The sequence below is a fragment of the Pseudomonas nabeulensis genome (genome assembly GCF_004682045.1).
Lineage (GTDB): Bacteria > Pseudomonadota > Gammaproteobacteria > Pseudomonadales > Pseudomonadaceae > Aquipseudomonas > Aquipseudomonas nabeulensis.
The window spans coordinates 1-57671 of sequence record NZ_QUZT01000019.1 but is presented as its reverse complement, the minus strand read 5'-3'; the positions used below and the strand labels follow the sequence as shown (position 1 = coordinate 57671).

The window sequence follows — 57671 nt, the reverse complement described above, 5'->3', positions numbered from 1 at the left end:
ACGCCTCCTGCACCGTGGCGTCCGCCGCGCTTTCTGCAACCTGGCGATCGTTGGAGTCGACAATGATGGTCTGCTCATCCATCACCACCCGATAGGCTTTTTGCAGGTCGCCGAACAAAAACTCCCGGGCTTTATCCAGTTCACCGGCGTTCAGCAGGGCGATGTACTGCTGCACCATGGTTTGGTAGATCGGCCAGTCGCGTTCCATTTTATCGCCGGCTGCGCGCTCATCGTCGGCCATGGGGCGCTGACGATACAGGGCGAAGGCTTTCTCGCTGGCCTGCCGGTTGGCGTTCATCGAGGCGATGAATTCGTCCTTCACACTCTGGGGAGCACCGCTGGAATAAGCGGCATACAACCGATACAGGTCACGGCTTTGACCCACGGCCTTGACCTTGTTTTGCGCGGTATTGGCAATCGAGACCAGGTTGTTGTTGAACACCGACTTAAGGCTTTCCGACAGCGCAGAGCCCCCCCGGCTTCCCAGCACGCCCACGCCCAGGGTGATCAGGGCGCACAGCGAAAATGATGTGATTAGTTTGGTGGAGAGTTTTGCGTCGTTAAGCCAGCTCATCGGTTCGTCCTGGAAGGATGCTGATTGAGTGCCAGCACCCGTGCAGGTGGAGGCAGTTGTCGTACTACTATCGACAGGCGCGTCTAGGACTTAAGGTTTGCAGGATGTTTCTGAGGTAGAAACCGCTCTAAAACGGCGGTTGTGGAGCGGTTTTGGATGTTTTTCAGGCAGGTGAAGGGATATTCCACGATCTGCGTAAAAGCCGCTCATTAAGATAAAAAAACCTTATTAATCAATAATATAAATTACTTTTTTCGGTTTTGAGTTTGTTGCGCAAATCCGGAGATAACAGCACATACGCTCAAGCATCACGAAAATTTAGAAAATTTCGTCCGTTATTCGCAAAAACCTCATTAACGTGACCTCCTCAGATTCGGATGGTTCGCTGAAACCATCGTCCTAGACACATCCGCTCAAATCATAAGTTGATGGCATTTGGCCTTTTAAGTTGTTGCCAAATATTGCTCAGCGTGAAATATTCGCGCCTCCTTGTCATGTGACAACCGACAACAATATGAATTGTTCGATAGGCCGCAAGAGCTTACGGACCCGTGAAAGTCATGATTGCAGTTACGTAGGGTAAAAAGACATGCCGCGTAGAACGGTTAGGGAAAAAGGCATCAGGTATGCCTTGGCGGGCGTTGTGTCGCTTGTCGTTTTGGGGGCTGGCGGTGCGTATGGTCAGGCATTGGATAGCACGGCATCACCGGGCAAGCGCCTAGCGGTAGCAGCAGATTGCGTGGCGTGCCACACCGCGCCAGGCGGCAAGCCTTTTGCCGGCGGTTACCCGCTCAGTTCGCCGATGGGGGTGATCTATTCGACCAATATCACCCCGTCCACGTCAGCGGGTATCGGCGGCTACACCGCTGAGCAGTTTGCCCGTGCGGTGCGCGATGGCGTGACGCCAAACGGCACACACCTGTATCCGGCCATGCCTTACACCTCCTACGCGAAGATGACCGACAGCGACATCGCGGACCTCTACCAGTACTTCATGCACGAAGTGCAGGCCGTCGACACGACCACCGCGAAGACTGACCTGGACTTCCCGTTCAATATCCGTGCTTCCATGCTCGGCTGGAACGCGCTGTTCCACAGCCAGAAACGCTTCACTCCGGACCCGGGCAAATCCGCCGAAGTGAACCGTGGCGACTATCTGGTCAATGCCCTGGCCCACTGCGACACCTGCCACACCCCGCGCAACGTGTTGATGGCCGCTGACAACAGCAAGCCACTGGCTGGTGGCGCGCTGGGTGCGTGGTATGCGCCGAATATCACCTCCGACAAAACCAGCGGGATTGGCGCCTGGTCCAGCGATGAGTTGGTGGCGTACCTGCGCACCGGTCACGTGGAAGGCAAGGCGCAAGCCGCCGGGCCGATGGCCGAAGCGGTCGAGCACAGCCTGCAACATCTGGACGATGTCGACCTCAAGGCGATTGCGGCTTACTTGCTGCAAACCCAGCCGATCAATACCGGTGAAACCAAGGCACGCCACGAATTCGGCCAGCCTTCCACCGATGAACTGACCCTGCGCGGCGGCAAGCCCGAAGACAATCCGGGCTGGCACATCTTCAGCGGCACCTGTGCCAACTGCCATCAGCCAAATGGCCAGGGCACCCGCGAATACCCATCGCTGTTCCACAACACCGCCACTGCGCGCAGCGACAACTTGATCGCGGCCATCGTCTACGGTGTGCACCGCGAAGTGGATGGTGTGGAAATCGACATGCCGGCGTTTGGTCCGGATGCCCTGTTCACCGATCGCCTTAACGACCAGCAGATTGCCGACGTCAGCAACTACGTACTGTCGCGCTACGGCAATGATGCATTGAAAGTGACGGCCGCCGATGTGGCGCAGGTGCGTGAAGGCGGGCCCAAGGCTCCGTTGGCGGTGATGGCCAGGTTCACCATTCCGGCCATTATCGTTGCCGTCATCCTGATTGCCTTGGCGGTGATCGTTATTGTCCGTCGCCGACGCCGGGAGGTTTGACCCATGGACTCTTCACTCAATGCACTGTCGCGCCGCAGCCTGCTGCGCGGCTCGGTCACCCTGGGGCTGACTGCTTTGGTCAGCGGCGTGATGCCTTGGCAATCGGTCATGGCGGCCGCCCAGTCGGATGCGGACTTTATTGCGCTGTCGCAGTTTCTGGTCAGCCGCACGGTCAATCCGGTCCTGGCGGCGCGCTACTACGCGGCCCTGGACAAGCGCGCACCGAACTTTTCGACCAATGCCATCGCCCTCAAGCAGTTGATTGCCGAACGTGGCCTCAAGCATGTGGATGACTACCTGGCCCTGGCCGATGCAGACCCGTCGCTCAAGGCAACGGCCACCAGCATCATTTCGGCCTGGTACCTGGGCATCGTCGGCGAGCCGGCTGACGCAGAACTGGTCGCCTACAGCGAAGCGCTGATGTACCGGCCCACCCACGGCACCCTCATCATTCCCTCTTACGGTGGCGGCCCGGATTCATGGGGCCCCAAACCTAAAGCGCCACAGGACATCAAACTATGAGCAAGGCTGAATTCGATGCCGATGTCGTCATCATCGGCTCCGGCGTGATGGGCGGCCTGATCGCCACTGGGCTGGCCAAGGCCGGCAAGTCGGTGATCGTTCTGGAGGCGGGCCCACGGGTCAATCGCCGTGATGTGGTGGAAACCTTCCGCAATGCGCCGGTCAAGTTGTCGCTGGCCAATGCCAAGTTGCAGGGTGCCGGCTCGCCGTACCCAAGCCTGCCGCATGCGCCGTCGACCTATGGCGATTACCTGCAGCAAGTCGGCCCGGTCAAATACAACACCTCGTACCTGCGTGTGGTCGGTGGCACCACCTGGCACTTTGGTTCTTCGTTGTGGCGCATGCTGCCCAACGACTTCCGCTTGAAGTCGTTGTATGGCCGTGGCCGCGATTGGCCGATCAGCTACGACGAACTCGAACCGTTCTATGCCCGTGCCGAAACCGAGTTGGGCGTGTCCGGTGTCGACGGTCAGGACGAAAGCGGGCAGGGCGGCGAAGCGTTTCCGCCACGTTCGATCCCGTACCCAATGGAAGGCCTCAAGCCGAGCTACATGTTCACTCGTCTTTCGGAAATGCTCGGCAAAGGCGGCTACAACCCGATCCTGGAACCCAACGGTCGCGCCACCCGCACCTACGGCAAGCGCCCGCCGTGTGCCGGTAACAACAACTGCAACCCGGTATGCCCGATTGCGGCCAAGTACGATGGCTCGATGCACATCGACGAAGCCGAGCGCCACGGCGCCAAGGTGTTGGAAAACTCGGTGGTGTACAAAATCGAGGCGGGGGATGACGGCAAAATCACCGCGATCTGGTACATGCGCCCCGACAAATCGACCCATAAGCTGACTGCGCGTTACTTCGTGCTGGCCGCCTATGGCATCGAATCGCCGAAATTGCTGCTGATGTCGACCTCGGACAAATACCCCAACGGCATTGCCAACTCGTCCGACCAGGTGGGCCGCAACCTGATGGACCACACCGGCATCAGCATGAACGTGATGACCAAGGAAGACATGTGGCCTGGTGAGGGGCCGACGCAATTGCTGGTGTACCTCAACAGCCGCGACGGTGCGTTCCGCAACGACTACCCGAGCTACAAGATCAAGGTGCGCAACACCGTGCCGACGTCGCAGATCACCTCCAACCTGATCGCCAAGGGTGTACTGGGCTCCAAGCTCGATGAGCAGATTCGCCTGCAATCGGCGCGGTCGCTCAACTGGGCGGTGGACTTCGAAACCCTGCCGCTGCCGGAAAACCGCGTGACGCCGAGCAAGACCAAGTTCGACGCCATCGGCCTGCCGGTGCCGGAGATCTACTACAGCGTTCCGGACTACTGGCACGCGGGTAAAGAGAAGGCGCTGGAGGACTTCAAGCAGTTCGCCAAGCTGCTGGATGCGGACATCCTCAGCACCGATGTGGGCTTCCAGAACCGTCAGCACATCATGGGCACTACCATCATGGGCGACGATCCAAAAGACTCCGTCGTGGACCGCGATTGCCGCAGCCATGACCACGCCAACCTGTTTATCGCAGGCACCAGCGTGATGCCGTCATCGTCCTGCGTGAACCCGACGCTGACCGGCGCGGCGTTGAGCATTCGGATTGCGGATGTGTTGGTGGGGGAAGTTTGATTCGCTGATCATCGCCCAATAAAAAGCCCCCTGACGCCCATGGCGCAGGGGGCTTTTGCATGGCTTCTGTAGTGAGCGGGCTTGCCCCGCGCGGGGCAAGCCCGCTCACTACAAAAATGCGGCTGTCATCAATCGATATATTCAAACACCTTGACGATCTTCTGCACGCCGGACACACCTTGCACCAGGTTGGCGGCGCGGGTGGCTTCGGCCTGGGTCAGCAGGCCCATCAGGTAGACGATGCCGTTGTCGGTCACCACCTTGATGCGCGAACCCGGAATCGCATTATCGGTGAGCATCTGCGCCTTGATCTTGGTGGTCAGCAGTGCGTCATTGCTGATCGCCAACAAGGTGATCGGGTCCATCACTTGCAATTCGTTGTGGACCTTCTTCACCCGTTGAACCGCCGCAGCGGCTTGCTCGGCCTGGGCCTTGAGTTCGGCACGCGGCGTCTGGCCAGCGAGCAGGACCACGCCGTTGAAGCTGGTGACAACGATGCGCGAAGCACCGTTGCCCAGGTCAGTCGCGGCCTTGGCGACGTTGACTTCCACCTTGGTTTCAATCAGCGAATCATCGATCTTGCTGCCGAAAGTACGAGTGCCCTTGTCATCCTGAATAGGGGTGTCACGTGTTGCAGTGATGGCCGTGCTGCAGCCGCTGATAGCGAGGCACAGGGTAATGGCCAAAAGGCTGAGGCGGTTAACGGTCATTCTTCACTCCCAAACAGTTGGCTGTCGATCAGATCGCACAGGCAGTGGATCGCCAGCAGGTGGACTTCCTGGATACGTGCGGTGACATTGGCCGGAACGCGGATCTCCACGTCTTCGGGCAACAGCAGCGAAGCCATGCCGCCACCGTCGCGGCCCGTCAATGCTACGACAATCATTTCGCGATCATGTGCGGCCTGGATCGCCTGAATAATATTCGCCGAGTTGCCGCTGGTGGAAATCGCCAGCAACACATCGCCCGGTTGGCCCAGGGCGCGGATCTGCTTGGAGAAGATTTCGTTGTAGCTGTAGTCGTTGGCAATCGAAGTGATCGTCGACGAATCGGTCGTCAGGGCAATGGCCGGTAGGCTCGGGCGCTCACGTTCGAAGCGGTTGAGCAGTTCGGACGAGAAATGCTGGGCATCGCCAGCCGAACCGCCGTTGCCGCACGAAAGCATTTTGCCTTCATTGAGCAGGGCGTTGACCATGACCTGACTGGCTTGCTCGATGTGCGGTGCAAGTACGTCCATCGCCTGTTGCTTGGTGTCGATGCTGGCCTGGAAAAGCTGGCGAATTCGGGATTGCATGTCCATCTGTGTGACCTTAAGTAGCGCGGCTGATTGGCACAGGAATGTGCAGCCCGCAAAGCAAAGAGCAAAAGTGTGTGGTGTAGATGTCCGGCGAATCAGCTGTCGAAGGCATTCTTGAGCCAGTTCAGATCAGCCTGACCAGACGGTGTGCTTTCTATGGCAACCACATCGAAACGGCAGGGGGCGTCGGCCCAGCGATGCTCCTTTTGCAGGAAAAACTGCGCGGCGAGTATCAGCTTCTGACGCTTGCGCCCGTCGATACTGGCGAGCGCGCCACCCCATTGTGCGTGTTTTCTGTAGCGGACTTCGACGAATACTACTGTATCGCCGTCAAGCATGACCAGATCAAGCTCGCCGCGTTTACACAACCAGTTCTGCGCCAGAAGGCGCAGACCCTGTTGTTGCAAGTGCTTCAAAGCTTGAAGTTCGGCGTCCTTGCCGCTTTGTGCGCTGGACCGCTCGGGCATCAGCGTGGGGTATCTGGCAGGCGTTGGATGTCGCCACCGACGAACTTGGCCCATGGCATCTGGCGATCAACGCGCTGGCTGGCGCTGATGCCCAGGCTGCCCGAAAGGCCGTCAACGCGGGTGTCCGGCAATGCCTTGAGTTGGCCCAGGCGCGGTGCCAGGCGGTAGGCGTCGACGCCCATCGCATACAGGCGGCCAAGGCTGCCATTGGCTTGTGGCCATTGCGCGGCAACCTGGTTGCGCAGTGGGTCGGTGGTGTTGAGCAGCCAAGGGGTTTCGCAGAACATCACGTTGGTCATGTCCAGGTACTGGTTCTTGTCACCGCTGGCGCTGAACACGTGGGAGGTCGCGTACACCGGCACGTCACCGGCGTATTGGAAGTTCAGGGTCGGCTTGATCTGCTGGGCCAGTTGCGGGGTCACGGCCAGGAAGATGAACTCGATGTCCTGGCGACGCGACGGCTGCGCGGCGACGTCGGTGCCGACGGTACTTTGCAGGCTCTTGGCGCGGCCTTCGCTTTTACGCAGTTGGAACAGGTCGGCAATTTGCTGGGCCAGGGCAACCGGCTGGTCGACGTATTCAACGCCGACCACGGTACCGCCATTGGCTTCCCAATCCTGGCGGAAGGCTTTATAGACACGCTCACCCCATTCGCCACGCGGCACCATCGCCGCAGCGCGGTGCAGGCCGTTGGCGCGAGCGCGACGGGATACTTCGCGGGCTTCGTCTTCGGCAGCCAGGCCGAACTGGAACAGTTGTGGTGGGTTATGGTCGGTTTCGCTGTAGTTCAGCGCCAAGGTCGTGATGGGCAGTTGTGGGCGCGAGGCCAGCTGTTTGACCAGCGGCTTCTCCAGCGGGCCCACCACCAGTTGCACGCCGGCAGCCTGGGCTTTGCTATAGAACTCGTCGAGAGAGTTGAGGCGCGAGCTGTCATAGAACTCGATGGTCGGAGGCTTTTGGCCGGCTTGCTCCGCCTGGTAGTGGGCGGCCATGAAGCCTTCGCGCAATGCCTTGCCGACAGCGGCCAGTTGGCCGTCCTGTGGCAGCAGCACGGCGATCTTGTTCAACGGCTGGCTGGCCAGTTCTTTGAGCTTGGTCAGCGGGATTGGCAGTTGCACCGAGGCTGGATGGCCTGGGTTTTGCGCACGCCAGGTGTCGATGGCCGCTTGTTGCTGCTCCAGGGTGCCAGCGCCCTTGACCGCCTGGGCCAGGGTGATCCAGCCGTCGAGCGTCGGGTTGCCGCTGGCTTGCAGTTGCTCGGCAGGCAGCGCGGCAATCAAGGCCCAGATGGCTTCATGGTTGCTGCTGGCGGCATCACCGGTGAGCAACGGCGCCATGGCGACACGCTCGCGAGCGGCGGCCAGGGTCTGGCCGTCGGCTTCATAAGCGCGGGCATGCACGGTGTCGGTGCGAATCTGCTGGTCAGTCGGCAGGTCTTTCAGGCTTTGCAGGCTGGGGTGGTTCAAGGCGGTCAACGCAGCCTTGGGCTGGTTGCGCGCCATGGCCAATTCGGCGGCCAGGGTGCTGGCAAACACTTGCGCGGCGGGCTTGAGAACATCCAAAGGCACTTGCGCAAGGATTTGCGAGGAGCGTCCAGGGTTGTTCTGCTTGTAGGCCATGTCTGCCGCACTCAGGCGCAGTAATGCGGCCTTTTCTGGCGTCTTGGCGGTCGAGGCCTGTTCGAGCAGTTGCTCGATACTGGCGTCCGGCGTCCGTGGAAGGTCGCCAAGGCTGGACGAGGGCGAGCTGGCGCAAGCGGCCAACAGGGCAGCGAGGCAGAGGGCGGAGAGCAGCCGCAGGCAAGCGATCATGTAAGTGTTCCTGATACCGATCAAATTAGCGTGGAATTGTACCCAAGCACTGGCCCAGGCGCGATGTTACTGGCGTGAAACCGTCGATTTAGGTCGTGTAAATGTTGCTAATGGCGATCGACGGCTGAAAAGGCATCGCCAGTGATGGCATATTTTCCAGGCATCTACGCGCTACAATGCGGCTTTTGCCAACCATCGAGGTGTGCGTTTTGACTGCTCCAGGTTCTTTGAATTCCACTGCTGGCTCGCTTTTTGTCGTGGCGACGCCCATTGGCAACCTGGACGACATCAGTGCCCGGGCATTGAAAGTGTTGCGCGACGTTAAATTGATCGCGGCGGAAGACACCCGTCACTCCCAGCGTTTGATGCAGCATTTTGGTATCAGCACGCCATTAGCGGCGTGCCACGAGCACAACGAGCGCGAAGAGGGCAGCCGGTTTATCGTCCGCCTGCTGGCCGGGGATGATGTCGCGCTGATCTCCGATGCAGGCACGCCACTGATCTCTGATCCGGGTTATCACTTGGTTCGCCAGGCGCGGGCCGCTGGTATTAATGTAGTCCCCGTTCCAGGTGCTTGCGCGCTGATCGCGGCATTGTCGGCGGCGGGGCTGCCGTCTGACCGGTTTATCTTCGAAGGTTTTTTGCCGGCCAAGGCCGTCGGCCGGCGGGCGCGTCTTCAAGCGGTAAAGGAAGAACCGCGTACCCTGATTTTTTATGAGGCGCCTCATCGCATTCTTGAATGCCTGCAGGATATGGAGTTGGTCTTCGGCGGCGACCGCGTGGCGTTGCTCGCACGCGAACTGACCAAAACCTTCGAAACCCTCAAGGGCCTGCCCCTGGAAGAGTTGCGTGCCTTCGTCGAAGGCGACAGCAACCAGCAGCGCGGCGAGTGCGTGGTGCTGGTGGCGGGCTGGACCGCACCGGAAAGCGAAGATGCCGTGGGTAGCGAAGCCATGCGCATCCTGGATCTGCTGCTTAAGGAAATGCCGCTCAAGCGCGCTGCGGCCCTGGCGGCAGAAATCACTGGGGTACGCAAGAATGTGTTGTATCAAGTCGCGCTGGATAAACAGAAAGACGAATAGTTCCGGGGGCAAACCTGTATTTCGTCTGAACGTGATGGCAATACTGCACTTTTAATACTTGTCCTAAGTGCGCCGTGCCGTTAACCTGCGCGGCGGAGAGTCGATTGGACAGTCGCTGCCCCCTATGAAAATTAGGGGGGGGAGGAAAGTCCGGGCTCCATAGGGCGAAGTGCCAGGTAATGCCTGGGAGGCGTGAGCCTACGGAAAGTGCCACAGAAAATAACCGCCTAAGCACTTCGGTGCCGGTAAGGGTGAAAAGGTGCGGTAAGAGCGCACCGCACGACTGGCAACAGTTCGTGGCTAGGTAAACCCCACTTGGAGCAAGACCAAATAGGGTCCCAAGGCGTGGCCCGCGCTGGGACCGGGTAGGTTGCTAAAGATGTCCAGTGATGGCCATCGTAGACGAATGACTGTTCAAGACAGAACCCGGCTTACAGATCGACTCTCCACCTTTTTCCTTCTGTCCGAATCTCGGGCAGAAACCCGGTAATAACGCAAGAATCCCTCCCTGCCGAATCATTGGCAGATGCATCTTCGTAATACCAAAAAAATCTTACTCTTAATAAATCACTTTAACTTTAAGCCATAGCGCTTTGAGTTATTTGTGCTTGCTGGGTCAAAAACATCGCCGAACTCTGGTTTCTCCTCCTTTTACGATCCTAAATCTCCGTTCTGTAAGGCTTTTCCTTGAATCCGCGCCTTGACGGTGTGGTGGGCGCATTCCTATAGTGTGCGCAAGTGGCGGAAAGTGGCACAAAGTGGGTTTTTTGAACGTAAAACGCTAAAATTTGGAGAAACGCATCTGTGTTTCGCGGAGCTAACGCTATCAGTCTCGATGCAAAAGGCCGTCTCGCCATGCCGAGCCGGTATCGTGACGAGCTCATTTCGCGAAGTTCCGGGCAGTTAATCATCACCATTGATGCCGTTGATCCCTGTTTGTGTGTTTACCCCCTCGATGAGTGGGAGTTGATTGAAACCAAGTTGCGCGCGCTGCCTTCATTGCGCGAAGAAAACCGCCGTCTGCAACGTTTGCTGATTGGTAATGCCGTCGACCTCGAGCTCGATGGCAGTGGTCGTTTCCTGGTGCCGCCGCGTTTGCGCGAGTACGCCAAGCTGGATAAGCGCGCAATGCTGGTGGGCCAACTGAACAAGTTCCAATTGTGGGACGAAGATGCCTGGGATGCTGTTTCTGCAGCTGACCTGGCTGCTATTCAACAACCGGGCGCGATGCCTGATGAACTGCGTGATTTGATCCTGTGACTATTGATAGCGGCTTTAACCACATCACCGTACTGCTTGACGAAGCCGTCGAGGCTCTCGCCGTACGCGCGGATGGCTGCTATTTGGATGGCACCTTCGGCAGGGGCGGGCATAGCCGCTTGATACTCAGCCAGCTCGGGTCCGACGGCAAACTCCTCGGATTCGACAAAGACCCTCAAGCGATTGCCACCGGGCAAGCGCTAGCGGCCGAAGACGGCCGCTTTGTCGTTGTACAGCGCAGCTTTGCCGAGCTGGGCGCCGAAGTCGCCGAGCGTGGCATGGCGGGCAAGGTGGCCGGGGTTTTGCTCGACCTGGGCGTGTCTTCGCCGCAGCTCGACGACCCTGAACGCGGTTTCAGTTTCATGAACGACGGCCCGCTCGACATGCGCATGGACCCGACTCGCGGCATCAGCGCTGCCGAGTTCATTGCCACCGCTCCCCACGAAGAAATCGCCCGCGTATTCAAGGAATACGGTGAGGAGCGCTTCGCCGGCCGCATGGCCCGTGCCGTGGTCGAGCGTCGCGAAATCCAGCCGTTCGAACGTACCGCCGATCTGGCCGAAGTGCTCAAAGTCGCCAACCCGGCCTGGGAGAAGGGCAAGAACCCGGCGACCCGTGCGTTCCAGGGCCTGCGCATTCACGTCAATAACGAACTGGGCGATCTGGAGGCGGGCCTCGAGGCTGCCCTGGATGCACTGGAAGTGGGCGGTCGCCTGGTGGTGATCAGCTTCCATTCCCTGGAAGACCGCATCGTCAAATTGTTCATGCGTCGCCTGGTCAAGGGCGAGTCCGACAACCTGCCGCGCAACCTGCCGGTACGTTTCGAAGCCTTTGTGCCGAAAATCAAAATCCATGGCAAAGCGCAGTTCGCTTCCGAAGCCGAACTCAAGGCCAACCCACGTTCCCGTAGCGCCGTCATGCGTGTCGCGGAGAAGTTGCGGTGAGCAAGCTTTTCGCCAAGCCCCTCCCGGGCGGCAGCTTCTTTATGATGCTGTTGTACGTCGGCGTGCTGGTGTCCGCGATTGCGGTGTCCTACAGCGCGCACTACAACCGTCAATTGCTCAACACCCTGTACGGGGAGTTGAGTGTGCGTGACAAGGCACAAGCCGAGTGGGGCCGGTTGATCCTCGAGCAAAGCACCTGGACGGCCCACAGCCGCATCGAAGTGCTGGCCACCGAACAACTGAAAATGCACATTCCCGGCGCGGCCGAAGTCCGCATGGTGGCGCCATGATGAAACTCGAAGGCGCACTTTACCCATGGCGCTTCCGCCTGATGCTCGGCTTGCTGGCATTGATGGTGGGTGCGATCGCCTGGCGGATCATCGATCTGCAAGTGGTGGACCGTGACTTCCTGATCGGCCAGGGCGATGCCCGCAGTCTGCGTCATATCCCGATTCCTGCACACCGCGGCCTGATCACCGACCGTAACGGCGAGCCTTTGGCCGTCAGTACCCCGGTGACCACCCTGTGGGCCAACGCCAAGGAACTGCAGGTTGCCAAGGATCGCTGGCCGGCACTCGCCGCCGCGCTTGGCCAGGATCCTAAAGCGTTGGCGGAACGACTTGAGGCCCAGGCCAATAAAGAGTTCATCTACCTGGTTCGCGGCCTGACCCCTGAGCAGGGTCAGCAAGTGCTCGACCTTAAAGTCCCCGGTGTCTACGGCATCGAGGAATTCCGGCGTTTCTACCCGGCGGGTGAAACCACCGCCCATATGGTCGGCTTCACCGACATCGATGATCACGGTCGTGAGGGCGTGGAACTCGCCTACGATGAATGGCTCGCCGGGGTGCCCGGCAAACGACAAGTCATCAAGGATCGGCGCGGCAGACTGATCAAGGATGTCCAGGTCACCAAAAACGCCAAGGCCGGTAAGCCCTTGGCGTTGTCGATTGACTTGCGTCTGCAATACCTGGCCAACCGTGAGCTGCGCAACGCGATCATCGAGAACGGCGCCAAGGCCGGTAGCCTGGTGATCATGGACGTCAAGACCGGCGAGATCCTCGCCATGGTCAACCAGCCGACCTACAACCCGAACAACCGTCGCAACCTGCAACCGGCGATGATGCGCAACCGCGCGATGATCGACGTGTTCGAGCCAGGTTCGACCATGAAAGCCATCTCCATGAGTGCCGCCCTCGAAACCGGGCGCTGGAAACCCAGCGACAAGGTCGAGGTGTATCCGGGTACGTTGCAGTTGGGCAAATACACGATTCGTGACGTATCGCGCACCGAAGGCCCAGTGTTGGATCTGACAGGTATCCTGATCAACTCCAGTAACGTGGGCATGAGTAAGGTGGCTTTCGATATCGGTGGCGAAACCATCTATCACCTGGCCCAGAAAATCGGCCTGGGCCAACCTACCGGCCTGGATTTCCCTGGTGAGCGCGTCGGCAACCTGCCGAACTACCGCGACTGGAAAAAAGCCGAGACCGCCACGCTTTCCTATGGCTACGGCATCTCGGTGACGGCGATCCAGTTGGCCCACGCCTTCTCGGTGCTGGCCAACAATGGCCGCATGGTGCCGCTGAGCCTGATCCACGTTGACGAGCCGCCGAAAGCCACCCAGGTGATCCCGGAAAACGTCGCCAAGACCATGCAAGGCATGCTGCAACAAGTGATCGAAGCGCCACGCGGCGTATTCCGTGCCCAGGTGCCGGCGTATCACGTAGCAGGCAAGTCCGGTACCGCGCGTAAAACGTCGGTGGGCACCAAGGGCTATGCAGAAAACTCCTATCGCTCGCTGTTTGCCGGTTTTGGCCCAATGAGCGATCCGCGCTACGCCATCGTCGTAGTGATCGATGAACCGAGTAAAGCGGGCTACTTCGGTGGCCTGGTCTCGGCGCCGGTGTTCAGCAAAGTGATGTCCGGCACCCTGCGCCTGATGAACATCACACCGGACAACCTGCCGCCGACCCAACAAGCGAACGCCGGACCACCGGCCGCAGCTGCCAAAGCCAACGGAGGGCGCGGCTGATGTCTCTTAGCCTGAACAAGATTTTCGCCCATGCCGGCCGCGATCTGCTGATTCGCGAATTGAGCCTGGACAGCCGCAATGTACGCGCCGGTGACTTGTTCCTGGCGGTGCCGGGCGGCAAATACGATGGCCGTGCGCATATCGCCGATGCCTTGCAGCGCGGCGCGGCGGCGGTTGCCTATGAAGTCGAAGGTGCCACCGTGCTGCCGATCACCGATGTGCCGTTGATTCCGGTCAAGGGCCTGGCCAAACAGCTGTCGGATATCGCCGGGCGTTTCTATGGTGAGCCGAGCCGCCACCTCAACCTGGTCGGCGTGACCGGCACCAACGGCAAGACCAGCGTGACCCAATTGGTCGCCCAGGCGCTTGACCTGTTGGGCCAGCACTGCGGCATTGTCGGCACCCTCGGCACCGGTTTTTATGGCGCGCTGCAAAGCGGCCTGCACACCACGCCCAACCCGATCGCCGTGCAAGCGACCCTGGCCGACCTGAAAAAGGCCGGTGCCAAGGCGGTGGCCATGGAAGTGTCGTCCCACGGCTTGCACCAGGGCCGTGTTGCTGCGTTGGCCTTTGATGTGGCGGTGATGACCAACCTGTCCCGTGACCACCTGGATTACCACGGCACCATGGAGGCCTACGCTGCCGAGAAGGCCAAGCTGTTTGCCTGGAATGACCTCAAGTGCCGCGTAGTGAACCTGGACGACGAATTCGGTCGCCAATTGGCTGCCGAAGACCGCGAATCGCGCCTGATCAGCTACAGCCTGAAAGACGCCAGCGCGTACCTGTATTGCCGTGCCGCCCAGTTTGATGATGAAGGCGTGCGCGCCACCTTGGTCACGCCCCAGGGCGAGCACCTCCTGCGCAGCACCTTGCTCGGCCGTTTCAACCTGAGCAATGTCCTCGCCGCCATCGGCGCGTTGCTGGGCCTGGACTACGCCCTCGACGAAATTCTCAACGTGCTGCCCAAGCTCGAAGGCCCGGTTGGCCGTATGCAACGCCTGGGTGGCGGCAAGCAGCCGCTGGTGGTGGTCGATTACGCCCACACCCCGGACGCGCTGGAAAAAGTACTGGAAGCCCTGCGCCCGCATGCCAAGGGCAAATTGCTGTGCCTGTTCGGTTGCGGCGGTGATCGTGATCGCGGCAAGCGCCCACTGATGGCCGAAATTGTCGAGCGTCTGGCCGACGGCGTACTCGTTACCGACGACAACCCGCGCAGCGAAGACCCGAGCCAGATTTTCGACGATATCCGCACAGGCTTCAAAGACGTGTCCAAGGCCACCTTCGTTGCCGGTCGCGGCGTAGCCATCGCCCAATTGATCGCCAGCGCCAATGTTGACGATGTGGTGGTGCTGGCCGGCAAAGGCCACGAGGACTACCAGGAAATCAACGGCGAACGGCATGCCTTCTCCGATCTGGTCGAGGCCGATCATGCCTTGACCGCCTGGGAGGTTGCCCATGCTTAAGGCGATGAAGTTCAGCGAACTGACCCAAGCCCTGTCGGCCCGTGTGCTGTCGAGCGATTGCAGTTTCGACGGTGTGAGTATCGACAGCCGCGCCATCAAGCCGGGGCAGTTGTTTGTTGCGCTGGCGGGCCCGCGTTTCGATGGTCATGACTACCTCAACGATGTCGCCGCCAAAGGTGCCGTGGGTGCCTTGGTGCAACGCGAAGTGGCCGATTCCACCCTGCCGCAGTTGCTGGTTGCCGATACCCGTTTGGCGCTTGGTCAACTGGGTGCCTTGAATCGTGCGGCGTTCGACAAGCCGGTTGCAGCCATCACCGGCTCCAGCGGCAAGACCACGGTCAAGGAACTGCTGGCCGGTATCCTGCGCACGCGCGGCCCGGTGCTCGCCACCCGTGGCAACCTGAACAATGATTTCGGCGCACCGCTGACCCTGCTCGAACTGGCCCCGGAACACACGGCGGCGGTGATCGAGTTGGGGGCTTCGCGCATCGGCGAAATCGCTTACACCGTGGCGCTGACCAAGCCTCACGTGGCCATTATCAACAACGCCGGAAACGCCCACGTCGGTGAGTTCGGCGGCCCGGAAAAGATCGTCGAAGCCAAGGGCGAAATCCTTGAAGGCCTGGATGCCTCGGGCACTGCCGTGCTTAATCTTGACGACAAGGCTTTCGAGACCTGGCGTCTACGCGCTGCCGGTCGCAAGGTGCTGACCTTTGCCGTACTCAATGCCGCGGCTGATTTTTACGCATCCGACATCACCGTCGATGCCCGTGGCTGCCCATCGTTCACCTTGCACACCCCGCAAGGCAGTGAGCAGGTGCAACTGAACCTGCTGGGCAACCATAACGTCGCCAATGCCCTGGCTGCTGCCGCTGCGGCCTACGCCCTGGGCGTGTCGCTGTTCGGCATCGCCACCGGCCTGGGTGCGGTGCAGCCGGTCAAGGGCCGTACCGTGGCGCAGTTGGCAACCAATGGCATGCGCGTCATCGACGACACCTACAACGCCAACCCGTCCTCTATCAATGCTGCCGCTGACCTGCTCAACACCTTCGCCGGGCGCAAGGTGCTGGTATTGGGCGATATCGGCGAGCTGGGTGACTGGGCAGAACAAGGCCACCGCGAAGTCGGTGCCTACGCGGTCGGCAAGGCCGATGCGCTGTATGCCGTGGGTCCAAACATGGCCCACGCCGTCAACGCCTTCGGCCCTGGCGCACGGCATTTCGCGACCCAGGCCGAATTGATCCAGGCACTGACCGCAACTGAACAAGACCAACACACAACCATTTTGATCAAGGGATCGCGCAGCGCGGTGATGGAAAACGTCGTCGTGGCTTTGTGTGGTTCAAGTACGGAGAAACATTAATGCTGCTGCTGCTGGCTGAGTATCTGCAACAGTTCCACAAAGGCTTCGCGGTCTTTCAGTACCTGACCCTGCGCGGGATCCTGGGTGTGCTGACCGCGCTGTCTTTGTCGCTGTTTTTGGGCCCGTGGATGATCCGCACCCTGCAGAACCTGCAAATTGGTCAATCGGTTCGTAATGACGGCCCGCAGTCGCACCTGTCCAAATCCGGTACCCCGACCATGGGCGGCGCGCTGATCCTCTCGTCTATCGGCATCAGCACCTTGCTGTGGGCCGACCTGCACAACCGCTACGTATGGGTGGTGCTGTTGGTGACCCTGCTGTTCGGCGCCATTGGTTGGGTGGATGACTACCGCAAGGTGATCGAAAAGAATTCGAAAGGCCTGCCAAGCCGCTGGAAGTATTTCTGGCAGTCGGTGTTTGGCCTGGGCGCAGCGGTGTTTTTGTTCATGACTGCGCCAAGCGCGGTGGAAACCACCCTGATCATCCCGATGCTCAAGGACGCCAGCATTCCCCTGGGCGTGGGCTTCGTGGTGCTGACCTATTTCGTGATCGTCGGCTCCAGCAACGCGGTGAACCTTACCGACGGCCTCGACGGCCTGGCGATCATGCCGACGGTGATGGTGGGCGGCGCGCTCGGCATCTTCTGCTACCTGTCGGGTAACGTAAAATTCGCTGAATACCTGCTGATCCCGTACGTGCCGGGCGCAGGCGAGCTGATCGTATTCTGTGGCGCGCTGATCGGTGCCGGCCTGGGCTTCCTGTGGTTCAACACCTACCCGGCGCAAGTCTTCATGGGTGACGTCGGCGCACTGGCGCTGGGTGCGGCCCTGGGCACCATCGCGGTGATCGTTCGCCAGGAAATCGTGCTGTTCATCATGGGCGGCGTGTTTGTGATGGAAACCCTGTCGGTGGTCATCCAGGTGGCTTCCTTCAAATTGACCGGGCGCCGCGTGTTCCGCATGGCGCCGATTCACCACCACTTTGAACTCAAGGGCTGGCCCGAGCCGCGCGTGATCGTGCGTTTCTGGATCATCACCGTGATTCTGGTACTGGTTGGCCTTGCCACCCTGAAACTGAGGTAGAAACGAGTGTCCTTGATCGCTTCAGACCACTTCCGCATCGTTGTCGGCCTCGGCAAGAGCGGCATGTCCCTGGTTCGCTTCCTGGCGAACCGGGGCAAGCCGTTTGCCGTGGCCGATACGCGGGAAAATCCACCGGAGCTGGTCACGCTGCGCCGTGACTACCCGCACGTGGAAGTGCGTTGTGGCGAGCTGGATGTCGAGTTTCTGTGCCGTGCCGATGAGCTCTACGTGAGCCCCGGCCTGGCCCTGGCGACACCGGCCCTGCAAGCCGCTGCGGCGCGTGGCGTGAAGCTGTCCGGCGATATCGACCTGTTCGCGCGTAACGCGCAGGCGCCCATCGTGGCCATCAGCGGTTCCAACGCGAAAAGCACCGTGACCACCCTGGTTGGCGAGATGGCGGTTGCGGCCGGCAAACGCGTGGCCGTGGGCGGTAACCTCGGCACGCCGGCGCTGGACCTGCTCAGCGACGACGTCGAGCTGTACGTGATGGAACTTTCGAGCTTCCAGCTCGAAACCACCCATGACCTCGGTGCCGAAGTGGCTACCGTGCTGAACGTGAGTGAAGACCACATGGACCGCTACAGCGGCCTGCCGGCCTACCACCTGGCCAAGCACCGGATCTTCCGTGGCGCCAAGCAAGTGGTGGTCAACCGCCAGGATGCCCTGAGCCGTCCGTTGATGGGCGAGGGCCTGCCATGCTGGACCTTCGGCCTGAGTAAACCCGACTTCAAAGCCTTTGGCATTCGCGAAGAGAACGGCGAGAAATACCTGGCCTTCGAATTCCAGAACCTGATGCCGGTGCGCGAGCTGAAAATCCGTGGCGCCCATAACCAGTCCAATGCCCTGGCGGCCTTGGCACTGGGGCATGCCGTCGGCCTGCCATTCGACGCCATGCTGTCGGCCCTGCGCACCTTCGGCGGCCTTGAGCATCGCTGCCAGTGGGTGCGCGATCTCGATGGCGTGAGCTACTACAACGACTCCAAGGCCACCAATGTGGGCGCCGCCCTGGCGGCCATTGAAGGCCTGGGTGCCGACATCGAAGGCAAGCTGCTGCTGATCGCCGGTGGCGACGGCAAGGGCGCCGACTTCAAGGACCTCAAGGGCCCGGCCGCCGAGCATTGCCGCGCCGTGGTGCTGATGGGCCGTGACTCCGACCTGATTGCCGCCGCCCTCGGTGATGCGGTGCCGCAAGTGCGCGCCAGCTCCCTGGACGACGCCATCGCCCAGTGCAAAGCCTTGGCCCAGCCAGGCGATGCGGTGTTGCTGTCGCCAGCCTGCGCCAGTTTCGACATGTTCAAGAACTACGAAGAGCGCGGCCAGCTGTTCGCACGCGCCGTGGAGGCCTTGGCATGAATTTTCGAAATATCATCAAGCCGTACCCGTCGCCGATCATCACCGGGCGTGGCATCGACCTGGATTTCCCGATGCTCGCCGGTTGCCTGGCGTTGCTGGGCCTGGGCCTGGTGATGATCACCTCAGCGTCGTCCGAAGTGGCTGCCGTGCAGTCGGGCAACACCCTGTACATGATGATCCGTCACTTGGTGTACCTGGTGCTGGGCCTCGGCGCGTGCATCGTCACCATGATGATTCCCATCGCCACCTGGCAGCGTCTGGGCTGGCTGATGCTGATCGGCGCGTTCGGCTTGCTGGTCATGGTGATCGTGCCCGGCATCGGTCGCGAGGTGAACGGTTCGATGCGCTGGATCGGCTTTGGTGCGTTCAACGTACAGCCGTCGGAAATCGCCAAGGTGTTCGTGGTGATCTACCTCGCGGGTTACCTGGTGCGTCGTCAGAAGGAAGTGCGCGAAAGCTGGATGGGCTTCTTCAAGCCGTTCATCGTGCTGCTGCCCATGGCCGGCCTGTTGCTGATGGAGCCCGACTTCGGTGCCACCGTCGTGATGATGGGGGCGGCGGCGGCGATGCTGTTCCTTGGCGGCGTGGGCCTGTTCCGCTTCACCTTGATGGTGGTGCTGGCGGTCGCGGCAGTGACGATTCTGGTACAGGCGCAACCCTACCGGATGGCCCGTCTGATTACGTTTACCGACCCGTGGTCCGACCAGTTCGGTTCCGGCTACCAGTTGACCCAGGCGCTGATCGCCTTCGGTCGTGGCGAGTGGCTGGGCGTGGGCCTGGGCAACAGCGTGCAGAAGCAGTTCTACCTGCCAGAGGCGCACACCGACTTCGTGTTCTCGGTACTTGCCGAAGAGCTGGGCGTGGTGGGTTCGCTGTGCACCGTCGCACTGTTCGTGTTCGTGTGTGTGCGCGGCATGTACATCGGCCTGTGGGCCGAGAAGGCCAAACAGTATTTCGCCGCTTACGTGGCGTACGGCTTGTCGTTCCTGTGGATCGGCCAGTTCCTGATCAATATCGGTGTGAACGTCGGCCTGCTGCCGACCAAGGGCCTGACCTTGCCGTTCCTCAGCTACGGCGGCAGTTCGTTGGTGATTTGCTGCGCCTGTCTCGGCTTGTTACTGCGCATCGAGTGGGAGAGTCGAACCCATTTGGGCAGTGAAGAGATGGAATTCAGTGAAAGCGACTTTGCCGAGGAGCCATCCCATGGGCGCTAACGTGCTGATCATGGCGGGCGGCACCGGGGGCCATGTGTTCCCGGCCCTGGCGTGTGCGCGTGAGTTCCAGAACCGTGGCTACACCGTGCACTGGTTGGGCACGCCGCGCGGTATCGAAAATGAACTGGTGCCGAATGCCGGCCTGCCGCTGCACCTGATCAACGTCGCCGGCCTGCGTGGCAAGAGCAAGCTGTCCTTGCTCAAGGCGCCGTTCGTGTTGCTCAAGGCGGTATGGCAGGCACGCAAAGTGATTCGTGAAGTGCAGCCGGTGTGTGTACTCGGTTTCGGTGGTTATGTGACCGGCCCCGGTGGTGTTGCTGCCAAGCTCGCCGGCGTACCGGTGATCGTGCACGAACAGAACGCCGTGGCCGGAACCGCCAACCGACTGTTGGTGCCGTTGGCTGCACGGGTGTGCGAGGCCTTCCCGAAGACCTTTGGCGCATCGGACAAACTGCGCACCACCGGCAACCCGGTGCGCACCGAACTGTTTATGGACATCGCTCGCGAAGCCCTGGCCGGGCGCAAGGCGCACCTGCTGATCATGGGCGGAAGCCTGGGCTCCGAGCCGTTGAACAAATTGCTGCCGGAGGCCCTGGCGCAACTCCCTGTGGAATTGCGCCCGGAAGTCTTCCATCAGGCTGGCAAAAACCACGGTGAAGTCACCGCCGCGCGTTATCGCGAGGCCGGTGTGGAGGCGAACGTACAGCCCTTCATCAAAGACATGGCCCAAGCCTATGGCTGGGCCGACCTGGTGGTCTGCCGCTCCGGCGCGCTGACCGTCAGTGAACTGGCCGCCGCCGGTCTGCCGTCCTTGCTGGTGCCTTTGCCCCACGCCATCGACGATCACCAGACCCGCAACGCCGAATATTTGGCCGGGGAGGGCGCTGCCTTCCTGCTGCCGCAAAGAACGACTGGCGCCGCCGATTTGGCCGCACGCCTGACCGAGGTTTTGATGCAACCGGAACGACTGAACACTATGGCGAGCACCGCAAGCCGCCTGGCCAAGCCTGACGCAACCCGCACCGTGGTCGATATCTGCCTGGAGGTGGCCCATGGTTGAGAATCAGAAAGCCATGCCGCAACCGGAGATGCGCCGCATCCGTCGTATCCACTTCGTCGGCATCGGCGGCGTGGGCATGTGCGGCATTGCCGAAGTGTTGCTGAACCTGGGCTACCAGGTGTCCGGCTCTGACTTGAAAGAGTCGCCGGTCACCGACCGCCTGAAAACCTTCGGTGCGCAAATCTTTATCGGCCACCGCGCCGAGAACGCTGCCGAAGCCGACGTGCTGGTGGTGTCCAGCGCCGTGAACACCTCCAACCCGGAAGTGGCCACCGCCCTTGAGCGCCGTATTCCGGTGGTGCCGCGTGCCGAGATGCTCGCCGAGCTGATGCGTTATCGCCACGGCATCGCCGTTGCCGGTACTCACGGCAAAACCACCACCACCAGCCTGATCGCCTCGGTGTTCGCCGCCGGTGGCCTGGACCCGACCTTCGTCATCGGTGGCCGACTGAATGCAGCCGGCACCAATGCACAGCTCGGCACCAGCCGCTACCTGATCGCCGAAGCCGATGAAAGTGACGCCAGCTTCCTGCACCTGCAACCGCTGGTTGCTGTGGTCACCAACATCGACGAAGACCACATGGCCACCTACGACGGTGACTTCAACAAGTTGAAGAAAACCTTCGTCGAGTTCCTGCACAACCTGCCGTTCTACGGTTTGGCCGTGGTGTGCCTGGACGATCCGGTGGTGCGCGAAATCCTGCCGCTGGTCAAACGCCCAACCGTGACCTACGGCTTCAGCGAAGACGCCGACGTGCGCGCGATCAATGTGCGCCAGGAGGGCATGCAAACCTTCTTCACCGTGTTGCGTCCTGATCGCGAGCCGTTGGATGTGTCGGTGAACATGCCGGGCAACCACAACGTGCTCAACTCCCTGGCAACCATCTGCATTGCCACCGACGAGGGCGTCAGCGATGAAGCCATCGTCGAAGGCCTGTCGCGCTTTGCCGGCGTGGGCCGTCGCTTCCAGGTCTACGGCCAATTGCCGGTAGACGGCGGTGACGTGATGCTGGTGGACGACTACGGTCACCACCCGACCGAAGTTGCGGCCGTGATCAAGGCCGTACGCGGTGGCTGGCCGGAGCGTCGCCTGGTGATGGTCTACCAGCCGCACCGCTACAGCCGCACCCGCGATTTGTACGATGATTTCGTCAATGTATTGGCCGATGCCAACGTGCTGCTGCTGATGGAGGTGTACCCGGCCGGTGAAGAACCGATTCCCGGCGCCGACAGCCGCAAGCTGTGCAACAGCATCCGCCAGCGTGGCCAGTTGGACCCGATCTACATCGAGCGTGGTGTGGACCTGGCGCCGCTCGTCAAGCCGCTGCTGCGGGCCGGCGATATCCTGCTGTGCCAGGGTGCCGGTGACATTGGCGGCCTTGCCCCTAAATTGCTGGCGAGCCCGCTGTTCGCCGCTGCCCAGGGGAAGTCGAAATGACCACTGACTACGCCTCCCTGTTCTCCACCATCACACCGGCTGACTTCGGCCGCGTGGCCGTGCTGTTCGGCGGCAAGAGCGCCGAGCGCGAAGTGTCGCTCAAGTCCGGCAACGCCGTGCTCGAAGCGTTGCAAAGCGCCGGTGTGAATGCCTTCGGTATCGACGTGGGCGACGACTTCCTCGCCCGTCTGCAGGCCGAGAAGATCGACCGCGCCTTCGTCATCCTCCACGGCCGTGGCGGTGAAGACGGCAGCATGCAAGGCCTGCTGGAGTGTGCTGGCATCCCTTACACCGGCAGTGGCATCCTCGCTTCCGCGTTGGCCATGGACAAGTTGCGCACCAAGCAGGTGTGGCACAGCCTGGGCATTCCAACCCCGCGTCACAGCGTGCTGTGCAGCGAAGACGATTGTATTTCTGCAGCCAAGGAACTGGGCCTGCCTTTGATCGTCAAACCTGCCCATGAAGGCTCCAGTATCGGCATGGCTAAAGTGAACTCGGCCGCCGAATTGATCGACGCATGGAAAGCGGCAAGTACCTACGATTCGCAAGTGTTGGTGGAACAGTGGATCCAGGGTCCCGAGTACACCATCGCCACCCTGCGTGGCCAGGTATTGCCGCCTATCGCATTGGGCACGCCCCACACCTTTTACGACTACGACGCCAAGTACGTGGCCTCCGATACCCAGTACCGGATCCCGTGCGGCCTCGACGCAGCCAAGGAACAGGAATTGATGGACCTCACGGCGAAAGCCTGTGAGGCGCTGGGTATCGCCGGTTGGGCGCGGGCAGACGTGATGCAGGACGACCAGGGCAACTTCTGGTTCCTGGAAGTCAACACGGCGCCGGGCATGACCGACCACAGCCTGGTCCCTATGGCTGCTCGCGCGGCCGGTCTGGATTTCCAGCAATTGGTGCTGGCGATCCTTGCAGCAAGCATTGAGGTTCGAGGCTAAGGACATGAACGGCGCATCGCTTCGTCATCAGCCCCCACAAGCACCCGGCCGCAAGCCGGTGCCACGGGGTGCCAGCCGGATGGTGGCTAAAGAGCCGATGTCGGCGCGCCTGCCGAAAGCCAACTTTGGTTTCCTCAAGGCGCTGTTCTGGCCGGTGCTGTTGGTGGTGTTGGGGTTCGGAACCTACGAGGGCGCCCAGCGTCTGTTGCCGTATGCCGACCGGCCGATCACCAAGATCAGCGTGCAGGGCGACTTGAGCTACATCAGCCAGCAAGCGGTACAGCAGCGCATCGGTCCGTTCCTGGCGGCGAGTTTCTTCACCATCGACCTGGCCGGAATGCGCGCAGAGCTGGAACAGATGCCGTGGATCGCCCACGCCGAAGTCCGCCGTGTATGGCCGGACCAGGTGACGATCCGCCTGGAAGAGCAACTGCCCGTGGCCCGTTGGGGTGACGAAGCGCTGTTGAACAACCAGGGCCAGGCGTTCACCCCGCGTGAACTGGCCAACTATGAACACCTGCCGCAGCTGTTCGGGCCGCAGCGGGCGCAACAGCAAGTGATGCAGCAGTACCAGGCCTTGAGCCAGATGCTGCGGCCACTGGGCTTCTCCATTGCACGCCTGGAACTGCGTGAACGGGGTAGCTGGTTTTTGACAACCGGGGCAGGCAGTTCCGGCCCGGGCATCCAGTTGTTGCTGGGACGCGACCGCTTGGTGGAAAAGATGCGCCGCTTCATTGCCATCTACGACAAGACCTTGAAAGAACAGATTACGAACATTGCGAGCGTCGACCTGCGTTACGCCAACGGCCTTGCCGTCGGCTGGCGTGAACCGGCTGCGCCCACGGCAGCGCAACCCGCTGTCGCGAAGAATTAAGAAGAGGCAGGACCCATGGCAAACGTGCAAAGCGGCAAAATGATCGTCGGTCTCGATATCGGCACCTCCAAGGTGGTGGCGCTGGTGGGCGAGGTCGGTGAAGACGGCGTAATCGAGATCGTCGGTATTGGCACGCATCCGTCCCGGGGCCTGAAGAAGGGCGTGGTGGTGAACATCGAGTCCACCGTGCAATCGATCCAGCGCGCTATCGAAGAAGCGCAGCTGATGGCCGGTTGCCGGATTCACTCGGCGTTCGTCGGCGTGGCCGGCAACCATATCCGCAGCCTGAACTCCCACGGCATCGTGGCGATCCGTGACCGCGAAGTCAGCTCCGCCGACCTTGAGCGCGTGCTCGACGCCGCCCAGGCCGTGGCGATCCCGGCAGACCAGCGCGTGCTACACACCCTGCCGCAGGACTACGTGATCGACAACCAGGAAGGCGTTCGCGAGCCCCTGGGCATGTCGGGCGTACGTCTGGAAGCCAAGGTCCACGTGGTGACCTGCGCCGTCAACGCCGCACAGAACATTGAAAAATGCGTGCGCCGCTGCGGCCTGGAAATCGACGACATCATTCTTGAGCAGTTGGCCTCGGCTTACTCGGTACTGACCGACGACGAAAAAGAACTGGGCGTGTGCCTGGTGGACATCGGCGGCGGCACCACTGACATCGCGATCTTCACCGAGGGTGCGATCCGTCACACCGCCGTGATCCCGATTGCCGGCGACCAGGTGACCAACGACATCGCCATGGCGCTGCGTACCCCGACCCAGTACGCCGAAGAAATCAAGATCCGCTACGCCTGCGCCCTGGCCAAGCTGGCCGGTGCCGGCGAGACCATCAAGGTGCCAAGCGTGGGCGACCGTCCACCGCGCGAACTGTCGCGCCAGGCGTTGGCCGAAGTGGTTGAGCCGCGCTACGACGAACTGTTCACGCTGATCCAGGCTGAACTGCGCCGCAGCGGCTACGAAGATTTGATCCCGGCCGGCATTGTGCTGACTGGTGGCACCTCGAAGATGGAAGGCGCGGTCGAGCTGGCCGAGGAAATCTTTCACATGCCGGTTCGCCTGGGCGTGCCCCATGGCGTCAAAGGCCTGGGCGACGTGGTCCGCAACCCGATTTATTCCACCGGCGTGGGCTTGCTGTTGTACGGCCTGCAAAAGCAGACCGACGGCATTTCCCTGTCTGGCCCCAGCATCCGTGACAGCTACCGCAACGATGACGAAGAAAAAGCACCGTTGCTGGACCGCATCAAGAGCTGGGTACAAGGCAATTTCTAACGATTTACCGCAACACCGCTGGAAGCAGTAGGCGAAAAAACTAGAGAAATGAAAGGAGAGGGAACATGTTCGAACTCGTAGACAACATCCCCGCAAGCCCGGTCATCAAAGTGATCGGTGTCGGCGGTGGCGGCGGCAACGCTGTCAACCACATGGTCAAGAGCAACATTGAAGGCGTTGAGTTCATCTGCGCCAACACTGATGCCCAGGCGCTGAAAAGCATCGGCGCGCGGACCATCCTGCAACTGGGCACCGCCGTGACCAAGGGCCTTGGTGCTGGCGCCAACCCGGAAGTCGGCCGTCAAGCCGCCCTGGAAGACCGCGAGCGCATCGCCGAAGTGCTGCAAGGCACCAACATGGTGTTCATCACCACCGGCATGGGCGGCGGTACCGGTACCGGTGCAGCGCCGATCATTGCCGAAGTGGCCAAGGAAATGGGCATTCTGACGGTTGCAGTCGTGACCCGTCCGTTCCCGTTCGAAGGTCGCAAGCGTATGCAGATCGCCGACGAAGGCATCCGTCTGCTGTCTGAAAGCGTCGACTCGTTGATCACCATCCCCAACGAGAAGCTGCTGACCATCCTGGGCAAGGACGCGAGCCTGCTGTCCGCGTTCGCCAAGGCTGACGATGTACTGGCCGGTGCCGTTCGCGGTATCTCCGACATCATCAAGCGCCCAGGCATGATCAACGTCGACTTTGCCGACGTGCGTACCGTGATGAGCGAAATGGGCATGGCGATGATGGGCACTGGCTGCGCCAGCGGTCCGAACCGTGCACGCGAAGCCACCGAAGCGGCCATCCGCAACCCGCTGCTGGAAGACGTGAACCTGCAAGGTGCACGCGGCATCCTGGTGAACATCACCGCCGGTCCTGACCTGTCCCTGGGTGAGTACTCCGACGTGGGTAGCATCATCGAAGCCTTCGCTTCCGAGCACGCGATGGTCAAAGTCGGCACCGTGATTGATCCGGACATGCGCGATGAACTGCACGTGACCGTGGTTGCAACCGGCCTGGGTGCAAAAATCGAGAAGCCTGTGAAGGTCATCGACAACACCCTGCACACCAGCCAGGCGAGCCAGGCGGCTGCTGCTCCAGCACCTGCGCGCCAGGAACTGCCGTCGGTGAACTACCGCGACCTGGACCGTCCGACCGTGATGCGCAACCAGGCTCAGGCCGGTGCTGCGGCGTCCCGTAGCCCGAATCCGCAAGATGATCTGGACTACCTGGACATCCCGGCATTCCTGCGTCGTCAGGCCGATTAATGGAATGTATCAGGGCTATGAAGGTGATTGGTGTTCAGCAAAGGTCTGGTCTGCTATCATCGCCAGCCTTTGTTGATACCAGTTCGCAATTTGCGCTGAAGCGGTCCAAGCCATGATTAAACAACGCACCCTGAAGAATATTATTCGTGCCACAGGTGTAGGTCTGCACTCCGGGGAGAAGGTATACCTGACCCTCAAGCCTGCACCTGTCGACACCGGCATCGTGTTTGTGCGTGCCGACCTGGACCCTGTCGTGCATATTCCTGCTCGCGCGGAAAACGTTGGCGAAACCACTATGTCGACCACATTGGTCAACGGTGACGTCAAGGTGGACACGGTGGAGCACTTGCTCTCGGCCATGGCTGGCCTGGGCATCGATAACGCCTACGTCGAGCTCTCCGCGTCCGAAGTCCCGATCATGGATGGCAGCGCTGGACCCTTCGTATTCTTGATTCAATCTGCCGGCCTGGAAGAACAGGACGCAGCCAAGAAGTTCATTCGCATTCTGCGGGAAGTGACAGTAGAAGACGGCGACAAGCGCGCCACCTTCGTCCCGTTCGAAGGCTTTAAAGTGAGCTTTGAGATCGATTTCGATCACCCGGTATTCCGCGATCGCACCCAAAGTGCAAGCGTGGATTTTTCCAGCACTTCGTTCGTAAAAGAAGTCAGCCGCGCCCGCACCTTTGGTTTCATGAGTGACATCGAGTACCTGCGCAAGCACAACCTCGCACTCGGCGGCAGCGTTGAAAACGCCATTGTGGTCGACTCGGATGGTGTACTGAACGAAGACGGCCTTCGTTATGAAGACGAATTCGTGAAGCACAAGATCCTTGATGCAATCGGTGACCTCTACCTGCTGGGCAATAGCCTGATAGGCGAGTTCAAAGGCTTCAAGTCGGGCCACGCCCTTAACAACCAGCTGCTGCGCAAGTTGATTGAGCAGACAGACGCTTGGGAAGTCGTGACCTTCGAAGATGCCAGCACCGCGCCGATCTCTTACATGCGTCCCGTTGCGGCGGTGTAAGTAACAACTCTCTTTCTTTAGTTTTAAAAGGCTGCCTTCGGGTGGCCTTTTTTTATGTCTGCTATTTCTGAAATCACCACCGGTCCAGTGTGGGAGGGGGCTTGCCCCCGATTGCAGTGGGCCAGTCAATGCATTTGTCACAGATACACCGCCAGCGGGGGCAAGCCTCCTCCCACACTTAGCTTCATTCACAGTTCAAAGAGGTTGGGCCTCCACAATCCGATTACGCCCCGTATGCTTGGCCTCGTACAACGCCTGATCCGCACTCAACAACAAGGCCTCCAACGACATACGGCTGCGCTTGTCCCACGTGCTCATGCCAATACTTACCGTAATCGGCCGCTCATCCCCCGCCACGCGAGGCAAGTGCTCGACGGCGCTGCGGATATGTTCGGCGATGACCAGGGCGCCCTTGGCGTCGGTATGGGGCAGCACCACCGCAAATTCCTCACCGCCATAACGCGCCGCCAGGTCGGCGGGCCTACGGATGTTTGCGCCGATCACCTCGGCCACGGTGCGCAACGCCTCATCGCCGCCGTGATGGCCGTGGCGGTCGTTGAAGGCCTTGAAGTGGTCGACGTCGATCATCAGCAGCGTCAGCGGCTCGGCTGAGCGCTGGGCGCGGTCCCACTCCAGGCGCAGGCGTTCGTCGAGGACGCGACGATTGGCGAGCCCGGTGAGGGGATCGGTGGCTGCCAGTTCTGACAGCACCTGCTCGGCACGCCGGCGTCGGCGCAGCTCCATGCACAGCATCCAGGTCAGCCATAGCAGGCCGATGCATAACACGCCGGTGGCAATACTCACCAACCACGCCGCGCGCCGCCAGGACGCAAAGATTTCATCACTGGACAACGCCACGACGACGACCAGCGGCAAGTCGCCCACATTCGAGAAACTGTACAAACGTGCCTGTCCATCCACGCTGGACAGGCTTTCGAAGCTTCCGTCGCGCTCGCGCAGCATGCGTGCGACGTTGGGGCGTTGGCTCAGGTCTTTGTCGACCATATCCGCTTCCAGCAACGGCTGTTGCGCCAGCAGGATGCCTTGGTGGTTGATCAGGTTGATGGTGCTGTTGCTGCCGATATTCAGGCTGCTGAACAGTTGGTGAAAGTAAGACAGACGCATCGACGCCACCGCCACGCCCTGAAAGCGCCCGTCTGCCGCCGAGACTCGCCGGCTGAATGCAATGCGCCATGGGTCTTCACAGACGCAGCGCGCGAAAAACGGGCGGCTGATATACAGCCCGGCCTCCGGATTTTGTCGATGCACTTGAAAGTAGTCGCGATCGGCGAAGTTGCCGGTAGCGGGGGTGAGCAGGGCTGAATCGGCGATGACCTGGCCGTTGGCGTCCAATAGCAGGATATCGCCCTTGTAGGGCGCCGCAGCGGAGCGGTCGAACAACACCAGATGCCGAATGCTGGCCGAGACGCCCTGTAAATCGTTGCGCTCGGTCGCGGCGATCAGGCCCTTGACGCTCATGTCATAGAGTTCGACATTGCGCAGCACATCGGCGTCGATCAGTTGGGTGATGTTGTTCGCTGTGCGCTTGGCGGTTTGCAGGGTGTTGGCGTGTTCACGAATCAGCAGGGCCGTGACAATGATCACGATCAGCAAGACTGTGAGGCCACTGCCCAGAATCAATAAACGTTCCGGGCGGCGGGAGGGATGGGCGAGGTTTGGGCTCATCGGCTGTTCTTCTACGTCGAGGATGCCACTAGCTTAGTAGTTATGCGCCGTTGTATGTGCCCCCTCGCCCCCGTTCAGAACACGTTGATCGGGTAGTCGACGATCACGCGGTATTCATCCACGTCCCGATCCACCGCCGAGTAGCCATTGCTGCCGCGGTTGGTCGCCCATTGCAGACGCACGGCCAGGTCCTTGGCCTTGCCGCCCTGCACCACGTATTTCAGGTCGATATCGCGTTCCCAGTGCTTGGCGTCTTTGCCGTCGGCGCTGTACCAGTTGCTGTAGCCACGGCTTTTCGGGTCGACCTTGGTCAGGTCGGTCTTGCCGCTGATGTACGACACCGCCGAGGTCAGGCCTGGCAGGCCGAGGCCGGCGAAGTCGTAGGCGTACTTGAGTTTCCACGAGCGCTCGTTGGGCCCGTTGAAGTCCGAGTACTGCTGGGAGTTGTCCAGGTACACGCTGTCACCCTGGGCGATGTAGTCAAAAGGCGTGTTGCCATTGACCCGCTGGTAAGCGGCCGTGACGCTGTGGTTACCCATGGCCACCGTGAAATGCAGGCTGTAGGTGTTGTTGTCGATGGCCCCCAGCCGCGATTGGCCGGTGTCCTGGGTGTGGTAGTAGTGCAGGCCCGGGTTAAAGCTGACCAGGTCATTCAGCGCGTAGGTGTAGTCCAGGTCATAGTAGTACTGGTGCCACACGTCCTTGAGTTCGGAGGCGTAGAGGTTGCTGGTCACGCCGGGAATACCGCTGAACGACACACCGGCCCAGTTCATGTGCTGTGGCTCGCCGTGGTCGGGTAGCGCACCGTAGCTGGTGCCGATGCGGCTGTGGCCGCTCTGGTTGTAGAGCTTGGTGAAACTGGCCTGGCCACCTTCGAACATCCAGCCGTCGAAGCTGTGGTTGGTCAGGCTGACGCCACGGAACGTCTGCGGCAGCATGCGCGTCGCGCCGCCGGCGATCACCGGGTTGCTGAGGAACAGGTCGCCCGCTTTCAACTCGGTATCGAACGCACGCATTTTCAAGGTGCCGCCCGCGGTGGAGAACGAACCCGGCGCCTTGCCGTTACCGCTGCCGTACGGAAGGATGCTGGAGCCGTCGGTGCCGCCACCGCCATCGAGCTTAAGGCCGAGCATGGCGTTCACATCCAGGCCGAAGCCGACGGTGCCTTGGGTATAACCGGACTCGAAGATGCCGATGAAGCCCTGGCCCCACTCCTTGCTGTCATCGGTGTGAATGTCGCGGCGGTCGCGGTTCATGTAGTAGTTGCGGGCGTTGATATTGAGGTGGGCGCCTTCGACGAAACCGTCGGCGGGGGTGGTGTCTGCCGCGTGGGCAAGAGGGGCAATCGTTGCTGCAATCGCAAGGAATAACGGGGTGAACGTCAGCGAGTTCTTCACCGGTTGGAGCTCCTTTGGTCAATCGTAAACGGCCAATGTCGTAGGGGTGTGCCTGGCCTTTTTTACGGCAAAAAAAAGCCGCTGAAGTCAGCGGCTTTAAGACAGATTCCCAGCGTAGAGCCCTGGAAAAAAGTCGAGGGAAATTCGGGTAAGCGGAAAGCTGTCTTTGCCGTCGCGCTCATCGATGCGTCAAATTAACGCAGGCGAGCGGTACGATACAGAGTGTAACAAGATAATGACTGTTGCCCAAATCGCAACAGTTGGTGTGCAGGGGTTCAAATGTGGGAGGGGGCTTGCCCCCGATAGCGGTGGGTCAGTATCAAATGTGCTGACTGATACACCCCCATCGGGGGCAAGCCCCCTCCCACATTTTTTATCTGCGGTGTTTAGACGGGCAAAGTAATGCCGAAGGTATTGCCATCACTGCCGCTGCGCACAAACACATCGCCGCCATGCATCAGCGCAATTGCCTTGACGATCGCCAGCCCCAGGCCGTGATTGGCGCCGCTGTTGCTGCGGGAGGCGTCGACCCGATAGAAGCGTTCAAACAAGCGCGGTAGATGCTCGCTGGCAATTGCGTCACCGGGGTTGGTCACACCGATGCTCACCTGATGTTCTGTCACGTCGATATTGACGGCGATGACCCGCCCCGGCGCGGTGTGCTGCACCGCATTGCTCAGCAGGTTGATCAATGCGCGGCGCAAGTGGGCTTTTTCAATCTGCACCTGGGCATCGCCGTGCACCTGCACCTGGACCTGGGCGTCTTCGAGGATGAAGTCCAAATAGTCGAGGGTGGTCGCCACTTCATCGGCCAATGAGCTTTGAGTCAGCTTGGTGGCCTTGCTGCCTTGGTCGGCGCTGGCGAGGAACAGCATGTCGTTGATGATCGAGCGCAGGCGCTCCAGCTCCTCGAGGTTCGATTGCAGCACCTCGAAATAATGCTCGGCCGACCGCCCACGGGTCAGTGCCACCTGGGTCTGGCCGATCAGATTGGTCAGCGGCGAGCGCAGTTCGTGGGCCACGTCGGCATTGAACGACTCCAGGCGCGAATAGGCCTGTTCCACGCGGTCGAGGGTGGAGTTGAACGAATTGACGAACTGGCTCAATTCCGGCGGCAGTGGCGACAGGTGCAGGCGCCCGGAGAGCTTGGGCGGCGCCAGTTTCTGCGCCTCGTCAGAGAGCTTGCCCAGCGGCTTGAGGCCGATGCGCGCCACCCAGAAACCCAGCAACGACGCCATCACCACACCCACCAACGCCAGGCTGATCAACGCCACCAACAAATGGTGCTGGGTGGCGCGGAAATTTTCGGTGTCGATGGCGATCATAAAGCGCAGCGGCGGGCGCTGGTCCTTGGCCGGAAATTGGCTGACCAGCACCTTGAGCGGGTAGTCACGCCCCGGCAGGCGCAAATCCCGTGTGCCCGTCGGCCCCTCGGCGAAGGCGCGGATCTGTGCGTCCGGGTTGCCATACTCGTAGGTCGGGTCGCTGCTCACCACCCAGAAGCGAATGCGCTTGTCTTCCTCGCTCAGCAACTTGAGCTTGGCCTGCATCTTCACCCAGTGGTCCGGCGTGCCGAAGCGGTTGATCGAGGATTCCAGCACGCTGTAGCGCGCATCCAATTCAGCGCCCGGCAGCAAGCCCAGGCTGCGGTCCACCTGCTGATACAGCGCGCCGCCGATCAACAGGAAGATCAGCGCCGCCACCAGGGTGAACAAGGTGCTCAGGCGCAGGGCAATCGAGTTAGCTGGCACTTGATTTTTCCTGCAGGCGACTCTCCAGCACATAGCCCATGCCCCGAATGGTGTGCAGCAGTTTCTGTTCGAAGGGCCCGTCGAGCTTGGCGCGCAGGCGCTTGATCGCGACTTCGACCACGTTGGCGTCGCTGTCGAAATTGATGTCCCAGACCATTTCCGCAATGGCGGTCTTGGACAGGATTTCACCCTGGCGCCGCGCCAATACGCTGAGCAGTGAAAACTCCTTGGCGGTCAGGTCCAGGCGCAGGCCGTTACGGCTGGCCTTGCGGCTGATCAGGTCGATCCACAGGTCGGCGACCGTGACCTGCACCGGCTCATGGCCGCCACTGCGACGGGTCAGGGCTTGCAGGCGCGCCACCAGTTCCAGGAACGAAAACGGCTTGCCCAGGTAATCATCGGCGCCTTCGCGCAGGCCGCGAATGCGGTCTTCCACACGCTCGCGGGCGGTGAGCATGATCACCGGGGTTTGCTTGCGCGCGCGCAGTGCACGGAGCACGCCGAAGCCGTCGAGGCCGGGCAGCATCACGTCGAGCACGATCACCGCGTAGTCGTTTTCCAGCGCCAGGTGCAAGCCCTCGACGCCTTCGCGGGCAACATCGACGGTGTAGCCTTGCTCGGTGAGGCCGCGATGCAGGTAGTCGGCGGTTTTCTCTTCATCTTCAATAATCAGGACGCGCATGTCACCGCCTCAATGTGTGGTCGCCAACGCAGGCGTTGGTGTGGGCCGGTGGAAGAACTTTTCGAGGTACAAGTATATGACCGGCGTGGTGAACAGCGTCAGCGCCTGGCTCACCAGCAGCCCGCCGACCACCGCGATACCCAGCGGTTGGCGCATCTCCGCGCCGGGGCCGGAGCCCAGCATCAGCGGTACGGCGCCGAGCAGGGCGGCGAGGGTGGTCATGATGATCGGACGGAACCGCGTGACGCAGGCTTCATAAATCGCTTCCTCTGGCGGCAAGCCGCGCACGCGCTGGGCGTCGAGGGCGAAGTCGATCATCAGAATGCCGTTTTTCTTCACGATACCGATCAACAGCACCAGGCCAATCAGCGCCATGATCGAAAAGTCCTGGCCCATCAGCGACAGCATGATCAATGCGCCCAAGCCCGCCGAAGGCAAGGTCGAGATGATTGTCAGCGGATGTACGAAGCTTTCGTACAGCACCCCCAGGATGATGTACACCGCCACCAACGCCGCGAGGATCAACCATGGCTGGCTGGCCAGCGAGCTCTGGAACGCCTGCGCCGCACCCTGGAAGTTACCGATGATGGTGGTCGGCATGCCGATCTCATTCTTGGCCTGGTTGAGCATGATCACCGCATCGCCCAGCGCCACGCCGGGCGCTAGGTTGAACGACAGGTTGGCAGCCGGGAACATGCCGTCATGGCTGATGGACAGTGGGCCCACGGTAGGCGGGTCGACCTTGGCCAGCGCCGACAGTGGCACCATTTCGTTGGTCAGCGGCGAGCGCAGGTAGAAGTAGTTCAGGCTCTCGGCCTTGCCACGTTGCTGGGTGTCCAGTTCGAGGACCACTTGGTATTGGTTGATCTCGGTCTGGAACTCGTTGATCTGACGCTGGCCGAAGGCGTCGTACAGCGCCTGGTCGACATCGGTGGCCGTCAGACCGAAGCGGGCCGCCGCCTGCCGATCGATGCTGATATGGGTGATGCTGCCGCCCAGTTGCAGGTCGTTGGACAGGTCGCGGAACGCTGGGTTGGCGCGCAGTTTTTCCGTGAGGCGCTGGGTCCAGGTGTTCAGCGTCGGGCCGTCGTTGCTCTTGAGCACGTACTGGTATTGGGCGCGGCTGGGGCCGGAACTCAGGTTGATGTCTTGCCCGGCGCGCAGGTACAGCACGATGCCCGGCACCTGCGCGAGTTTCGGACGGATGCGGTCGATGAACTGGCTGGCAGACACATCGCGCTCGCCACGGTCCTTCAAGGCGATCCAGAAACGGCCGTTGGCGATGGTCTGGTTGCTGCCCGTCACCCCCACCGAATGGGAAAACGCCTCCACCGCCGGGTCGTCCTTGACGATCTCGGCCAGCGCCTTGTGCTTGGCGACCATGTCCGGGTACGACACGTCAGCCGCCGCTTCGCTGGTGCCGAGTACAAAACCGGTGTCCTGTACCGGGAAAAAACCCTTGGGGATAAACACGTAGCCGACCACGGCCAGGGCCAGGGTCACCACGAAGATTGCCGCCATGGTGCGCTGATGGGCCAGCGCACGGCGCAGATTGCGCGCATAGCCGGCCAGCAGGCGCTCGCTGAAACCGGGTTTGGCATGGGCATGATGGGTCGGCGCACGCATAAACAGCGCGGCCAGGGTGGGCGCCAGGGTCAACGAAACCACCACGGAAATCAGGATGGTCGAGGTCGCCGTCAGCGCAAACTCCTTGAACAGACGCCCGACCACACCGCCCATGAACAGCAGTGGAATAAACGCCGCCACCAGCGAGAAGCTGATGGACACCACGGTAAAGCCGATCTCCCCCGCGCCCTTGATCGCCGATTCGCGTTTGTCGAGCCCGGCTTCGAGGTGGCGGTGAATGTTTTCCACCACCACGATGGCGTCGTCCACCACAAACCCCACGGCGATCACGATGGCCACCAGGGTGAGGTTATTCAGGCTGAACCCCATCAGGTACATCAGCGCAAAACTGGCCACCAGCGACACACCAAGCACACTGGACACAATCAGCGTCGCCGACAACTGGCGCAGGAACAGCGCCATCACCGCCACCACCAACAGGATCGCGATCAGCAGGGTCACTTCCACTTCATGCAGGGAGGCGCGGATGGTCTTGGTGCGGTCGGTCAATACGCTGACCTGTACCGATGCCGGCAACATGCCTTGCAGGCGTGGCAGCTCAGACTGGATGCGGTCCACAGTCTCAACGATGTTCGCGCCGGGCTGGCGTGAGATCACCAGGTTGACCCCCGGTGTGTCGCCGGACCACGCCTGCACGTAGGCGTTTTCCGAACCGTTGATGACTTTGGCGATATCCCGCAGTTGAACCGGTGCACCGTCCTTGTAGGACACGATCAACTGCGCGTAGTCCTCCGGGTGGAACAACTGGTCGTTGGTGGACAGGGTCGACACGCTGTTCTCACCGTAGATCGCGCCCTTGGCCAGGTTGAGGCTCGACTGCTGGATGGCCAGGCGCACGTCGGCGAGGGTCAGGCCAATGGCGGCGAGTTTGTCCGGGGAGGCTTGCACGCGAATCGCCGGGCGTTGCTGGCCGGTGATGTTGATCTGGCCGACGCCGTCGATCTGGCTGATCTGCCGGGCCAGCAGGGTTTCCACGTAGTCGCTCAACTCAGTGCTGGGCATGCTGTTGGAGCTGACGCTGAGGATCAGCACCGGGCTGTCTGCCGGGTTGACCTTGCGCCAGGTCGGCAGGCTCGGCATATCGCTGGGCAATTTGCCGGACGCGGTATTGATCGCCGCTTGGACTTCCTGGGCGGCGGTGTCGATGCTTTTGTTCAGGGTGAATTGCAATGTCAGCAGGCTTGAGCCGAGGGCACTGCTGGAGGTCATTTGGGTCATGCCGGGGATGGCGCTGAATTGCACCTCCAACGGCGTCGCCACGGACGAGGCCATGGTGTCCGGGCTTGCGCCGGGCAGGGTGGCGCTGACCTGGATCGTCGGGAACTCCGCTTCCGGCAGTGGGGCGATGGCCAGGCGCGGGAAGGCAATCAGCCCCAGCAGCACCAGGGCGAAAGTCAGCAGCAGGGTGGCGACCGGGTGGTCGACGCACCAGGCGGACGGCGAGCGGCTCATCGTTGCACCTTGGCATCAACCGTCTGGATCACTTGTGGCGGCTCCTTGAGCACCTCCACCTGGGCGCCGGCCTTGAGCCGCGATTGGCCGTCGCTGACCAGCACGTCGCCGGCCTGTACGCCCTTGATGATGTTGACGTCGCTGTCTTGGTAGGTGACTTGCACCGGCACCACGTCGACCTTGTCTCCGTTGAGGCGGTACACAAAGTGTGAGTCCAGGCCGCGTTGCACCACGGTCGGCGGCACCACCAGCGCGTTTTTGTCGAGGGCGGTCTGGATCTTGATGGTCACCAATTGCCCTGGCCACAGGCGCTGCGCGGCGTTGTTGAACTCCGCCTTGGCGCGCAGGGTGCCGGTGGTGGAGTTGATCTGGTTGTCGATCAGGCTCAAGTGGCCTTCGCCGAGTAAATTGCCGGTCTGGCTGTCGGTGTCGGCGCCCATGTAGGCGTCGACGCTGGCTTTATCCGAGGCGGCGATCAGGCCTTGCAGGGTGGGCAGCATCTGTTGCGGCAGGGAGAACTCGACGGCAATCGGGTCGATCTGGGTCACGGAAAACAGGCCCTGGGTGTCGCTCATGCGCAGGAAGTTGCCTTCATCCACCGTGCGAATACCGACGCGGCCGGTCACCGGAGAACGAATCTTCGTGTATGAAAGCTGAACCTGTGCCGAATCAATCGCCGCCTGGTTGCCTTGCGCGGTGGCCTTGAGCTGGTTGACCAGGGCTTGTTGCTGGTCATACGTCTGCTTGGACACGCCGTCGTCGACGCTCAACTCCTTGTAGCGCTTGAGGTTGACCAGTGCCACTTGCAACTGCGCCTGGCTTTCCCCGAGTTGCGCCTTGGCCTGGTCGAGGCTGGCGCGGATCGAACGGTCGTCGATGGTCGCCAGCAGGTCGCCGGCCTTGACCAGTTGGCCCTCCTTGACCAGCAATTGGGTGAGGATGCCGTCCACTTGCGGGCGAATCACCACACTGTGCAACGACAACACCGAACCGATGCCACTGACAAAACGCGGAATATCCTGCTGCGCCACGCTCACTACGCGCACCGGAATCGCAGTGGGCGCCGCCAGTTTGGTCTTGGCTGGCCGGGTCAAGGCCCAGGCGGCCGCGGCCAGCACCACGAGGACACCCACGATCAGGGCGGTTTTTCGTTGAATTTGCATGGGTGAGGCGCCAGGACAAAAGGATGGGAAGAATAAAGGTCTTTATAGCCCGCCAATCCGGTCAGCAAGGTGACTGCTAACTGACAGCGCTGTCAGTCAGCGCAGACCATTCGTACAGGCGGTGGTTAAAGATCCGAGGCGGGCAGGTATACTGCGCGCCAGCGTGGCCCGCAAGTCGGCCCCGCGCCATTTTTTGCACGTTCCGGAGCTTTCATGACTTCCCCGACACAACCCCCTGTTGAAGCGACCGACCTCGTCGATCCGGCCAGCGCCGAAGGTGTTGAAAAAGCCGAGATCCCGGCGTTCAAGTTTCCGTTCAAGCCGGGTGAGCTGGCCGGGGCGAAGAATGCTGCCCAACCCTGGTACAAAAATGGCGCCAAGAACGGCCATACCAAGACCCCGGGCATGGCGCCGCCGGGTACTCGTCGTTCGATGGGTAAACGCTGAGAATAAAAAACTGAAATATTTTGCGGCGTTTGCCTACATTTGCTGCTGACTTTTCTGCTTGTAGGGCAGCCTCCGTTTCTTGAAAGCTTGCCCAGCCTCCGTTTCGCCCCGGTTTTTTCAATCGGGATGACGCGTGGTGAGGCTGGTTCTTTCGGAAAAGGATGCTTCCCGTGGCCCTCATACACATTTGTGTAGCGCTTGTCTTATTGCTGTCGGTTGATGTCGCTGCGGCCGATGATGTGCCGCGCAGTGAAATCCGTTTTGCCGTTGCCGCGCTGTTCCCTCCCTTTCAAAGCCGCAACCCGCAAGGGCAGTTGGTCGGGCTGAATATCGATTTGGGCAATGCCCTGTGCCAGCAGATGAACGTGCGCTGCACCTGGGTCGATCAGGTGCTGGTGGAAGACTTCAAAGCCCTGGATGCCAGGAAATTCGACGCCATCATGGGCATCGCGCCCACCCCCATACGCCTGCGGTCGGTCAACTTCACCGATAATCTTTATCCCTTTACCACCCATCTGGTTGCCCGTCGCAAATCAGGTTTGCTGCCCACCGTGCGTTCGCTCAAGGGCAAGCGTGTCGGCGTGTTGTTGGGTAGCAACCGTGAGGCTTTTGCCCTGGCCGAGTGGGCGCCGGAGGGCGTCATCATCAAGAGTTTCTGGCTCAATCACGAACTGGTCAGCAGCCTGGTCGCCGGTGACATCGATGCCACCCTGCAAGGCACCGTGGAAATTCGCGAAGCGTTGCTCGACACCCCCGACGGCGAGGATTTTGACTTTCTCGGCCCTGCTGTTTCAGCACCGATGTTGGGGGGCGGTGTGGCGATCGCGGTGCGCAAGCCGGACACCGCCTTGCTCCAGGAACTCAACAGTGCCCTCGAGCAGTTGATGCAAAACGGCGAATACCATCGAATCCTGCAGCCTTATCGGCTGGACGCTTTACCTTCCCGCCCGTAATGGCGAATTAATTGCGCGGAACATGAGCTGGGTCAGTATTTGCCCGAACGGTGCGCTTAGAGTCGACGCCCTGCCGACTCCTCCAACAATCACGAGCGCGCTAATCCATGAAGATCAATCTGCCGGTCACCGGTCGAAATGTGGACGTTGCCCCCGACGCCAACATTCTTTCGACCACCGACCTGACCAGCGCGATTACCTATGCCAACCAGGACTTTATCGACGTCAGCGGTTACAGCCGTGACGAACTGCTGGGTGCGCCGCATAACGTGCTGCGCCACCCGGATATGCCGCCGCAGGCGTTCGCCCATATGTGGCGAACCTTGAAGGCCGGGCGCTCGTGGATGGGTATGGTGAAAAACCGCTGCAAGAATGGCGACCATTATTGGGTCAGCGCCTATGCCACGCCTGTGACCCGGGACGGGGTGACGGTGGAGTACCAATCGGTGCGCACCAAACCCGATGGACGCAAAGTCGCGGCGGCGGAGCGGGCTTATTCACGGTTACGCACCGGCACGTTGCACCGATGGCCAGCAGTGGGGATGGGCGCAAAGCTCTCGGCCTGGGCCGCTGTAACTGGCGGTATGACCTGGGCACTGGGCCAAGGGTTGGCAGCGTATTCGCTGGCGTGGCAGCTGTTGGCGCTAGTGGTGGGATGTGCGGTGGGGGCCACTGGCGTCAAGGTGATCATTCGGCCCCTGACCCAATTGAATGAACGTGCACGCTTGATTGCCGACAACCCCCTGAGCCAGGTGATCTACACCGGACGCCGCGACGAATGCGGGCAAATCGAATTTGCCCTGCAGATGCTTGAAACCCAGGTCGGCGCGGTAGTGGGGCGCATCGGCGATGCCGCCCAGCGCCTGTCGGGGCATGCGGTGCAGTTGGTGCAACACTTGGACAGTAGTCACGCCAGCAGCCTTGGCCAGCAAACCCAAACCGACCAGGTGGCCGCAGCAATTCACGAAATGGCCGCCAGCGTGGCCGAGATGGCCAATCATGCACAGCAAGCGTCGAAGGCGGCGGACCAGGCCGGCAACGAGACCCGCGAAGGCCATCGGCGTGTGGACGAAAGCCGGGATGCGGTATTGCGCCTGTCCCAGGAGTTGGCGCGGGCCACGGAGGTGATCCATCAGTTGGAACACCACAGCGGCGAAATCAGCGGCGTGCTGGAAGTGATCCGCACGATTGCCGAGCAGACCAACCTGTTAGCGCTGAATGCTGCCATCGAAGCCGCACGTGCGGGCGAACAGGGGCGCGGATTTGCCGTCGTCGCCGATGAAGTGCGCGGCCTGGCCCAACGCACCCAGCAGTCCACCGATGAAATCCAACGCATGATCAGCACCCTGCAAGGCGGCGCACGGGATGCGGTGCAGGCCATGGCGCAAAGCAGCGAACACGTCGAAGCCAGCGTGCAGCAGGCGCAAAGGGCCGCTGCGGCATTGGATGGCATCAGCCAGCGCGTGATGCAAATCACCGCCATGAGCCAGCAGATTGCGGCGGCAGTGGAGGAGCAAAGCGTGGTGAGCGAGGGCATCAACCGTAATGTCGTTGGCATACGGGATGCGGGGGAGGCCACTGTCAACGCGGGGCAGCAGAGCCAGCTCAGTTCCGAGGATGTGGCGGCGTTGGCGGAGGATTTGCGGCAGTTGGCGCGGGAGTTTTGGAGTGGGCGGCGCCGGCAGTGAGGTTTGAGGTGAATGTGCCGGCCTCATCGGGGGCAAGCCCCCTCCCACCTTTGACTGCATTCCAAAGTTGGAACTCGGTCAAGTGTGGGAGGGGCGGTGCGACGATTCGACTTGCCCCCGATGAGGCCAGTGAAGCTTATGCAGCCCTTAAAGGAATAAACGCATAGTTGGCCGGCACCTCAGTCGCCACCTGCGCCCCCGCCTCCAGCACCTGCTCGGCTATCTCCATCCCCGACACATGAAACACCCACTCATTGCCCGAGGACGGCCGATCCACCGCCAGTTCTATCGCCTGGGCAAACGCTCCCATATCCGGCAGGTACGCGGTAAACCCATCGCCCTTCAGCGCCGTAGTGCGAATCCCCAGCAAGCCACACACCGCCTCCTTGGTCTGCACATCGTCGCGGTCGGCCTGGCGTGAGCGTTGGATCAGCTCGGCCAACTCCCGGTCCATCAACTCGCCGCCGACAATCAATGCCGGGCCCTGTTCCCAGGATTCCGGCGGGCAATCCTTGGCGGCGGGGTTCAGCGGGATATGCGGGTTGATTTCCATCGGGTAGATGCGACACACCAGCGGCCGGCGTTCATAAATGCGGCACAGGTTGTCTTCGTCAAGATTCCGACAGCGCCCGGCGTTGTAGGCGGCAAAGGTGATGGCGACAAACGCCTCGGTGTTGCCGCTGGGCACCACCACCGAACGACGCTCGGCGTGTTCGCGTTGTTGCTCGGGCAGGCCCAGGCCATTGCCGAGGAAACCCTCGACTAGAACGATGACGTTACCGCCATCCGCCGCCCACATACGGGCTTCGTCGAGGGTCAGGGGGACATGATGGTCGGTGCAGCATTTGCCACAACCGACGCAGGAAAATTGAGTGTTCATGGCGGATCTGTCACCAGGCTAGGTCAGAGGGCTCGCGTGAACGGTGACGGGTTTTTACCTCTGTTCACCGTATTGCCACTCTGGAAGCAAGTTGTACGCCAGTGAGTGTCAGACGTCTGTCACTACATCGCGTAGGACAAATCTCATTCCTGCACTTTCATACAGCTGCCGCGCCCGCAGATTGCTCTCCAGCACCTTGAGGTCCACATAGGGTTCGCCGCGTTGCTTGAACACCTGGAAGCTGTGCAGCAACAACGCGCGGCCCACACCTTGGCCTTGGGCGCAGGGGTGTACCGAGAGGTTCTTGATAAACGCGCTGGTCCAGCATTGCGCCACACCCAGAATACCCTCGGCGTTACTGGCCACCAGGCACAGCGCGGGGTCGAACTCGGCGTCGGTGGTGAACTGCTGTTGCCAGGTTTCCAGGTTGGGCACGCGGCCACCGCCTTGGGCCTGGGTCATGCGCAACACCGCGTGAATCGCCGGGGCGAGGTCATCACGGTAATGGTCCAACTGCGTATCGGCCGGCCACTGTGGCGCGGGCAGGCTGCCCGTCAGGTCACGGCGCAGCAGTTGGAAATATTCGCTCACAGACCTTTTTGCGCCACGGTTTGCGCGGCGACCACCAGGCACTTGGTCAGCTCGGGCGACGAGAACTTGGTCAGCACCGCATCGGCCCCGGCCACACGGGCTTTTTCGCTGTTCATCTTGCTGTCCAGGGAGGTGTGCAGCAGCACGTAAAGCTCCTGGAAGTCCGGGGTTTCACGCAGGGTGCGGGTGAGGGCGTAGCCGTCCATCTCGGACATCTCGATATCCGAGACCACCACGTTGATTTGCTCCACGGTGCCTTGCAGCTCCAGCAGCACATCGATGGCTTCCTTGGCACTGCGCGCGGTGTGGCATGTGAGGCCGAGATTGCGCAGGGTGTGCACCGACTGTTGCAGGGCGACCTGACTGTCGTCCACCACCAGGATGCGCGCATTGCCCAGCACTTCGGCCTCTTCCATGGTCAGGTCGGTGGGCGCGGCTTCAATCTGCGCTGGCGCGATGCCGTGGATCACTTTCTCGATATCCAGCACCTGCACCAAACCGCCTTCGACCTGAGTCACCCCGGTGATAAACGAACGATTACCGCCGGAGCCAAAGGGCGGCGGGCGAATGTCGGTGGTCAGGCAGTGCACGATCTTGCTCACCGCCTGCACATGCAGGCCCTGCTTGGAGCGGCTCACATCGGTGACGATCAGGCAGCCGCCATCCGGGTCTTGCAGGGGCATTTCCCCCAAGGCACGGCTCAGGTCGATCACCGACAGCGAGGCTCCGCGCAGGGTGGCGATGCCTTTGACGTGGGGGTGGGACTCCGGCAGCTTGGTCAGCGGCGGGCAAGGGATGATTTCGCTGACTTTCAGCAGGTTGATCGCCATCAGCTTGCCGCTGCGCAGGGTAAAGAGCAGAAGCGAGAGCGAATCTGCGCGGGCTTTGGTGGTGGACATAAAAACCTTCTGTGGATCAGGGATGAGATCTATGGAAGGTTATCGACTGGCGCAATGAAAACTGTAGAGCAACCTGTGGCGAGGGAGCTTGCTCCCGCTGGGCTGCGAAGCAGCCCCAAAAGCCTGGGAGCGCTTCGCACTCCAGCGCGAGCAAGCTCGCTCGCCACAACAAACCAGTTCCTACCGTGTCTATGTCAGCCCTTCCAGACCTGCGGGTTCACCAGGTCTTGCGGACGCTGGCCCAGCAACGCACTGCGCAGGTTCTCCAGGGCACGGTTGGCCATGGCTTCGCGGGTTTCATTCGTTGCCGAGCCGATATGCGGCAAGGTCACCGCATTGCTCAGTTGGAACAGTGGCGACTCAGCCAACGGCTCCTGCTCGTAGACATCCAGCCCCGCTCCACGAATGCGCCCGGTTTGCAGCGCGTCGATCAGCGCCGGCTCATCCACCACCGGGCCACGGGAAATGTTGATCAGGATCGCACTGGACTTCATCAAGCCCAGTTCGCGGGTGCTGATCAGGTGACGGGTCTTGTCGCTCAACGGCACCACCAGGCACACGAAATCCGCCTCGGCCAGCAACTGGTCCAGGCTGCGGAACTGCGCGCCCAGCTCTTGTTCAACTTCAGTCTTGCGGCTGTTGCCGCTGTACAGGATCGGCATGTTGAAACCCAGGCGACCACGGCGAGCCACGGCCGCGCCGATGTTGCCCATGCCGACGATGCCCAGGGTCTTGCCGTGCACATCGCAACCGAACAACGGTGCACCGACGCTGGCTTTCCACTGGCCGGCCTTGGTCCAGGCATCCAGTTCCGCCACGCGGCGCGCGCTGCTCATCAGCAGGGCAAAGGCCAGGTCGGCGGTGCTTTCGGTGAGCACGTCGGGGGTGTTGGTGAGCATGATCCCGCGTTCATTGAAGTAGGGCACGTCGTAGTTGTCGTAGCCCACCGATACGCTGGACACCACTTCCAACTTGCTCGCGCCTTGCAACTGCTCGCGGCCCAGCTTGCGACCGACACCGATCAACCCGTGGGCGTGGGGCAGGGCTTCATTGAATTGAGCATTGATGTCGCCCAACTTGGGATTGGGCGCGATCACGTCGAAGTCCTGTTGCAGGCGTTCGATCATTTCCGGGGTGACACGGCTGAAGGCGAGGACAGTCTTTTTCATTGCAGGCGGGCTCATCGACTACGGAAGAATGCCAAGCAAGCTAACATTCTTGCCCACAATTGTCAGGACACTGCAAAACCAATGTGAACACAGTTCAAAAGTGTGGGAGGGGGCTTGCCCCCGATGGCGATGTGTCAGCCAACTAATCCAGTAGCTGACACTCCCTCATCGGGGGCAAGTCGAATCGTCGCACCGCCCCTCCCACATTTAAACCGCATTGTCTGATAGAGATCAGTTCGCCAGGCGAGCGCCGCTAAGGCTGCCGCTCAGCTCATACGCCACCAACTCCGCCTGATGCGCCGCCAGAATCTCCGGCAATGAACCGCGCAGGTACTCCACCCAGGTCTTGATCTTCGCATCCAGGTACTGGCGCGACGGGTAGATGGCGTACAGGTTCAGCTCCTGGGAGCGGTAGTTGGGCATCACCCGCACCAGGGTGCCGTTGCGCAGACCTTCGATGGCCGCATACACCGGCAGCAGGCCAACGCCCATGCCGCTGGTGATCGCGGTTTTCATCGCATCGGCCGAGTTCACCAGGAACGGCGAGGTGTTGATCGCCACGCTTTCCTGGCCTTCGGGGCCGTTGAAGGTCCATTTGTCCAGCTGGATCACCGGGCTGACCAGACGCAGGCAGGCGTGGTTGAGCAAATCGTGGGGGCGCTGTGCGCAGCCCTTGGCCTTGACGTATTCCGGCGAGGCACAGGCGATGCTGTAGGTGATGCCCAGGCGTTGGGACACGAAGCCCGAATCCGGCAGCTCGCTGGCCAGCACGATGGACACGTCGTAGCCCTCGTCGAGCAGGTCGGGCACGCGGTTGGCCAGGGTCAGGTCGAAGGTCACGTCGGGGTGGGTGCGGCGGTAGCGGGCAATCGCGTCGATGACGAAATGCTGGCCGATACCGGTCATGGTGTGCACTTTCAACTGACCGGCGGGGCGGGCGTGGGCGTCGCTGGCTTCGGCTTCGGCTTCTTCGACATACGCGAGGATCTGTTCGCAGCGCAGCAAATAGCGCTTGCCGGCCTCGGTCAGCGCAATGCGACGGGTGGTACGGTTGAGCAAGCGGGTTTGCAGATGGGCCTCAAGGTTGGAGACCGCGCGCGAAACGTTGGCCGTGGTGGTGTCCAGTTGCACGGCGGCGGCGGTGAAGCTGCCAGCCTCGGCCACACAACTGAAGGCGCGCATGTTTTGCAAAGTGTCCATGGAGTGTTCTCAGGGGAGATAACAAATTGTGACAGAAAGTTACGCCGTCCAGTGATCCCTACCAACGGATTATCGCTTGAACGGTAACAAAGATTCACAGGAATGCCAGCTTATCGTCCTCCCTGGCGCCGCCTAGAATTGCGCCACCTACCCCGCGTTACCACCTCAGGAACTCGTTCACCGTGCCGCGTCGCATCAGCAGAGAGCTGAAGACTCTCATTAACGGAGGGCTTAAGGCTCTCAGTGTTTGCGCCTTATCGTTTGCAATCAGCGGCTGCATCGGAACCGGAGGAATCGCCCCCCAAGGCCAGGCCCTCAATGCCAATACCCTGGTCACCGACGAAGCGATCCAGAGCGCTGCTCAGGACGCGCATTGGCCCACCGCCCAGTGGTGGCAGGCCTATGGCGACCCCCAGCTCAATCGCTGGGTCGCCCTCGCTACCCAAGACAGCCCGAGCATGGCCATGGCCGCCGCTCGCGTGCGTGAAGCCCGCGCGATGGCCGGGATTGCCGAGTCGGCCGAGTCGTTGCAGATCAACAGCGACACCACTCTCAAGCGCCACAACTGGCCGAAAGACCAGTTCTACGGCCCCGGCGAGCTGAGCGGCGCCAACACCTGGGACAACAATTCGTCCCTGGGCCTGAGCTACGCCCTCGACCTGTGGGGCCGCGAAAGCAACACCACCGAGCGCGCGGTGGACATGGCCCATATGAGCGCCGCCGAAGCACGCCAGGCCCAGCTCGAATTGCAGAACAACGTGGTGCGCGCCTATATCCAGTTGTCATTGCACTACGCCAACCGCGATATCGTCGCCGCCACGTTGGCCCAGCAACAGCAGATCCTCGACCTGGCCAACAAACGCCTGGACGCCGGGATCGGCACGCACTTCGACGTGAGCCAGGCCGAGACCCCGTTGCCGGAAACCCATCGCCAACTGGACGCCCTGGACGAAGAAATCGCCTTGAGCCGTAACCAGCTCGCGGCGTTGGCCGGCAAAGGCCCGGGGGAGGGCGCAAAATTGCAGCGTCCCACCCTGGCCCTTGCCGCGCCGTTGAAATTGCCCTCGAGCCTGCCCGCGCAATTGCTCGGCCAGCGCCCGGACGTGGTCGCCAGCCGCTGGCAAGTTGCTGCGCAAGCCCGTGGCATCGATGTGGCCCATGCCGGGTTTTATCCCAACGTCGACCTAGTGGGCAGCCTTGGCTATATGGCCACCGGCGGCGGCATGCTGGAGTTTCTGGCCGGCAAGAAATTCAACTACAACGTGGGCCCGGCGATCACCCTGCCGATCTTCGACGGCGGCCGCCTGCGCGCAGAGTTGGGTGAAGCCAGCGCCGGCTATGACATTGCCGTGGCCAAGTACAACCAGACCCTGGTCAATGCGCTCAAAGGCATCAGCGACCAGTTGATCCGTCGCGAATCCATGGACAAGCAATCGACCTTCGCCGCGCAATCGGTGGCCTCGGCGCAGAAAACCTACGACATCGCGATGATCGCCTATCAACGCGGCCTCACCGACTACCTCAACGTGCTCAACGCCCAGACCTTGCTGTTCCATCAGCAGCAGATCGAGCAACAAGTCCAGGCCGCACGCCTGAGCGCCCACGCCGAACTGGTCACCGCCCTGGGCGGCGGCCTCGGTGCCGGCAACGACGTACCCCAGGACGCCAAGACCCTCCCGAGCAAGACCCCGGCGGCCCTCGCCGTGTTTGATCACTGAGTAGGATTGAATGACTCCCTTGCCTGCACCGCTGCGCTGGTTGCACGCCCTTGAGTGGCGCCGCGGTTTCTTCGACTGGGCGCGCAGCGACGGCGTGACCTGGGTGTATATCTTCAAGGTGCTGATCGCCGCGTTCCTCACGCTGTGGCTGGCGATGCGCCTGGAGCTGCCGCAACCGCGCACCGCGATGATCACCGTGTTTATCGTGATGCAACCGCAGAGCGGCCAGGTGTTTGCCAAGAGTTTCTATCGCTTCCTGGGCACCTTGGCCGGGTCGGCGGTGATGGTGTTCTTGATTGCGTTGTTTGCACAGAACACTGAGCTGTTCCTTGGCGCGTTGGCGATCTGGGTCGGCGTGTGCACCGCTGGCGCGACGCGCAATCGCAACTTTCGCGCCTATGGTTTTGTGCTGGCCGGCTACACCGCGGCGATGGTCGGTTTGCCTGCCCTGGCCCATCCGGACGGCGCATTCATGGCGGCGGTGTGGCGGGTGCTGGAAATCTCCCTGGGGATTTTGTGCTCCACGTTGGTCAGTGCGGCGATCCTGCCGCAAACCTCCAGCGCCGCGATGCGCAACGCGCTGTACCAGCGTTTTGGCGTGTTCGCGCTGTTTGTGACGGATGGCCTGCGCGGTCGCAGTCAGCGCGAGGGTTTCGAGGCCAGCAACGTGCGTTTTATCGCCGAAGCCGTGGGCCTTGAAGGGTTGCGCAGCCTCACCGTGTTTGAAGACCCGCACATGCGTCGGCGCAATGGTCGGCTCAGTCGCCTCAACAGCGAATTCATGAGCCTCACCACGCGCTTCAACGCCCTGCACCAGTTGCTCGAACGGCTGCGCACCGACGAGGCCGACCACGTGGTCGCGGCGATCAAGCCAGGGCTGCAAGACCTGGCCGAACTGCTCGACGGTTTCTCCGGCCGCGCCCTCACCAGCCCCGATGCGGCGCGCTTGGTCACGCAGCTCACCGCCTACAAGGACGGCCTGCCCGCCAAGGTGCGCAGCCTGCGTGCAGCGTTCCAGGAAGAAGCCCCCACCGAAGCCGAGCAACTGGACTTCCACACCGCCTACGAGCTGCTTTACCGCTTCGTCGACGACCTGCACAACTACGCGCAAACCCATGCGTCCCTGGCCGACCATCGCCATGAGCGTGAAGACTGGCACGAAGCCTACACCCCGAAAACCAACTGGCTGGCCTGCGCCGCCTCGGGGATTCGTGCGTCGTTCATCCTCATCGTGCTGGGCAGTTACTGGGTCGCCACCGCCTGGCCCAGCGGCGCCACCATGACCTTGATCGCCGCCGCCACCGTCGGCCTGTCCGCCGCCACGCCCAACCCCAAGCGCATGGCCTTCCAGATGGCCTGCGGCACCTTGATCGGCGCGCTGGTGGGCTTTGTCGAAATGTTCTTCGTGTTCCCCTGGATCGACGGCTTCCCGCTGCTGTGCGTGATGCTCGCCCCGGTGATCATCCTCGGCGCGTTCCTCGCCTCACGCCCGCAGTACGCAGGCGTCGGCGTTGGCTTGCTGATCTTTTTCAGCACCGGCTCGGTGCCGGACAACCTCACGATCTACAACCCCTACACCTTTATCAACGACTACATCGCCATGATCATCGGCATGCTGGTGTGCGCGGCGGCCGGGGCGATCATCCTGCCGCCCAACAGCCGCTGGTTGTGGCGCCGAATGGAGCAGGACCTGCGCGAGCAAGTGGTGTATGCCATCAGCGGCAAGCTCAAGGGCCTGGCGTCGAGCTTCGAAAGCCGCACCCGCGACCTGCTGCACCAGGCCTACGGCCTCGCGGTCGGCCAGCCGCAAGTGCAACGCGACTTGTTGCGCTGGATGTTCGTGGTGCTGGAAGTCGGCCACGCAATCATCGAACTGCGCAAGGAACAGGCAATTCTGCCGGTGCACCCGGCGTACGCTGAATCCCAGCCGTGGCGCCAGGCAATCCGCGTGATGGGTCGCTCATTGGTGCGCCTGTTCCTGCAACCCAGCGCGAGCAATCTGGAACGCGGCCTGATCGCCGTCGACCACGCGATCAGCCGCGTGCAGGCCACCGACGAACCCTTCGCCCCGCACTTCGACACCTCGGCCCTGCGCCGGGTGAAGAGCTACCTGCACTTTATCCGCACTTCGTTGCTCGACCCGCAATCGCCCCTCGCTGCCCTCAAAGGAGCCGCGCATGCCCCGTGAAATCGCGTTCCACGGCATCTACATGCCGACCATGACCTTGATGTTCCTGATCGCGGCGGGGCTGGCCTGGGGGCTGGATCGTTTCCTGTCCGGGTTCGACCTGTACCGTTTTTTCTGGCACCCGGCGTTGCTGCGCCTGAGCCTGTTCGTTTGTCTGTTCGGCGCCCTGGCGCTGACCGTCTACCGTTGAGAATGCCCTGATGAAAAAGTTTTTCAGCCTGCTTGCCACCCTGCTGGTACTGGCGTTGGCAATCTGGATTGGCCGCACCTTGTGGGTGCACTACATGGAGACCCCGTGGACCCGCGACGGCCGTGTGCGCGCCGACATCATCAACGTCGCCGCCGACGTGACCGGTGAAGTCATCGACGTGCCCGTACGCGATAACCAATTGGTGAAAAAGGGCGACCTGCTGATGCAGATCGATCCCGAGCACTACCGCATTGCCGTCAAACAAGCGCAATCGTTGGTGGCTTCGCGCAAAGCCACCTGGGAAATGCGCAAGGTCAACGCCCACCGCCGCGCCGACCTCGACGCCCTGGTGATCTCCAAAGAGAACCGCGACGACGCCAGCAACATCGCCGACTCGGCACTCGCCGATTACCAACATGCGCAGGCGCAGCTGGAAGCGGCCGAGCTGAACCTCAAACGCACCCAAGTGCTGGCGGCGGTGGACGGTTACGTCACCAACCTCAATGTGCATCGCGGCGACTATGCGCGCATTGGCGAGGCCAAAATGGCCGTGGTGGATATGAACTCGTTCTGGGTCTACGGCTTCTTCGAAGAAACCAAATTGCCCCATGTGAAAGTGGGCGACAAAGCCGATATGCAGTTGATGAGCGGCGAAACGCTCAAGGGCCACGTGGAAAGCATCTCGCGCGGCATCTACGACCGCGACAACCCCGAGAGCCGCGAGCTGGTGGCGGATGTGAACCCGACGTTCAACTGGGTGCGCTTGGCCCAGCGTGTGCCGGTGCGGATTCATATTGATGAAGTGCCGGAAGGAGTGTTGTTGGCGGCCGGTATTACCTGCACCGTTATCGTGAACCAAACCCAGAACTAAATGTGGGAGGGGCGGTGCGACGATTCGACTTGCCCCCGATGGCGGTGTATCAGTAACAAATATGCTGACTGACCCACCGCTATCGGGGGCAAGCCCTAATGCCAGTCAGTTAAGGGCAAACACCGTACTTGTGGCGAGGGAGCTTGCTACTTCTTAACTGACTGGCATTAGGGCAAGCCCCCTCCCACATTTGATCTTTGTTGGTAGTTCGGTCGTAGTATGTCGTTTCAGTGAATGAACGACTCGGCGACTCTGGTTTTACGTCGACGCCTGACCCGCAGCATGCTGACAAAGCGCCGGTGGTTCCGTGTATTAAGCATCAGCAGGCAGGCCAAGGATTGGAACAGAGGGAATACCGCAAACATCGTGACGGGGTGGTTCCCCAGGTAGTCCGCCGCAAGCATAGCGTTCAGGGTGGCCACGACTACGAGCAATACAGGCCCTGATCGAAACCCGGCCGCTGCCAGCGACCGCAAAAGCGGCACTCGCTTGGGGCTGATGCTGCACAACGGCACAAACTCTCTCAGCACCGTCACTTGATAATCACTGCCGATATGCACCACCCCAGCCCCGGCAATAGCCGGGTCGGCGTCAATGGTTTGGTAGAGCTTGGGCAGGTCCAGCAGGTTGGTCAGTCGTTGCCGGGTTGTGGTGTGCGCATCCGGCACACCGCTTTGCAGGAAGTTGCTGGGCATCCTTTCACCTGTGAATAGACAGAGGTGAAAGAGCCTGAGGATTGATTTCTTGAAATGATGTCAGGCCGTTCGCTGTTTCTTGTAGGACCTGACCTGACGGGCTAACCACAAAACTAAAAGGTGGGAGGGAGCTTGCTCCCGATAGCGGTGTATCAGTCACAAATATGCTGACTGACCCACCGCTATCGGGGGCAAGTCGAATCGTCGCACCGCCCCTCCCACATTGTTCAACTGCGTCAGGCCTTGATGAAGGTTTCGTGCAGATGCCGCCAAAGCAGCGCACCGCTGGCCTGTTTCTCGAATATCACGGTGGCGCGGCGGTCCGTCTGGGTGCCGCTGTCATCCACTTGATGCTCGCGGTAGGTCACCGTCGCCCCGCGTGCGTGCCGGTCGATCCCGGTCATTTCGCTCAGGGTGATTTTCAATCCCGGGCGCATGCCGCCCAGGCGTGTAAACAGCGCATTCACTCCGGCTGTATTCACCCGTGCACCCGTCGCCGGGGCGACCATGCTGAATTCCGGGGAAAAGCGCGCAAGCAGGTTTTGCAAGGTGCCCTCAGGCGCAACCCCGGCAAACCATTGTTCGATCTCGACGTGGGTCTGGATCACTTCTTCAAAAAAATCGCTGTAGTCGATCATCGTTGTGGCTCGCTGGCAGGGTGAAGCAGCGTGCGTACCCTGGAAGTATCCAGGCGCAGCACCGCGAAAAGAGGCAGCAGTGTCAGGGCTGCCGCCATCGTGAAGGTGATGGCGAAGGAATCCAAGGCCGACAATAGCCCACTGAGCGCCGCCGCACCCAGGCAAAAACTGAGCTGGCGATTGATATTCCACAAGGCGCTGGCGTGACCCATGCGGTCGGCGGGGATATCCAGAAATGCCAGGGTCTGCGCGGTGCTGCTGCACAGGCTGCCGCCCAGGCCCATCAGGACGTAGGCAGGAATGACCAATTCTTGGTTGAGCAACAGAATACCCACACATTGCAGCGCCATGCCGGCCAGCAGCAACGGCTTCGGACCGCTGCGGTTGAAGAATTTTTTGCTGATAAAAATCGCCAGCGCCGACGCGAGTGCCCACGGCAGCATCAGCGCGCCGGTCCGGGTTGCGTCATAGCCAAGGCCGCGCAGGTAGAGGATGGCGATCAGGCTGGTGCCGATGAACACGCCGGGGATGAACAGATAGACCAGCATCGCCACGCGCAACATCGGGCTGCGAATCTGCTGGAAAATACTGCCCACCTCCAAGGCCGGGCGCAGGGTCGTGGGTGCATCCGGTTTTATCCACAGCAGCGCCAGCAACAGGGTGATCAAGGCCGGCGGCAGGTTGGCGTAGAAGATCCAGCGCCAGGACACGCTGTCGACCATCAGCCCGCCCAAGGCCGGGGATAGCGCCGGCACCAGCAACGCCACCGACATCACTCGCGCCGTCAGTTGGCTGCGCTCAGTCGCGGGAAAGTGCCGATAAGCCATCGCCTGCCCCACGGGAATCAGCAAACCACCACCCAGCCCTTGCAGGCCGCGCCAGCCGATCAGCGTTTCAATCGAACTCGCCTGGCCCACCATCACCGACGCCCCGGCGAACAGCAACAGGCTGGCTGCGATCAGTGTGCGCTCACCCATCTGCGCCGCCAGCCAGACGCTGAACGGAATGATCAGCGTGAGGCCGAGCATGTAGGCGTTGCTGATCCACGCCAATTGCGTAACCGAGGCGTGTAGCTCGCGGGCGATATCCGGGTAGGCGACGGTGGCGACAAACATGTTCACCAGGTCCAGGGCGAAGCCGAGTAAAAAGATCCAGGCGATTTTCGAGCGGTAGGCCATGAACGCAATCCTGCGAATGAGGTGGGCAGGGTAGGCCGGGGAAAGGGTTTGGGCTACGCCGGTTTGCCTGTTAGTTTGTCAAAAATATTTTGACAAAGGAGTGGGTTGCCCATGGTCAGCCTGGACCGATTCGACACCTTCAAAGCCGTGGTCGAGGCCGGCTCGCTGACCGCCGCCGCCGACCTGCTGGGCCAAACCCGTGCCGTGGTCAGCTTCAATCTCAAGCGCCTGGAGGCGGAGCTGGGTGTGACGTTGCTGACCCGCAACACCCGCCAACTGGCGCTGACCGACGCAGGCGAGCGCTTCTATCTGCGCTGCACACGCATGCTCGAAGAGGCGCGACTGGCGGTAGAGGAGGCGCGCTCAGAGCACGCCCAGCTCAAAGGCACGTTACGTATTACCACCACAGTGGAATATGCATTGGCCGTGGTCGCTCCGGCGGTGGAGGCCTTTCGCCGCCTGCATCCGGACCTGAATATTCACTTATCCACATCCTCCACCCATGCCGACTTGATCTCCGAACGCTTTGACGTGGCGATTCGCTTGGGACGGCTGATCGACTCCACCCACCGTGCGGTGCAGCTGTCGACCTACGAGGTTTACGCGGTGGCGGCACCGGGCTTAACCCAGGCACGCACGCTGGATGAGTTGGCGGCGGTGCCCGCGCTCGGGCACGGACGCTTGACGGAATTGAGCGTGACCGACCCGGCGGGGGAGGTGCATCAATACCGCACCGGTCCAACCGCGCTAGTGGCGGACAGTGCGGCCGTTCTCCAGGCCTTTGCCGTGCGTGGCCAGGGGGCGGCGGTGTTGCCCCAATGGTTGGTGCAGGACGATCTGGACGCCGGGCGCTTGGTGCGCCTTTTGCCGGATCATCGCTTTGCGCCTCAAGGGATCTATGGAATGTATCCGGATACCCGACATTTACCGATGAAGGTGCGGGCGTTTATTGATTTTATGAAAGGCTAGAGCGAGCCACCCAACCCGAATCGTTTCTTCAACACCGTCTCCAGCAACCCCTTGGGCAACAGAGCCGCCATCAACGGCAGTGCCCGGCTGCCATTCCCCGCGCGCAACAGGCGCGGCGGTGTCGCTTGTTGCACGCCCTTGAGCACTTGCTCGGCAAACTGGCTCGCCGGCGTCGGATTGTCCTGCGAGGCCTGGGAGCGCGCGCGGATGCCTTCGCGCAGCGGCCACCAGGGGGATTTTTCGCTGATCAGTAATTCGGCTTGCGCGCCGGCGTTTTTCGCGAAGCTTGTGTCTATCGCCCCCGGTTGTACTTCCATCACCCGCACGCCAAACGGTGCCAACTCCATACGCAAGGCGTCACTCAACGCATGCACGGCGGCTTTGGATGCGCAGTAGGCGCCGGCAAACGGCGTGACCAGCACCCCGGAAACACTGCCGATATTCACCACCAACCCTTTGCTGCGGCGCAGGGCCGGGAACAGTGCCTGGGTCACGCCGACGATGGAGAACACGTTGGTTTCGAATTGGCGTTGCATGGCTTCGGTGCCGCCGTCGAGCAATGGGCCCATAGCGCCGTATCCAGCGTTGTTGATCAGCACGTCCAACTCGCCCAGTTGTTCGGCCAGGCGTTGCAGGGCGGTGCTGTCGTTGACGTCCAGTTCGACCGCGTTAAAACCGGCAGCGGCGAGGGCGGCGACATCCTCCGGACGGCGGGCGCTGGCCCACACGCTGTGGCCGGCGGCTTTGAAGGCGTCAGCCAATGCGCGGCCGATGCCACTGGAGCAGCCGGTGATGAGTACGTTGGGCATGGGGCAGTCCTTTGTCAGTCCGAGAAGCCACCTTGCAGGTGTTCGGCACGAAATTCCAGGGTTTGTGGGCGGTAGCCGGGGCGTAATGGCGGTGTGGGCAGGCAGTCTTCCCAGGTGGCGCCGGCCTGTAGCTCGCCGGGGCCGCGATAGCGCGGGGCGGCGTAGACGTTGTCGGCCAGGTTGACGGTGTCGCCCGGTGCATAGGCGGCGACACGCCAGCGCAGTTCGGTCAGCGGTACGTCGTTGCCGTTGTTAAGGACCAGTTTCAGCGGGCGGTCGGCGGGGCATTCCTGCGGGGCGTAGGTGATGCGCAGTTCCAGGCGCGCCAGCTGCGAGGCCTCGCGGTTGTCCAGCCACACCACCCAGATTGCCACGAAACCCAGGCCTACGGCAGCGGCGAGGGATACGGGCAGGGCTTTGGCGGGGTAGCGCAGCAGCAGGATCAGCCAGGTGATGATCAGGAGAACGCCGAAGAACATGGAGAGAGCCTCGCGAATGGATGAACCATCCTACTGTGAGGGAGGCAGGTTGACTATCCGGTGTTCTGGCGGGCCTCATCGGGGGCAAGCCCCCTCCCACCTTTGATTTGTGAATACATTCAAATGTGGGAGGGGGCTTGCCCCCGATGAGGCCTTTAAAGTCAGCACAAATCCAAAAAAAGCCCCCGCCCAACCGGCTGCGGATAGGGGACGCAGTCGGCTGGACGGGGGCTTCTTGTAGGACTGTTTTACTGCGCGATAGTTTTCACCGAAACCCCACGCTCAACCGGCGTCGAACGACCGTAGATATCTTCAAACCGCTCGATATCGTCTTCGCCCAAATAGCTGCCCGATTGCACTTCGATGATCTCCAACGGGATCTTGCCCGGGTTGCGCAGGCGGTGCACCGAGGCAATTGGGATGTAGGTGGACTGGTTCTCGCAGAGCAGGAACACGTTCTCGTCGCAGGTCACTTCGGCGGTGCCGCTGACCACGATCCAGTGTTCGGCGCGGTGGTGGTGCATTTGCAGCGACAGGCACGCACCCGGCTTGACCGAGATGTGCTTGACCTGGAAGCGCCCGCCCATGTCCACCGAGTCGTAGGAGCCCCACGGACGATAGACTTCGCAGTGGTTCTGGGTCTCGCTGCGGCCCTGTTCGTTGAGGGTGTTGACCATCTGCTTGACGCCCTGGACCTTGTCCTTGTGAGCAATCATCATCGCGTCCTTGGTTTCCACCACCACGATGTTTTCCAGGCCGATCACCGACACCAGCTTGCCGTTGCCGTGGATCATGCAGTTCTTGCTGTCCTGCACCACCACGTCGCCCTTGGTGACGTTGCCGTCGGCGTCTTTATCGTTGACCGCCCACAGCGACGCCCAGCAACCCACGTCGCTCCAACCGGCGCTCAGCGGCACCACGCAGGCGCGTTGGGTTTTTTCCATCACGGCGTAGTCGATGGAATTGTCCGGGCAGCAGGCGAACGTCGCTTCGTCGAAGGACACCGTGTCGGCATCCTGCTCGCTGCGCTCCAGGGTCAGCAGGCAGGTGTCGTAGATGTCCGGGTCGTGCTTTTTCAGCTCTTCGAGGAAGCGACTCGCGCGGAACAGGAACATGCCGCTGTTCCAGAAATAACCGCCGCTTTTGACGAACTCGACGGCGCGTTTTTCATTGGGTTTTTCCACGAACTGCTCGACGCGGCTCACGCCCTCGGGCAGCAGCGAATCGGCGGTGGACTTGATGTAGCCGTAGCCGGTTTCCGGACGGGTGGCCGGTACGCCGAACAGCACCATCTCGCCGCGCTCGGCGGCCACGGTGGCCAGGGCCAGGGCACGTTGCAGGGCTTTCTGGTCGTCGATCACGTGGTCGGCCGGCAGCACCAGCATCAGCTCGTCGCGGCCTTCATTGACCAGCATCATCGCGGTGAGGGCCACGGCCGGCGCGGTGTTGCGGCCAAACGGTTCCATCAGGATGCGTTGGCTTTCCAGCTTACGGGCGTTGAGTTGCTCGTTGACGATGAACCGGTGGTCCTTGTTGCAGACCACAATCGGCGTGTCCATGCCTTCGAATACCAGGCGTTCCAGGGTTTGCTGGAACAGCGTGTGCTCGCCGGTCAGGGCCAGGAACTGCTTAGGGAACTGTTTACGCGACAACGGCCAAAGACGGGAGCCGCTACCACCGGAAAGGATGACTGGGATCATGGGTGTTTCTCCTTGAATCGATTGGGGTCAGAGCCCACCCCGACAGGGGCGGGCCTCAAGTTGAAAAAGCTAATCAGCGGGTCGACACCGGGCGTTTCACCCAGACCGGCGACAGGCTCGAACCGGAGCCCGTCACGTACAGCACCGCCGCTTCACCACGTTCCAAAGCAACCGGCTTCACATCGCCGACTTTCTTGTCACCGTCATACAACGCCAGGCTTACCTTCACCGGGTTGATTTCACGCTCGCCACGGCCCTTGGCGGCGACCGACTTGACCACGTCGGTCTTGCCATCAGCGGTCTTCAAGGTCAGGGCCTTGTCGCTGAGGTTCTGCACGCGTACCAGGGACTTCTGTTTGTTCTTGAACGGCGGTTCTTCGATCAGTTGAGGCTGACCGCTGCCGCTGTTGACCAGGGTGTAGTAGTGGTCGGCGGCAAGTTTGACCGGCACGGTCTGGCTGCCGATCTTGGCGCTGTAGTCACCGCCGGGCATAAAGCTGAAATCGCTGCTGGCCAGTGGCGCAACATCGCTCAGGTTGGTGGCGCCAACGGTGGCGCTCACTTCCTGGTTGCTGGCGTTGTAGACCCGTACGAAGCTCGAACCTTTTGGCGCGGTCGGGCCGTACAGGGCGGCGTCACCACCGGCGAAGGCAGACA

At 61.3% G+C, this 57671-nt stretch carries 51 protein-coding genes, 1 other RNA gene and 1 pseudogene (1 of these 53 running past the window's edge); 30 read left to right on the top strand and 23 right to left on the bottom strand.

Translation table 11 applies throughout. The annotated features are described in order from the left end of the window. Nucleotides 1-574, bottom strand: partial view of a methyl-accepting chemotaxis protein gene (locus DYL61_RS32070; protein WP_135308536.1) — the start only. Its footprint begins 1067 nt before the window's first position; only the first 574 of its 1641 coding nucleotides appear in the window; it begins with the start codon at nt 572-574; its stop codon lies off the left edge, out of view. Nucleotides 575-1163: 589 nt separating this feature from the next. Here DYL61_RS32070 and DYL61_RS12435 point away from each other — a divergent pair. From DYL61_RS12435 to DYL61_RS12425, 3 genes are read left to right on the top strand one after another with little or no spacing between them, the layout of a single operon-like run. Beyond that, a complete protein-coding gene (locus DYL61_RS12435; RefSeq protein ID WP_135308535.1) occupies nt 1164-2564 on the top strand; it encodes a cytochrome c in 1401 nt (466 codons plus the stop codon). 3 nt (nt 2565-2567) lie between these two features. After that, on the top strand, nt 2568-3086 hold the full coding sequence (locus tag DYL61_RS12430; RefSeq protein WP_135308534.1) for a sugar dehydrogenase complex small subunit: 519 nt from the start codon (nt 2568-2570) through the stop codon (nt 3084-3086). Beyond that, nucleotides 3083-4717 carry a GMC family oxidoreductase gene (locus DYL61_RS12425; protein WP_105696125.1) on the top strand — a complete coding sequence of 545 codons (1635 nt, stop codon included), beginning with the start codon at nt 3083-3085 and terminating at the stop codon, nt 4715-4717. The genes DYL61_RS12430 and DYL61_RS12425 overlap by 4 nt, the downstream gene beginning before the upstream one ends. A 128-nt stretch (nt 4718-4845) precedes the next feature. Here DYL61_RS12425 and DYL61_RS12420 read toward each other — a convergent pair whose 3' ends face one another. The 4 genes from DYL61_RS12420 to DYL61_RS12405 all read right to left on the bottom strand — a co-directional run bounded on the left by DYL61_RS12420 (nt 4846) and on the right by DYL61_RS12405 (nt 8292). Next, nucleotides 4846-5427: a BON domain-containing protein gene (locus DYL61_RS12420; protein ID WP_135308533.1), complete on the bottom strand. Its 582-nt coding sequence runs from the start codon at nt 5425-5427 to the stop codon at nt 4846-4848. Next, nucleotides 5424-6017: a phosphoheptose isomerase gene (locus DYL61_RS12415; protein WP_007904374.1), complete on the bottom strand. Its 594-nt coding sequence runs from the start codon at nt 6015-6017 to the stop codon at nt 5424-5426. The genes DYL61_RS12420 and DYL61_RS12415 overlap by 4 nt, the downstream gene beginning before the upstream one ends. A gap of 92 nt (nt 6018-6109) precedes the next feature. Then, entirely contained in the window at nt 6110-6481 is a 372-nt protein-coding gene (locus tag DYL61_RS12410) for a YraN family protein (protein WP_061435353.1), read from the bottom strand. Beyond that, nucleotides 6481-8292, bottom strand: a complete 1812-nt coding sequence (locus tag DYL61_RS12405) for a penicillin-binding protein activator (RefSeq protein WP_135308532.1) — start codon at nt 8290-8292, stop codon at nt 6481-6483. Before DYL61_RS12405 ends, DYL61_RS12410 begins: the two co-directional genes overlap by 1 nt. Before the next feature lie 176 nt (nt 8293-8468). On the opposite strand from DYL61_RS12405, the gene rsmI reads away from it, so the two are divergent. The 18 genes from rsmI to lpxC all read left to right on the top strand — a co-directional run bounded on the left by rsmI (nt 8469) and on the right by lpxC (nt 27974). Continuing rightward, a complete protein-coding gene (gene rsmI / locus DYL61_RS12400; protein ID WP_167497959.1) occupies nt 8469-9374 on the top strand; it encodes a 16S rRNA (cytidine(1402)-2'-O)-methyltransferase in 906 nt (301 codons plus the stop codon). A gap of 96 nt (nt 9375-9470) precedes the next feature. Next, an RNA gene (rnpB, locus tag DYL61_RS12395) (RNase P RNA component class A) lies at nt 9471-9824 on the top strand. A 354-nt stretch (nt 9825-10178) separates the two neighbouring features. Further along, nucleotides 10179-10634, top strand: a complete 456-nt coding sequence (gene mraZ, locus DYL61_RS12390; protein ID WP_003171868.1) for a division/cell wall cluster transcriptional repressor MraZ — start codon at nt 10179-10181, stop codon at nt 10632-10634. Then, complete coding sequence (gene rsmH / locus DYL61_RS12385; RefSeq protein WP_167497958.1) at nt 10631-11578, top strand: 16S rRNA (cytosine(1402)-N(4))-methyltransferase RsmH; 948 nt, start codon at nt 10631-10633, stop codon at nt 11576-11578. Before mraZ ends, rsmH begins: the two co-directional genes overlap by 4 nt. Continuing rightward, nucleotides 11575-11868 carry a cell division protein FtsL gene (gene ftsL / locus DYL61_RS12380; protein ID WP_017738702.1) on the top strand — a complete coding sequence of 98 codons (294 nt, stop codon included), beginning with the start codon at nt 11575-11577 and terminating at the stop codon, nt 11866-11868. Before rsmH ends, ftsL begins: the two co-directional genes overlap by 4 nt. Then, nucleotides 11868-13610: a peptidoglycan D,D-transpeptidase FtsI family protein gene (locus DYL61_RS12375; protein WP_167497960.1), complete on the top strand. Its 1743-nt coding sequence runs from the start codon at nt 11868-11870 to the stop codon at nt 13608-13610. Before ftsL ends, DYL61_RS12375 begins: the two co-directional genes overlap by 1 nt. Next, a complete protein-coding gene (locus tag DYL61_RS12370) occupies nt 13610-15073 on the top strand; it encodes a UDP-N-acetylmuramoyl-L-alanyl-D-glutamate--2,6-diaminopimelate ligase (RefSeq protein ID WP_135308529.1) in 1464 nt (487 codons plus the stop codon). Before DYL61_RS12375 ends, DYL61_RS12370 begins: the two co-directional genes overlap by 1 nt. Beyond that, nucleotides 15066-16436, top strand: coding sequence for a UDP-N-acetylmuramoyl-tripeptide--D-alanyl-D-alanine ligase (locus DYL61_RS12365; protein ID WP_135308528.1), 1371 nt, complete (start codon nt 15066-15068; stop codon nt 16434-16436). The genes DYL61_RS12370 and DYL61_RS12365 overlap by 8 nt, the downstream gene beginning before the upstream one ends. Beyond that, a complete protein-coding gene (gene mraY, locus DYL61_RS12360; protein ID WP_105696118.1) occupies nt 16436-17518 on the top strand; it encodes a phospho-N-acetylmuramoyl-pentapeptide-transferase in 1083 nt (360 codons plus the stop codon). The genes DYL61_RS12365 and mraY overlap by 1 nt, the downstream gene beginning before the upstream one ends. A 6-nt stretch (nt 17519-17524) precedes the next feature. After that, the gene (murD, locus tag DYL61_RS12355) at nt 17525-18871 is read left to right on the top strand and encodes a UDP-N-acetylmuramoyl-L-alanine--D-glutamate ligase (protein WP_135308527.1); all 1347 of its coding nucleotides are present in this window, start codon (nt 17525-17527) and stop codon (nt 18869-18871) included. Further along, complete coding sequence (gene ftsW / locus DYL61_RS12350) at nt 18868-20085, top strand: putative lipid II flippase FtsW (protein WP_105696116.1); 1218 nt, start codon at nt 18868-18870, stop codon at nt 20083-20085. Before murD ends, ftsW begins: the two co-directional genes overlap by 4 nt. Then, complete coding sequence (gene murG / locus DYL61_RS12345; RefSeq protein WP_135308526.1) at nt 20075-21145, top strand: undecaprenyldiphospho-muramoylpentapeptide beta-N-acetylglucosaminyltransferase; 1071 nt, start codon at nt 20075-20077, stop codon at nt 21143-21145. Before ftsW ends, murG begins: the two co-directional genes overlap by 11 nt. Further along, the gene (murC, locus tag DYL61_RS12340) at nt 21138-22583 is read left to right on the top strand and encodes a UDP-N-acetylmuramate--L-alanine ligase (protein ID WP_105696114.1); all 1446 of its coding nucleotides are present in this window, start codon (nt 21138-21140) and stop codon (nt 22581-22583) included. Before murG ends, murC begins: the two co-directional genes overlap by 8 nt. Further along, nucleotides 22580-23536 (top strand): D-alanine--D-alanine ligase, encoded by a 957-nt coding sequence (locus DYL61_RS12335; RefSeq protein ID WP_135308525.1) that lies wholly within the window; start codon nt 22580-22582, stop codon nt 23534-23536. Before murC ends, DYL61_RS12335 begins: the two co-directional genes overlap by 4 nt. Before the next feature lie 4 nt (nt 23537-23540). Then, on the top strand, nt 23541-24410 hold the full coding sequence (locus DYL61_RS12330) for a cell division protein FtsQ/DivIB (RefSeq protein ID WP_105696112.1): 870 nt from the start codon (nt 23541-23543) through the stop codon (nt 24408-24410). Between the two features lie 15 nt (nt 24411-24425). Further along, entirely contained in the window at nt 24426-25688 is a 1263-nt protein-coding gene (gene ftsA, locus DYL61_RS12325) for a cell division protein FtsA (RefSeq protein ID WP_105696111.1), read from the top strand. Between the two features lie 65 nt (nt 25689-25753). Further along, the gene (gene ftsZ / locus DYL61_RS12320; RefSeq protein WP_003188685.1) at nt 25754-26950 is read left to right on the top strand and encodes a cell division protein FtsZ; all 1197 of its coding nucleotides are present in this window, start codon (nt 25754-25756) and stop codon (nt 26948-26950) included. 112 nt (nt 26951-27062) lie between these two features. Beyond that, the gene (gene lpxC, locus DYL61_RS12315; protein WP_135308524.1) at nt 27063-27974 is read left to right on the top strand and encodes a UDP-3-O-acyl-N-acetylglucosamine deacetylase; all 912 of its coding nucleotides are present in this window, start codon (nt 27063-27065) and stop codon (nt 27972-27974) included. A 195-nt stretch (nt 27975-28169) separates the two neighbouring features. Here lpxC and DYL61_RS12310 read toward each other — a convergent pair whose 3' ends face one another. The 6 genes from DYL61_RS12310 to DYL61_RS12285 form a co-directional block, all read right to left on the bottom strand. Further along, nucleotides 28170-29660: a diguanylate cyclase gene (locus tag DYL61_RS12310; RefSeq protein WP_135308523.1), complete on the bottom strand. Its 1491-nt coding sequence runs from the start codon at nt 29658-29660 to the stop codon at nt 28170-28172. A 74-nt stretch (nt 29661-29734) separates the two neighbouring features. Further along, nucleotides 29735-31057, bottom strand: coding sequence for an OprD family porin (locus tag DYL61_RS12305; RefSeq protein ID WP_135308522.1), 1323 nt, complete (start codon nt 31055-31057; stop codon nt 29735-29737). A gap of 386 nt (nt 31058-31443) precedes the next feature. After that, complete coding sequence (locus DYL61_RS12300) at nt 31444-32808, bottom strand: heavy metal sensor histidine kinase (protein ID WP_135308521.1); 1365 nt, start codon at nt 32806-32808, stop codon at nt 31444-31446. Then, complete coding sequence (locus DYL61_RS12295; RefSeq protein ID WP_135308520.1) at nt 32798-33490, bottom strand: heavy metal response regulator transcription factor; 693 nt, start codon at nt 33488-33490, stop codon at nt 32798-32800. Before DYL61_RS12295 ends, DYL61_RS12300 begins: the two co-directional genes overlap by 11 nt. Nucleotides 33491-33499: 9 nt before the next feature. Continuing rightward, nucleotides 33500-36589, bottom strand: coding sequence for a multidrug efflux RND transporter permease subunit (locus DYL61_RS12290; RefSeq protein ID WP_135308519.1), 3090 nt, complete (start codon nt 36587-36589; stop codon nt 33500-33502). Then, complete coding sequence (locus DYL61_RS12285; RefSeq protein WP_135308518.1) at nt 36586-37752, bottom strand: efflux RND transporter periplasmic adaptor subunit; 1167 nt, start codon at nt 37750-37752, stop codon at nt 36586-36588. Before DYL61_RS12285 ends, DYL61_RS12290 begins: the two co-directional genes overlap by 4 nt. A gap of 213 nt (nt 37753-37965) precedes the next feature. On the opposite strand from DYL61_RS12285, the gene DYL61_RS12280 reads away from it, so the two are divergent. From DYL61_RS12280 to DYL61_RS12270, 4 genes and pseudogenes are all read left to right on the top strand, one after another. Next, nucleotides 37966-38199, top strand: coding sequence for a hypothetical protein (locus DYL61_RS12280; protein ID WP_105696103.1), 234 nt, complete (start codon nt 37966-37968; stop codon nt 38197-38199). A gap of 170 nt (nt 38200-38369) precedes the next feature. Beyond that, on the top strand, nt 38370-39152 hold the full coding sequence (locus DYL61_RS12275; RefSeq protein WP_193559436.1) for a transporter substrate-binding domain-containing protein: 783 nt from the start codon (nt 38370-38372) through the stop codon (nt 39150-39152). A 107-nt stretch (nt 39153-39259) separates the two neighbouring features. Further along, nucleotides 39260-39541, top strand: a pseudogene (locus tag DYL61_RS31885) (PAS domain-containing protein); the annotation flags it as partial. A 195-nt stretch (nt 39542-39736) separates the two neighbouring features. Continuing rightward, nucleotides 39737-40840 (top strand): methyl-accepting chemotaxis protein, encoded by a 1104-nt coding sequence (locus DYL61_RS12270; protein WP_420825072.1) that lies wholly within the window; start codon nt 39737-39739, stop codon nt 40838-40840. A 136-nt stretch (nt 40841-40976) separates the two neighbouring features. Here the strand turns inward: DYL61_RS12270 and DYL61_RS12265 are convergent, their stop codons facing one another. The 5 genes from DYL61_RS12265 to DYL61_RS12245 all read right to left on the bottom strand — a co-directional run bounded on the left by DYL61_RS12265 (nt 40977) and on the right by DYL61_RS12245 (nt 45579). Next, nucleotides 40977-41720, bottom strand: a complete 744-nt coding sequence (locus DYL61_RS12265; RefSeq protein WP_135308515.1) for a YkgJ family cysteine cluster protein — start codon at nt 41718-41720, stop codon at nt 40977-40979. A gap of 108 nt (nt 41721-41828) precedes the next feature. After that, nucleotides 41829-42311, bottom strand: a complete 483-nt coding sequence (locus tag DYL61_RS12260) for a GNAT family N-acetyltransferase (protein WP_135308514.1) — start codon at nt 42309-42311, stop codon at nt 41829-41831. Further along, on the bottom strand, nt 42308-43210 hold the full coding sequence (locus tag DYL61_RS12255; protein ID WP_135308513.1) for a chemotaxis protein CheV: 903 nt from the start codon (nt 43208-43210) through the stop codon (nt 42308-42310). Before DYL61_RS12255 ends, DYL61_RS12260 begins: the two co-directional genes overlap by 4 nt. Nucleotides 43211-43404: 194 nt before the next feature. Continuing rightward, the gene (locus DYL61_RS12250; protein WP_135308512.1) at nt 43405-44379 is read right to left on the bottom strand and encodes a 2-hydroxyacid dehydrogenase; all 975 of its coding nucleotides are present in this window, start codon (nt 44377-44379) and stop codon (nt 43405-43407) included. A gap of 231 nt (nt 44380-44610) precedes the next feature. After that, nucleotides 44611-45579: a LysR family transcriptional regulator gene (locus DYL61_RS12245; protein WP_135308511.1), complete on the bottom strand. Its 969-nt coding sequence runs from the start codon at nt 45577-45579 to the stop codon at nt 44611-44613. Between the two features lie 182 nt (nt 45580-45761). Here DYL61_RS12245 and DYL61_RS12240 point away from each other — a divergent pair, with 182 nt between their 5' ends. Genes DYL61_RS12240 through DYL61_RS12225 form a run of 4 tightly spaced genes read left to right on the top strand, consistent with a single transcriptional unit; the run spans nt 45762 to nt 50546 of the window. Further along, nucleotides 45762-47297 carry an efflux transporter outer membrane subunit gene (locus tag DYL61_RS12240; protein ID WP_135308510.1) on the top strand — a complete coding sequence of 512 codons (1536 nt, stop codon included), beginning with the start codon at nt 45762-45764 and terminating at the stop codon, nt 47295-47297. Between the two features lie 10 nt (nt 47298-47307). Then, nucleotides 47308-49485, top strand: coding sequence for an FUSC family protein (locus tag DYL61_RS12235; RefSeq protein WP_135308509.1), 2178 nt, complete (start codon nt 47308-47310; stop codon nt 49483-49485). Then, nucleotides 49475-49675 carry a DUF1656 domain-containing protein gene (locus DYL61_RS12230; RefSeq protein ID WP_135308508.1) on the top strand — a complete coding sequence of 67 codons (201 nt, stop codon included), beginning with the start codon at nt 49475-49477 and terminating at the stop codon, nt 49673-49675. The genes DYL61_RS12235 and DYL61_RS12230 overlap by 11 nt, the downstream gene beginning before the upstream one ends. 10 nt (nt 49676-49685) lie before the next feature. After that, the gene (locus DYL61_RS12225) at nt 49686-50546 is read left to right on the top strand and encodes an efflux RND transporter periplasmic adaptor subunit (protein WP_135308507.1); all 861 of its coding nucleotides are present in this window, start codon (nt 49686-49688) and stop codon (nt 50544-50546) included. 227 nt (nt 50547-50773) lie between these two features. On the opposite strand, the gene DYL61_RS31575 is transcribed toward DYL61_RS12225, so the two are convergent. From DYL61_RS31575 to DYL61_RS12210, 3 genes are all read right to left on the bottom strand, one after another. Next, nucleotides 50774-51241: a hypothetical protein gene (locus DYL61_RS31575; RefSeq protein WP_135308506.1), complete on the bottom strand. Its 468-nt coding sequence runs from the start codon at nt 51239-51241 to the stop codon at nt 50774-50776. Between the two features lie 236 nt (nt 51242-51477). Beyond that, nucleotides 51478-51879 carry a DUF4440 domain-containing protein gene (locus DYL61_RS12215; RefSeq protein WP_135308505.1) on the bottom strand — a complete coding sequence of 134 codons (402 nt, stop codon included), beginning with the start codon at nt 51877-51879 and terminating at the stop codon, nt 51478-51480. Continuing rightward, nucleotides 51876-53057, bottom strand: coding sequence for an MFS transporter (locus DYL61_RS12210; RefSeq protein ID WP_135308504.1), 1182 nt, complete (start codon nt 53055-53057; stop codon nt 51876-51878). The genes DYL61_RS12215 and DYL61_RS12210 overlap by 4 nt, the downstream gene beginning before the upstream one ends. 111 nt (nt 53058-53168) lie before the next feature. Here DYL61_RS12210 and DYL61_RS12205 point away from each other — a divergent pair, with 111 nt between their 5' ends. Next, nucleotides 53169-54026, top strand: a complete 858-nt coding sequence (locus tag DYL61_RS12205) for a LysR family transcriptional regulator (RefSeq protein WP_135308503.1) — start codon at nt 53169-53171, stop codon at nt 54024-54026. Here DYL61_RS12205 and DYL61_RS12200 read toward each other — a convergent pair. From DYL61_RS12200 to DYL61_RS12185, 4 genes are all read right to left on the bottom strand, one after another. Then, nucleotides 54023-54835 carry an SDR family oxidoreductase gene (locus DYL61_RS12200; protein ID WP_135308502.1) on the bottom strand — a complete coding sequence of 271 codons (813 nt, stop codon included), beginning with the start codon at nt 54833-54835 and terminating at the stop codon, nt 54023-54025. The two genes, DYL61_RS12205 and DYL61_RS12200, sit on opposite strands and share 4 nt — an antisense overlap. A 14-nt stretch (nt 54836-54849) precedes the next feature. Beyond that, nucleotides 54850-55314: a multidrug transporter gene (locus DYL61_RS12195; RefSeq protein ID WP_135308501.1), complete on the bottom strand. Its 465-nt coding sequence runs from the start codon at nt 55312-55314 to the stop codon at nt 54850-54852. Nucleotides 55315-55562: 248 nt separating this feature from the next. Next, nucleotides 55563-57014, bottom strand: coding sequence for a mannose-1-phosphate guanylyltransferase/mannose-6-phosphate isomerase (locus tag DYL61_RS12190; RefSeq protein ID WP_135308500.1), 1452 nt, complete (start codon nt 57012-57014; stop codon nt 55563-55565). A 73-nt stretch (nt 57015-57087) separates the two neighbouring features. Further along, nucleotides 57088-57671 (bottom strand): alginate O-acetyltransferase AlgF (locus DYL61_RS12185; RefSeq protein ID WP_135308499.1); only part of this gene is annotated, 584 nt, incomplete at its 5' end.

Coding starts and splice junctions, on each gene's coding strand:
- DYL61_RS12255 (WP_135308513.1), bottom strand. CDS start 43,210: ATGTCCACCACCAAAGCCCGCGCAGATTCGCTCTCGCTTCTGCTCTTT.
- DYL61_RS12280 (WP_105696103.1), top strand. CDS start 37,966: ATGACTTCCCCGACACAACCCCCTGTTGAAGCGACCGACCTCGTCGAT.
- DYL61_RS12415 (WP_007904374.1), bottom strand. CDS start 6,017: ATGGACATGCAATCCCGAATTCGCCAGCTTTTCCAGGCCAGCATCGAC.
- mraY (WP_105696118.1), top strand. CDS start 16,436: ATGCTGCTGCTGCTGGCTGAGTATCTGCAACAGTTCCACAAAGGCTTC.
- DYL61_RS31575 (WP_135308506.1), bottom strand. CDS start 51,241: ATGCCCAGCAACTTCCTGCAAAGCGGTGTGCCGGATGCGCACACCACA.
- DYL61_RS12310 (WP_135308523.1), bottom strand. CDS start 29,660: ATGAGCCCAAACCTCGCCCATCCCTCCCGCCGCCCGGAACGTTTATTG.
- lpxC (WP_135308524.1), top strand. CDS start 27,063: ATGATTAAACAACGCACCCTGAAGAATATTATTCGTGCCACAGGTGTA.
- DYL61_RS12195 (WP_135308501.1), bottom strand. CDS start 55,314: ATGTTCTTCGGCGTTCTCCTGATCATCACCTGGCTGATCCTGCTGCTG.
- DYL61_RS12430 (WP_135308534.1), top strand. CDS start 2,568: ATGGACTCTTCACTCAATGCACTGTCGCGCCGCAGCCTGCTGCGCGGC.
- murG (WP_135308526.1), top strand. CDS start 20,075: ATGGGCGCTAACGTGCTGATCATGGCGGGCGGCACCGGGGGCCATGTG.
- DYL61_RS12200 (WP_135308502.1), bottom strand. CDS start 54,835: ATGCCCAACGTACTCATCACCGGCTGCTCCAGTGGCATCGGCCGCGCA.
- ftsA (WP_105696111.1), top strand. CDS start 24,426: ATGGCAAACGTGCAAAGCGGCAAAATGATCGTCGGTCTCGATATCGGC.
- DYL61_RS12435 (WP_135308535.1), top strand. CDS start 1,164: ATGCCGCGTAGAACGGTTAGGGAAAAAGGCATCAGGTATGCCTTGGCG.
- DYL61_RS12215 (WP_135308505.1), bottom strand. CDS start 51,879: ATGATCGACTACAGCGATTTTTTTGAAGAAGTGATCCAGACCCACGTC.
- DYL61_RS12330 (WP_105696112.1), top strand. CDS start 23,541: ATGAACGGCGCATCGCTTCGTCATCAGCCCCCACAAGCACCCGGCCGC.
- DYL61_RS12190 (WP_135308500.1), bottom strand. CDS start 57,014: ATGATCCCAGTCATCCTTTCCGGTGGTAGCGGCTCCCGTCTTTGGCCG.
- ftsZ (WP_003188685.1), top strand. CDS start 25,754: ATGTTCGAACTCGTAGACAACATCCCCGCAAGCCCGGTCATCAAAGTG.
- ftsW (WP_105696116.1), top strand. CDS start 18,868: ATGAATTTTCGAAATATCATCAAGCCGTACCCGTCGCCGATCATCACC.
- DYL61_RS12225 (WP_135308507.1), top strand. CDS start 49,686: ATGAAAAAGTTTTTCAGCCTGCTTGCCACCCTGCTGGTACTGGCGTTG.
- murC (WP_105696114.1), top strand. CDS start 21,138: ATGGTTGAGAATCAGAAAGCCATGCCGCAACCGGAGATGCGCCGCATC.
- DYL61_RS12265 (WP_135308515.1), bottom strand. CDS start 41,720: ATGAACACTCAATTTTCCTGCGTCGGTTGTGGCAAATGCTGCACCGAC.
- DYL61_RS12425 (WP_105696125.1), top strand. CDS start 3,083: ATGAGCAAGGCTGAATTCGATGCCGATGTCGTCATCATCGGCTCCGGC.
- DYL61_RS12290 (WP_135308519.1), bottom strand. CDS start 36,589: ATGAGCCGCTCGCCGTCCGCCTGGTGCGTCGACCACCCGGTCGCCACC.
- DYL61_RS12295 (WP_135308520.1), bottom strand. CDS start 33,490: ATGCGCGTCCTGATTATTGAAGATGAAGAGAAAACCGCCGACTACCTG.
- DYL61_RS12210 (WP_135308504.1), bottom strand. CDS start 53,057: ATGGCCTACCGCTCGAAAATCGCCTGGATCTTTTTACTCGGCTTCGCC.
- DYL61_RS12235 (WP_135308509.1), top strand. CDS start 47,308: ATGACTCCCTTGCCTGCACCGCTGCGCTGGTTGCACGCCCTTGAGTGG.
- DYL61_RS12375 (WP_167497960.1), top strand. CDS start 11,868: ATGAAACTCGAAGGCGCACTTTACCCATGGCGCTTCCGCCTGATGCTC.
- DYL61_RS12285 (WP_135308518.1), bottom strand. CDS start 37,752: ATGCAAATTCAACGAAAAACCGCCCTGATCGTGGGTGTCCTCGTGGTG.
- DYL61_RS12245 (WP_135308511.1), bottom strand. CDS start 45,579: ATGGACACTTTGCAAAACATGCGCGCCTTCAGTTGTGTGGCCGAGGCT.
- DYL61_RS12405 (WP_135308532.1), bottom strand. CDS start 8,292: ATGATCGCTTGCCTGCGGCTGCTCTCCGCCCTCTGCCTCGCTGCCCTG.
- rsmI (WP_167497959.1), top strand. CDS start 8,469: ATGCGGCTTTTGCCAACCATCGAGGTGTGCGTTTTGACTGCTCCAGGT.
- DYL61_RS12335 (WP_135308525.1), top strand. CDS start 22,580: ATGACCACTGACTACGCCTCCCTGTTCTCCACCATCACACCGGCTGAC.
- DYL61_RS12365 (WP_135308528.1), top strand. CDS start 15,066: ATGCTTAAGGCGATGAAGTTCAGCGAACTGACCCAAGCCCTGTCGGCC.
- DYL61_RS12420 (WP_135308533.1), bottom strand. CDS start 5,427: ATGACCGTTAACCGCCTCAGCCTTTTGGCCATTACCCTGTGCCTCGCT.
- DYL61_RS12410 (WP_061435353.1), bottom strand. CDS start 6,481: ATGCCCGAGCGGTCCAGCGCACAAAGCGGCAAGGACGCCGAACTTCAA.
- DYL61_RS12370 (WP_135308529.1), top strand. CDS start 13,610: ATGTCTCTTAGCCTGAACAAGATTTTCGCCCATGCCGGCCGCGATCTG.
- DYL61_RS12205 (WP_135308503.1), top strand. CDS start 53,169: ATGGTCAGCCTGGACCGATTCGACACCTTCAAAGCCGTGGTCGAGGCC.
- DYL61_RS12270 (WP_420825072.1), top strand. CDS start 39,737: ATGACCTGGGCACTGGGCCAAGGGTTGGCAGCGTATTCGCTGGCGTGG.
- DYL61_RS12230 (WP_135308508.1), top strand. CDS start 49,475: ATGCCCCGTGAAATCGCGTTCCACGGCATCTACATGCCGACCATGACC.
- DYL61_RS12250 (WP_135308512.1), bottom strand. CDS start 44,379: ATGAAAAAGACTGTCCTCGCCTTCAGCCGTGTCACCCCGGAAATGATC.